We start from the raw sequence: 56,665 nt of genomic DNA on the forward strand, positions 1-56,665 counted from the left end.
TACCAAGCCATGGTCACCCTCGCCTGCCTACAACTCTGGCTCCCATGACTTTGCGGACAGGCCCTAGGCCAGCCGGGACGCGTAGTTGGCCAGCCGGGCCTGTAGCTCCGGAAACGGCGTCGCCTCCGGGACGGTGCCGGTGCCCCGTACCGCGTCCGCGGCCCGCACCGCCGCGTGGAGTGCGGCGCGGTAGGGCAGGGAGCCGGTACTCACGCGACGTACGCCCAGCTCAGCCAGGTCGGCGGGGGAAAGCCCCGGGATCGCGAGGACGTTGAGGGGGACGGGGACGGCCGCGGCCAGTTCCCGCAGCAGCGCGGGGTCCGTGGCACCGGGGACGAACAGGCCGTCCGCGCCCGCCTCGACGTAGCGCGTGGCGCGGTCCAGGGTCGCGGCGACGGTGGCGTCCTGGCCCAGCCAGTACGTGTCGACGCGGGCGTTGACGAACACCTCCGGGCAACGGCGCTTCACCGCGGCGACCTTCGCGGCGTGCGCGGCGGGGTCGACCAGGGTCCCGGCGGTGCTGTCCTCGATGTTGATGCCCGCGGCGCCGGTGCCGCCGCCCGCGTCGTCGCGTGAGGCCGCGAGTGCGGAGACGTACGCGGCGACCTCGTCCGGATCGTCCGAGTAGCCGTCCTCGATGTCCACGCTGATGTGCACGGGCAGCGGGGCCAGGGCGCGGGCCAGGGCGAGGTTCGCGTCGCGCGTCGACCGGCCCCCTTCCGGGCAGCCCAGCCCGGAGGCAACCCCGAGGCTGGTCGTGCCAACAGCGGCGAAACCGGCGTCCAGGAAGGCGAGGGCCGAGGGGACGTCCCAGGCGTTGGGGAGGACCAGGGGCAGGTCCTGCTGGTGCAGTTCGTGGAAACCGGGGCCGGTGGGTCCGGTGGCGGCGGTGGGTCCGGTGGGGGAAGTCGCGGAGGTCATGCACGCACCGTACGGCGATGCGGGACTGCTGGTTCCGCGGGGACCCGGTGGTGTACGGCGTCGAGTTGGAGGGCGGGGGCGGTGCGTTCACCGGTACCGGACCCACCGCGAGGAGGGCGTGTCGGCGCAGGACATCGGCTGCTTCTCCACGACGAACGGGCCCGGCGGCCTCTGCCCCCCTCGGCGTGCGTTCAGGCCGCGGGGAGGGTCACTTCGAAGCAGCAGCCGCCCGTCACATTGCGCACGGCCGCGCGGCCCGCGTGGGCCTCCACGATGCCGCGCACGATCGCGAGTCCGAGGCCCGCCCCGGCCGGGGGCGTACGCGCGTCGCTGCCGCGCCAGCCCGTGTCGAACACGCGCGGCAGATCCTCCTCCGGGATTCCACCGCAGCCGTCGGTCACCGAGAACACCACCCCGCCGTCGGAGTGACGCGCGGCGACGGCGACCGTGCCGTCGGCCGGGGTCCGGCGGATGGCGTTGACCAGCAGATTGCCGAGGACGCGGCTCATCTCCTTGCTGTCGACCTCGACCGGTACGGCGTCTATCCGCTCCCCCACGAGCCGTACGCCCAGCTCGCGCGCCAGCGGATCGGCACCGGCCAGGGCGTCGCCGACCAGGTCGTACACGGAGATCCGGGCCGGGGTCAGGGTGAGGGATCCCGCGTGGATGCGGGAGAGTTCGAAGAGGTCGCCGACCATGTCGTTCATGCGCTCGACCTCGGTACGTATCTGCCGGAGGTAGCGCGGGGAGTCGACGGCCATGCCGTCCTCCAGCGCCTCCGACATGGCGCGGAGGCCCGCGAGGGGCGTCCGCAGATCGTGCGAGATCCACGCGACGAGCTCACGCCGCGAGGTCTCCAACGCGCGCTCGCGCTCGCGCGAACTGTCGAGCTTGGCGCTGGTCGCGGCCAACTCCCGCGTGAGCGCGGCGAGTTCGGCGGTGGCGGGTTGGACGGGCGCGGCGAAGACGCCGCCGTCGCCGAACGACCGTGCGGCCAGGGTCAGGTCCTCGCTGCGCGCGACCATCCACCGCCCGAGGACGACGGCGGTGAGGAGGGAGACGACGGCGGCCATCGCGACGACGGTGGTGACGACGCTCAGATCGTGCGGAGACAGGAACATGCCCCACGCGACGGCGAGAGTCCCGGCCAGCATGGCGGTCACGGCAACGGCGGCGACGACGGTGACGGACACGACGAGCGACCGATGCCGGAAGAGGCGCAGCGCGAGGGCCCCGAGAAGACCGGCTGCGGCGGCCCCGAGAAACGCGACGAGGGCGATGAGAAGCATGTCACCCATGGCTGGCGGGCCCCTCGTCGGACGGCGCCGTGCCGGACCCGGCACCGGTTGGCGTGCCACGCCCCATCGACCCGGCGGCCGGGGCGCGGCCGGCGCCGGCGCGCGGCGCGGGCCGCGACGAGGTCGTGCCGCCCGCCCCGCTCGGCGCGTTCCGAAAGACGCGGGCAGTACCCCCTCCCGGACCCTCGCCGGGAACCGGCGGCGAAGTCGCCGACCCACCCGGCCCGGTGCCCGCACCCGGAAGAGTCCGGGCAGCACCCGCCCCGCCCTGCGCGCCCGGCCCGTTCGACGCGCTCGGCCCGTTCGACGCGCTCGGAGCGTTCCGAAAGACCCGGGCAGTACCCCCTCCCGGACCCTCGCCGGGAACCGGCGGCGAAGTCGCCGACCCACCCGGCCCGGTGCCCGCACCCGGAAGAGTCCGGGCAGCACCCGCCCCGCCCGCGCCGGGAGTCGTCGACGGTCCCGCGCCGTCGCCGGGCGCCGGACGCTCGTCCGGCAGGGCGCGGCCCGCGCCGCCGCCGCCGCTCGGCGCGACGGGCACGACCGGAGTGGCCTGACCCGCGCCCGGCCCACCCCCGTCGTCCCCCGCCCCCGCCGGGATCTCCGTGGCCGACATGCGGTAGCCCACCCCCCAGACCGTCTGGATCACGCTCGGACGTGCCGGGTCCGGTTCGATCTTGGTGCGGAGGCGGCGGACATGGACCGTGACCGTGGAGAGGTCGCCGAAGTCCCAGCCCCAGACCTCGCTCATCAGTTCCTCCCGCGAGAACGCCCGTCCCGGGTGCCGCAGGAAGAACGCGAGCAGGTCGAACTCGCGCAGGGTCAGGGGGAGTTCCGCGCCCTCGCGGGTGGCGCGGCGGGCCGTGGGGTCCAGGGTGAGCGTCGCCGTGCGCAGCACGCCCGCCGCCGGGGACGAGCCCGGCGCCGGCACCGCGACGCGTGCCCGGCGCAGGACCGACTCCACCCGCAGCACCAACTCCCGCGGGCTGAACGGCTTGGTGACATAGTCGTCCGCACCCGTCTCCAGACCCAGCACACGGTCCTCCTCGTCCCCGCGTGCCGTCAGCATGATCACCGGTACCGGTCCGCCCTGTTCACGCATCCGGCGGCAGACCTCGAAACCGTCCATGCCGGGCAGCATCAGGTCCAGGACGACCAGGTCCGGGCGCCGGCGTGCGAAGTGCGCGAGTGCGGACGGGCCGTCGGCCGCGCGTCCGACGTCGTGGCCGGCCCGGTGGAGGTAGCCGGCGACGACCTCCGCCACGGTCGGGTCGTCGTCGACCACGAGCACGTGGGCCGGCCCCAGGGGATTGTTCTGCATACGTCCACCTTCGCACTCCGCCCCCCGCGCCGGTCCCTGCGAGCGTCCTCAACTGTCGGACGTCCGTGTTTCGTAAGGTCCAGAAGTCCGGAATGCCGCTTTACGATCCGTAGGGTGAGCGCCGTGACCCACTTCGCTGACCCCACCGCCGACGTCGTCCTGCCCTGCCTCGACGAGGCGGCCGCTCTCCCCTGGGTGCTGGAACACATCCCCGTCGGCTGGCGCGCGATCGTCGTCGACAACGGCTCCACGGACGGATCGGCGGACATCGCGCGCTCGCTCGGCGCGACCGTCGTGCACGAGCCGCGGCGCGGGTTCGGTGCCGCCTGCCACGCGGGCCTTCTCGCGGCGGACGCCGAGTACGTGTGCTTCTGCGACTGCGACGGCTCCCTCGACCCGGGCCTCCTCACCGGCTTCGTACGCCAAGTCGCCACCGGACAGGTCGACTTGATGCTCGGCCGGCGTCGTCCGCAGGGCCGCGGCGCCTGGCCCGCGCACGCCCGCGCCGGGAATCTCGCCCTCTCGCGGATGCTGCGCCGCCGCACCGACGTACGGCTGCACGACCTCGGCCCCCTGCGCGCCGCGCGCCGCGCGGACCTGCTGGCGCTCGGCCTCACCGACCGCCGCAGCGGCTACCCGCTGGAGATGGTGGTGCGCGCCGCCGACGCCGGACTGAGAGTGGCCGAGACGGACGTGCCCTACCGGCCGCGTACGGGGAAGTCCAAGGTCACCGGCACCTGGCGGGGCACCTGGCACGCCGTACGCGACATGCGGGCGGTACTGCGGCAGCCGCCCGCCCCGGCCACGGCCACCGCAACCACCGTCCCGGCGGAGGCCGCCCAGTGAGCTCCCCCGCCACCACCCTCCTCGTCATCGCCAAAGAACCCCTCCCCGGCCGCGTGAAGACCCGTCTCACCCCGCCCTTCACCCCCACCGAGGCCGCCCTCCTCGCGGAGGCCGCGCTCACCGACACCCTGCGGACCGTCCTCGCCCTCCCCGCCCGGCGCCGTGTCCTGGTCCTCGAAGGACGCCCGGGACCCTGGCTGCCACCCGGCATCGAGGTGGTGCCGCAGAGCGCGGGCGGGCTGGACGAGCGGCTGGCCGCCGCCCTCGAGCGGTGTACGGGGCCGACGCTCCTCGTCGGCATGGACACCCCGCAGATCACCCCCGCCCTGCTCGCCCCCGCCCTCGGTCCGGGCGGCTGGACCGGCTGCGACGCCTGGTTCGGACCCGCCGACGACGGCGGCTTCTGGGCCCTCGGCCTCGCCGCCCCCGAATCCGCGCCGCCGGGCCTGATCCGGGGGGTGCCCATGTCCGTACCCGAGACCGGCGCCGTACAGCGCCGCGGACTCCTCGACGCCGGGCTCACCGTCCGCGATCTGCCGCCGCTGCGCGACGTGGATTCGGCGGCCGACGCCGAGTACGTCGCGGCGCTCGCCCCGCACGGCCGGTTCGCCGCCACCCTCCGCCGGCTGACCCCGGTGGCCGCCCGATGAGCATCGCCGGAACGACGAGAACCACCGACACCGAACCCGCCGCCTGGAGCGACGACCCGTACTCCGAGGCTCTCCGCGCCGGCCGCGGCCCGCTCTTCCTGCGCCGTACGGACGGCTGGCTGCTGCCCCTCGACGTCGAACGCTGGTGCTCACGCGCCGACGCCGCCGACCTCTCCGCCCTGCACCGTTGCGAGGGCGCCGTCCTGGACGTCGGCTGCGGCCCCGGCCGTCTCGTCGCCGCGCTCGCGGCCCGCGGTCAGCGGGCGCTCGGCGTCGACATCAGCGCGGCGGCCGTCGAACGTACGCTGCGCCACGGCGGTACCGCCCTGCGCCGCTCCGTCTTCGATCCCCTTCCCGGCGAGGGGCGTTGGGGCACCGTCCTGCTCGTCGACGGCAACATCGGCATCGGCGGCGACCCGGCCGGTCTGCTCCGCCGCGCGGCCGGACTGCTGGCGCACCGCGGGCTGATCATCGCCGAGACCGCGCCCGTGGACATCGACGAGCGCGTCCACGTACGGGTGGACGACGGACGCCGCCCACGACAGGGGTCCGGGGGCTCGCACTTCCCGTGGGCCCGGCTCGGCACCCCCGCCCTGCTCCGTCACGGCCGGGCCATCGGCTGGCTCCCCGTCGATCAGTGGGAGGCGGAGGGCCGCCCCTTCGTGGCCCTGCGCCGCAGCAGCGCCCGCGTCACCAGGCAGAGCGCCGAGCACACGAACAGCGCGGCGGTGACGAGCAGCCAGCGCTCCAGGAACCCCTCGGACGACAGGCCGGCGTACGGCTCGTAGCGCCTCACCCGTCCCGTGATCAGCGGGAACCACACCAGCAGGAGCAGCAGGGAGAGGAAGGCCGGTACACGTACGAAATTCACCAGCCGGCGCCCGGCCCATGGGTCGTGTCCGGAAAGTCCCGTCTGGCCCGCCCCGCGGGCGGACGGCGCTGCTTTCCGGACACGACCCAGCGCGGCGGTCACCGTACGGTCGGCCGCGCTGTAGAGCGGCAGCAGGACGAGATCGTGCACGAGGGCGGCGCCCACGAACCACACCACGATCAGAAACGTGTCGCCCTTCAGCAGCCGTACGCCCACATAGCCCGCGAACGCGAGGGTGGCGAGCAGCAGCACGATCTGGAAGGGGCTGCCCAGCAGGGCCCGGTACCTGCGGGCGGGACCGCCCGGCTCACTCGTGCGCATCAGACCGCTCCGAACGTCAGCTTGGCGACCCACTTCGTGTTGAGCACCCCGGGCGCGGCCGGGACGATGATCCGCGCCGGGAAACCGTGATCGAGCGACAGGTCCGCGCCGTTGACCCGCAGCGCCAGCAGCGAGCGGCCGTCCCGCACCTGGTTGTCGCGCAGTGCGCCGGAGCGGAAAGCGCCGCTGGGCTGGAGGGATTCCACGAACACCCCCGGCGGGCCCGCCGGAAACCCGGCGAGCGCGGCGAGATCCCGCAGGCGTACGCCGCGCCAGGACTGGTTCGACGTCGACCAGCCCTCCACACAGGCGATCGGCAGCTCCGAGGTGTGCTGGGCCATCGCGAGGAGTTGGGCGCGTGAGAGGCGGACGTCCCCGGCGGGGCCGCTGACGGTCAGCCGCCAGGTGTCCGTCGTGTCGACCGCCCTCACCCCGACGGACGCGGCGGTCTTGTTGATCTGGAATCCGTTCGGTCCGTCGCCCGGGTTCTCCCAGCCGTGGGGTGCGAGCAGCGCGGTACGGCGCAGTGGCCCGTCGATGCTCCGGCCCGCCGTCGTGAGCAGCATGAACAGCGAGCCCACGCCGACGAGGGCGAAGGCACCGCGCCGCGAGACGGTCGGCGCGGCGGGTGCCGGCGACGCGAGGTCGTCGTCGGCGAACGAAGCGCCGACACGGGCACCGGGACCGGGACCCGAATCCGGGCCCGCCCCCGGAACGGCGCCCGCGCCCGGCTCCGCGGCCCCCGAGCGGAGCTCCCCGCTCCGGATCACCCGCAGCACCTTCGGCATCTTCAGCGCCGCATGGGCCACGAACCCCCCGAAGAACACCCATGCCCCGTAGAAGTGCAGCCGGTAGAAGGACCCCGGAAAGAGGTAGTCCAACTGGATGTTCAGCACTCCGGTCACGAACTCGAACAGCGCACCCCCCACCAGCAGCACCAGCGAGAGCCGCTCCAGCGCGTGCGCGAGCGATGTGACCGGTGGCAGCGCGAAGAACCTCGGGATCACCGACCAGAGCTTCGCCAGCACCACGGGGATCAGCGCGACACCGACGGTGACATGGAACCCCTGCGTGAGCCGGTAGAGCCAGTACGGGTGCGTGGGCCAGTCGAAGAGATAGAAGCCCAGCCACCCCCGGTCCGGCGTCTTGTCGTTGACGGACGCGAGATCCGGGTTGTACGCCGCGTACGACAGCAGGCCCGTCACGAACAGCAGCGTGAGCCCGATCAGCAGGACGAGTCCGAGCGCGGCGGTGAACCGGACCCCACGCACGGGGCTGCGCCAGAAACCGGGGTCCGACGGCAGCCGAGGGAGCGCGCGCAGCCCACGCCGCGACGGTGGCGAAGGCGGTTTCGAGGGGTTCGGGGAGGGTGGGCGGTGATCCATGCGGCGACCGTAAGCCCGCGTACCCTCCCTGGACGGGGTACGACTTCTGACGAAACGGTGACGTGGCCCCGCCGTACCGCCGGAACCCGGCGCCCGCTGCTTAACGTGCCGGGGTGAAGACCGACGACCGCGGACACCCCACCGACGAGCATCCGCCCGCCCCCGAACATCTGGGCGAAGGACCCGGCGAGAGCACGGGCCGCCCCCACCGCCGGGATCTCCTCGCGGCCTCGGCCGGGGCCGCCCTCGTCACCGCCGCCGCGCTCGTCGGCACCGCGATCCAGCGCTCCGACGGCAGCCTCCGCGTCAACTGGCCGCCGCTGCTCGGCACCTGGGACCCCCGGGTCGGCCCCGGCACCCCCGCCGCGCTCGCCGTCGCCGTCCTGGTCGTCGCGTACGGCCCCGGCCTCGCCGCCCGGCTGCCGTGGCGCGCGCTCCTCGTCACCACCTTTGCCGCCGCGCTGGCCTGGACGTTCTCGCTCGCCCTCGTCGACGGCTGGCACTGGGGCGTCGCGCGCCGGCTCACCACCAAGAACGAGTACCTCACCGTCATCGACCGCTTCTCCGACATCGGGGCGACGCTGCGCGGCTTCTCCGACCACATCGTGATCGGTGAGCCCGGCAACTGGCCCGCCCATGTCGCCGGCCATCCGCCGGGCGCCACCCTCACCTTCGTCTGGCTCGACCGGATCGGCCTCGGCGGCGGATCGTGGGCCGGGGTCTGGTGCGTCGTGATCGGCGGCTCGGCCGTGGCCGCCGTACTCGTCACGCTCCGCGCCCTCACCGACGAGCGGACGGCGCGCCGCGCGGCGCCGTTCCTGGCGCTGGCCCCGGCCGCCGTCTGGATGGGCACATCGGCGGACGGCTACTTCGCGGGCGTCGCCGCCTGGTCGCTCGCCCTGCTGACACTCGCCGCCACCCGTAAAGTGCGCCTTCCCGTGGCGGCCGCGCTGGGCGCCGGGCTGCTGTACGGGTTCACCTGCTACCTCTCCTACGGCCTGACACTGATGGCGCTCCCCGGCCTCGGGGTCCTCGTGCTGGCCCGCACCGCGCGCCCGCTGCCTCCCGTGCTGCTCGGCACTCTCGCGGTGCCGGTGGCGTTCACGCTCGCCGGGTTCAACTGGTGGGAGGCGTATCAGGAGTTGGTCGTGCGCTACTACCAGGGTGCCGGCGGCATGCGCCCGTACACGTACTGGATCTGGGCGAATCTCGCCGCGACGACCCTGGCGGTCGGCCTCGCCACGGCCGCCGGCCTCGGCCGGGTCCTGACGCTCGCGCCCCGCGCCGTACGGGAGATGCGCCCGGCACGCCCGCCCGCGGCGTCAACTCCCGCCCCGCGACTGGCCTTTCTCGTCCTGGCGGCACTGCTGGCGATCGCGGCGGCCGATCTGTCCGGCATGAGCAAGGCGGAGACGGAACGGATCTGGCTGCCGTTCATGCTGTGGCTGATCCCCGCCACCGCCCTGCTTCCGGGGCGGCGGCGGGGCTGGCTGGCCGGGCAGGCGCTCGTCGCGCTGCTGGTCAACCATCTGGTGTTCACCGGCTGGTGAGGCCCGTCGGACGACTACAGGACCGTTGTCGTCACCACCGTCATCACGACGATCGCCGTCAGCGCGTCCTCCGCCGCCTTGACCGCCTGGCGCACCGCCGGCCCCGCCCACTGGCCGTGCGCGACCTTCTCCATATTCTTCTTGGCGGTCGCCAACTGCGGCTTGCTGTAGAGCAGTCCGTGCAGTTTCGCCCCGTGCAGCAGGGCGATCAGACTCGCCGTGCGCTCGTCCGGAGCCGCCCCGCGCATCACGATGTCGTCCAGCCGCTGCCGCAGCGCCGACTCCGCCGAGCCGTCGGCCTCCGGGTAGCGGCGTACGGGGAAGAGACCGAGCACCTTCTTCTTCTCCTCCCGGAGAAGGCCCTTGGCGACGAGACTCCTGGTCGTCCCGGCCACCGCACCTTTCCTCAGGTGCTCGATCCACTCCTTGGTCTTGCGCGGCTTGCGCCTCTCGTCACCGGAGATCTCGGCCAGCGCCGCGTCCAGGGTGGGATCCCCCAGGGGCGCCGCGTCATGGACGGTGACCTGGTCGTCGTGCACCTCGACGCGGCCCGCCAGCGCCAGTTCGACCAGTGACGCCGCCGCGATGGCGTAGGAGACGTTCATCGATTCCTTCTCCGTCCCGGACTCGTCGTCCAGCGACAGGAGAAGCAGTTGTTCTCCGAGAGTGGTCTCGACCGGCGTGTTCTGGGCGAAGTTCATGGCGCTCGTCTCTCCTCGAACCGTGGGGTGATCGCTCGTCTTCCCCCCAGGGACGCACGGGGAACGTGAACGGCTCCCGGGCCCTCGATCGGTCCGGTTTTCCGGTCGTTGATCGGACCGGTACACCGTGCCGATCGATGCCTAACGTTGAGGCACGAACACCAGCACGAGGAGTTTCGACATGCGACGACGTCGTATCGGCGGGCCGACCGGCCCCCTGGCCAGCGAACTGTGCCTGGGCGCCCTGCCCTTCGGCAGCAGTGTGGACGAGAAGACGTCCTTCGCGATCCTCGACCGGTTCGCCGAGGCCGGCGGCAATCTGATCGACACCTCCAACAACTACGTCTTCTGGGTTCCCGGCGCGACCGGCGACGAGAGCGAGACCACCGTCGGCCGCTGGCTGGCGAGCCGGGGCGTCCGGGACGAGGTGCTGATCTCGACCAAGGCCGGGGCCCGCCCCACCGTCCCCGGCACCGGTCTGGAGACGGCCGAGGGGCTGTCGGCCGGTGCGATGGGCAAGGCGGTCACCGGCAGCCTGCGGCGGCTTGGCACCGACCGGATCGACCTGTACTGGACCCACATCGAGGACCGTTCCGTCCCACTGGAGGAGACGCTCAGCACGCTCGACGGTCTGGTGACGAGCGGCCGGGTGGGCCTCATCGGCGCGTCCAACCACACCGCGTGGCGCACCGCGCAGGCGCGGAACGTCTCGCGCGCCAACGGCTGGGCGGCGTACACCTGCGTACAGCAGCGCCAGTCCTACCTCCAGCCGCGCTTCGACACCGTCCTCCCGGAGTCGGGGCACGTGCATGTGACCCCGGAGCTGCTGGACTACGTACGCAGCGAGCCCGAGCTGACGCTCATGGCCTACTCGGCGCTGATCTCGGGCGCGTACACCCGCGCGGACAAGCCGCTGCCCGCCGCGTACGACCACCCAGGCACCGCCGCGCGTCTCGCCGTGCTGGGCGAGGTCTCCGACGAACTGGGCGTGAGCCCCAACCAGGTGGTTCTCTCCTGGCTGATGGGGGCGGATCCGGCGGCGCTGCCGATCGTGGGGGTCAGCTCGGTGGAGCAACTGGACGAGGTGCTGGGCGCGTTGGAGGTACGGCTGCCGGCGGAGGTGCGGGCACGGATGGACGCGGCGGGAGTACCGGCGGACCGGGACTGATCGGTGGACCCGGTGCTCGTCGGCGGACCGGGACTGATCGCCGCACCGGGGCCGGTCGGCGCGGTAGCGCCGATCAGCCGACCGGGCCACCCGCCTCGCGGATCGCGTCCGCGAGCCGCCGTACGACCTCCGGTACGGCCGGGTCGGCGAGGTTGCCGTACCCGATCACGAGGGCGCAGCCCCGGCCCCCCGCCCCTCCCGCCGTGTACTCGGCCAGATCCACCAGCCGCACATCGCGCCGGGCGGCGGCACGGACCACGTACCCGGCCGCGCACCCCGTGAGGTGGAGCAGCAGATGGAACCCGGCCGCCGCCCCCGACACCCGGTGGTGGGGCAGGCGTTCGGCGATCTCCGTGAGGAGGGTGTCGCGGCGCCGCCGGTAGCGGAGTCTGGACGCGCGCAGATGCCTGTCGTACGACCCCGACTCCAGGAACCTGGAGAACGCGGCCTGGTCGATCACCGGCGGCGGCGACCCGACGGCCTCGGCCGCGTACAGCCCGTCCAGCATGTCCGGCGGCACGACCGCCCAGCCGATCCGCATGGCGGGCGACAGCGTCTTGCTGAGGGAGCCCATCAGGGCGACCCGTTCCGGGGCCATGCCCTGGAGGGTGCCGACGGGGTGGCGGTCGTAGCGGAACTCCGCGTCGTAGTCGTCCTCCATGATCAGCCCGTCCGACTCCCGTGCCCAGGCGATGAGTTCGGCCCGGCGGGGCGGGGTCAGGACGACACCGGTGGGGAACTGGTGCGCGGGAGCCACGATCACCGCCCGTACGCCCGGCTCGCGTCGCAGCAGGTCGACGCGGAGGCCCTCGTCGTCCACGGGGACGGCGACGGCCGTGAGCCCCGCCGCCGTGACTGCGGTCCGCACACGCGACCAGCCGGGGTCCTCCAGGGCCACATGGGTGTGCCCGGCGGCGCGCAGGACGCGGCTCAGCCGGAGCACGCCGTCCAGCGTCCCGCCGCAGACTACGAGCTGCCCGGCGTCGAGCGCGGCGCCCCGGCCGCGTACGAGATGGGCGGCGATGCGCTGCCGCAGCCCGTGATGGCCCGCGGGGTCGGGATAGCCGAACTCGGCCGGGGTGAGCGTGCCGGTCGCCTCCCGTACGGCGTCGGCCCACCGTCTACGGGGGAACTCCCGCAGGTCGGGCATCCCGGGCGCCAGGTCGAACTCCGGCTTCCAGGGCGTCTGTTGGTCCCGCCGCCCGGCCGAGGGCACGGGCGCCCGCCCACCGGCCGCCGTAGCCACCCGGGTCGCCGATCCGCTCCGCGCCTCCAGGTACCCCTCGGCGCCGAGCTGCGCGTACGCCTCGGTCACCACCCAGCGGGAGCAGCCGAGGTCGGCGGCGAGCGCCCGGCTGGGCGGCAGGGCACTGCCGGGAGCGATACGGCCGTCGACGACGGCCGCCCGCAGGGCCCGGACGAGCCGCAGGTGCAGCGGGCCCGCGGCCCGTTCGCCCAGGTCGAGGAGGGTGCCCCAGGCGGGGTCGGTGCGTCGGTGCGCCATGCGCCGATGGTACGTACGCACGCGCCCCGCGCGACCTTCACTCCTTGTGCCCGTGCCTCCTCTCCTGCGACTCTTCGCCGGCGTCGCGTCGGCAACGCGCCATCGTGGCGGATGCCCGGCGGCGGGCGGAAGACATGACATGTGCGGGCCCTGTGACTGGACCGTGATGTCCGGAACTTGTTGGCCCGGCACCACGAAGGTTAGGTTCGCCTTAGTTACGCTCGGGCCGACTCCGGGCGGCCGTCAGGAGGCTTCCCCACCGTGTCGACACACCTCACTCGCCGTATCACCGTGGCCGCGGCGGTCACCGCGTTCGCCGTCTCGCTCTCCGCGTGCGGCGGCGACGGCGACGAGCCGTCGGACAAGGCCGGGTCGGGGACGACGCACGCCGTACAGACCGCGATGGGCGAGGTGAAGGTCAAGAACGACCCCGAGCGCGTCGTCGTGCTCGACACGGACGCGCTCGACTCCGCGGTCACGCTCGGGATCACCCCGGTCGGCGCCACGACGGCCGTCGCGGACGCGCCGTTCTCCACGTACCTCCCCGAGGACAGGCTCAAGGGCGTCAAGCCCGTCGGCCTGATCGCCGAGCCGAACCTCGAAGCCATCGCCGCCCTCAAGCCCGACCTGATCCTGAGCAGCAAGGTCCGCGACGAGAAGAACTACAAGTCCCTCACCGAGATCGCCCCGACCGTCTTCTCCGAGACCACGGGCCCCAACTGGCGCGCCAACTTCGAGCTGCACGCCGACGCGCTGGGCAGGACCGCGGAGGCGAAGAACGTCGCCGCCGACTACGACACCCGCGTGAAGACCCTGACCACCGCGCTCGGCGGCCCGGCGGAGGCGAAGAAGACCGAATTCGGCTTCGTCCGCTTCGTGGAGGGCGCCGACACGCGCCTCTACCTCAACGACACGTTCGTCGGCTCGATCTTCGCCGACCTGGGCGTGGGCCGCCCGGCCAACCAGGACAAGGACGGCTTCTCCCTCGACGTCAGCCCGGAGAAGATGGACGAGGCCGAAGCGGACGTCATCTTCTACTCCACCTACGGCGACGCGACGAAGGCCAAGGAGACCGAGATCCTCGGCGGCCCGCTGTGGAAGAACCTGACCGCGGTGAAGAAGAAGACATCGTTCAAGGTCGACGACAACCTGTGGATGCTGGGCATCGGTTACACGGGCGCGGGCCAGGTGCTGGACGAGATCGAGAAGAACTACGGCGGCGCCGCGAGCTGACGAAGGACCTCACGGACACCGGGCACCGGACACGCGGCGGGCGTCACGGGCGCGCGGCCGCCGTGATGCCGCCCGGCAGGTCCGTGTCTCCCGCGCCGGTGGCCGGGGTGGAGCGGAGGTCCGGCGCGCCGAAGGTCGTCCACGCCGCGCGTTCCGGGACTCGCAGGACCGTCCGGCCCGCCACCGCGTTGAGGATTGTCGCCGCGCGCCAGGCGCCCAGTGTCAGGTCGGGCGCGCCTACGCCGTGGGTGTGCAGTTCCGCGTTCTGGACGTACAGCCGGCCCGATACGCGCGGGTCAAGCGCGACGCGGTAGTCCCCGTCTATCCGGTAGCGGCCCTTGTCGTCCCAGTCCACCAGGGCGCCCACGCCGTCCAGGAAGGCGGGCCTGGAGGCCGCGTAGCCGGTGGCGGAGACGATCGCGGACGTACGGATCTCGAAGAGCGCGTCCTGCTGCGTGTGACGGCACGTCAGTACGTATTCGTCACCGGCCGCCTCGACGGCGACGACGGCAACTCCCGGGTGCAGCGCGGCCCTTGGCGCGGCCCCGCCGATCGTCCGCTCGTACAGCTCGTCGTGCAGCTCGCCCAGCGTCTCCTCGCTGACGCCCTTGTAGAGCTGCCACTGCTCACCGACGAGCTGTTCCCGGCGGGCCTCGGGGAGGGCGCGGAAGTAGCGGATGTAGTCGGGCGTGAAGTGTTCGAGGCCGATCTTCGAGTACTCCATGGGCGCGAACGCGCTCGTGCGGGCGAGCCAGCGGACGTACGGGCCGCCCGCCCCGTCACCGTCCTGGTGACGCAGCAGATCCAGCGCGACCTCCGCGCCCGACTGGCCGGCGCCGATCACGGTCACGTCGTCGCGGGCGGCGAGCCGGGCGCGGTGGGTGCGGTAGTCGGCGCTGTGCAGGACACGGCCCGTGTGCGCGCCCTGCGCGAGCAGCGGGCGCAGCGGCTCGGGCACGACCGGGTTCGTCCCGACACCGAGCACGACCTGATGGGCGAGCACCCGCGTGGGGGCTCCGTCGGCCGCGCGGTGGGTGACGACGAACACCTCCCGCTGCTCGTCCCAGCCCAACTCCTCCACGTGCGCGTCGAATCGGCAGGACGCCAAGCCCTCGGAGACCCAGCGGCAGTAGGCGTCGTACTCGCGGCGCGGTATGTGGAAGCGCTCCGAGAAGAAGAAGGGGAACATCCGGTCGTGGTGGCGGAGATAGTTGAGGTACGACCACGGGCTCGTCGGGTCGACCATCGTCACCAGGTCGGCCAGGAACGGGACTTGGAGGGTGGTGCCCTCCATCAGCAGGCCGGGGTGCCAGGAGAACGCGGGCTTCGCGTCGAGGAACAGCGTGCGCAGCTCGGGCGCGCCGTCCGCCAGCGCGGCGAGCGAGAGGTTGAACGGGCCGATCCCGACACCGACCAGGTCGTACACATGCGTGTTGGGCTCGTACTCGGTCACCGCTTGGCCTCCGCGAAGGGATTGGTCAGGTCGACGTGGACGGGCCGGGGCCGGTAACCGGGAGCCCGGGCGGGGGCCCGGTACCGCCGCGCTCACAGCTTCTCCTCCGTCTCACCCGCCGCCACCACCGCACGCAACAGCCGCTCCACCTCCGCCACCGTCGTATGCGGGTTCAGCAGCGTCAGCTTCAGCCGGACGCGCCCCGGTCCGTCCCCCGGCAGCTCGGTGCGCCCCACCACCGCGCCCCCCTCGCGCAGCAACCGCCGCCGCAGCGAGGCGTTCACCCGGTCCGTACGGGCTCCGTCGGCCGGCCCCTCGGGGACGTACCGGAACAGGAACGCCGTCAGCACCGGGTCCCCCTCCCCGTGCAGCTCCAGCCTCGGGTGCGCGGACACCGCCCGTGCCCCCGCCACCGCCAGCTCGTGGCACGCGTCGACCAGCCGCCCCAGGCCCTCCCGGCCGAGCGTCCGCAGCGTCACCGCGATCTTGAAGGCGTCCGAGCGCCGCGTCGTGCGCAGGGAGAGACCCAGCAGGCTCGGGTAGCCCGCCTCCTCGTCGTCCGCCGGGTTCAGATATACCGCGCGCCGGGCGAGCGAGGCGTACGTCTCCGACTTCCGCACCAGGAAGACGCCGGCGGCGGTGGGCTGCCAGCCCAGTTTGTGCCAGTCCAGGGAGACGGAGTCGGCCAGTTCGACGCCGTCCAGCAGGGGTGCCAGGCGGTCGGACAGCAGCGCGCCGCCGCCGTACGCGGCGTCCACGTGCAGCCACGCCCCGTACTCCGCCGCCAGCTCCGCGCACTCCCGCAGCGGGTCGATCGCCCCGGTGTCGGTCGTGCCGGCGGTCGCGACGATCGCGACCGGCAGCTGTCCGCGCTCGACGCACGCCTCCAGCGTCGCCGCCAACGCTCCCGCCCTCATGCGGAGTTGGGAGTCCACCGGCACCGGGATCACCGCGTCCTCACCGAGTCCGAGCAGGGCCGCGGCCCGCTGCACCGAGAAGTGCGCGGCGGCCGACGCCAGAATCCTCGGCCGCGCCCCCACGCCGGCGCCCAGGCCCGCCCTCGGCACCCCGGTCAGCTCGATCTGGCGGCCGGTCGCGGCGCCCAGCACCCGGTCCCTGGCCAGCATCAGGCCCATCAGGTTGGACTCGGTGCCACCCGAGGTCAGTACGCCGGCCGCCTCGGTGGGGTCGTACCCGAGCATGCCCGCCAGCTCCTCAAGGAGCAGTGTTTCCAGGGCTGTCGCGGCAGGCGCCTGGTCCCACGAGTCCTGGGAGGGGTTCAGCGCGGAAACCGCCAGGTCGGCGGCGACGGCGACGGCCAGCGGCGGGCAGTGCAGATGCGCCGCGCACGCGGGGTCGGCCGGGTCCGCGCTGCCGTGCGCGAGGAGTTCGGTGAGCCGGCCGAGCGCGGCGGGGCCGCGTGCGGTCCGCAGCGCCTCGGCGACGCCCGCCGTGATCTCGTCGGGCGCCCCGGGCGGGACGGGCCCGCCGCGCCGGGCCGCGCCCTCGGCGAGCGCGCCCAGCACCTCTCGTACCAGGGGCTCCAGAGCCGCCGCGCCGGCAGGGCCGCCCGACAGGGCCGTACCGATCGCCGGTCGCAGGGCTTCGTCGACGGCGGCGCCCAGCGCGTCCGTCCTCACGCCGCACGCCCCGAAACGCCGGTGGGCCGCGATGACTTCGACACGTTGGACTCCTTCGACGACGTGGCTGATGCCGACGCCTCCGCGATCGCCTCCGTCAGCCGCTCCAGTACGGACTCCGCCTCCTCGTCCGTGATCACCAGTGGTGGCAGCAGCCGCACCGTCGACCCGAACCTCCCGCCCAGCTCCAGGATCAACCCCCGCGCCAGGCAGCCCTCCTGGACCCGCGCCGCCGTCCCGGGCGCCACCGGCCGGGACCCGCACGAGTCCAACGGCCCCTCGGGGTCCACGATCTCGACGCCGATCATCAGCCCTCGGCCGCGTACGTCGCCGATCAGCGGCAGTTCGGACCGCAGCCCCTCCAGCCGCGCGGTCAGCCGCGCCCCGACGGTCGCCGCCCGCTCCGCGAGCCCCTCGCGCGTGACGTACCTGAGCGTCGCCGCGCCCGTCGCCATCGCCAGCGTGTTGCCGCGGAAGGTGCCGGTGTGCGCGCCGGGCAGCCACCCGTCGTAATCCCGGTCGTACACGATCACGGCCAGCGGCAGCCCGCCGCCGATCGCCTTCGACATCACCATCGCGTCGGGCACGACGCCGCTGTGCTCGACCGCCCAGTAGGCGCCGGTGCGCCCGACACCGGTCTGTACCTCGTCCACGATCAGCGGGATGTCGCGCTCGCGCGTGATACGCCGCATCTCCCGCAGCCACCCGTCGGGGGCGGGCACGGCCCCGCCCTCGCCCTGGACCGCCTCCACGATCATCGCCGCCGGGCGTACGACACCGCCCGAGGGATCGTCCAGGAGCCGTTCGGTGTACGTCGCCGCCAGCTCCGCGCCGCGCTCGCCGCCGACGCCGAACGGGCAGCGGTACGCGTACGGATACGGCAGCCGCGTCACCTCGCCACCGGCCGCTCCGCCGCCCGGCACCGGCTCCTTGACGGCCACGCTGCCGGTCGCCGCCAGCGCGCCCGCCGTCATCCCGTGGTACGCGCCGGTGAACGCGAGCACTCCGCGCCGACCGGTCGCGGTCTGCATCAGCTTCAGCGCGGCCTCGACGGCGTCCGTCCCGGCGGGCCCGCAGAAGTGCACGCGGGCCCGGTCGGCGAACTCCTTCGGCAGCGTCTCGAAGAGCGCGTCCGTGAAGTCGTCCTTCTCCGGCGTCGCGAGATCGAGTACATGCAGCGGGGCACCGCTGTCGATCGTGCGCCGAAGAGCCTCGCGCACGACGGGGTGGTTGTGGCCGAGGGCGAGCGTTCCGGCGCCGGAGAGGCAGTCGAGGTAGCGGCGGCCGTCCGTGCCCTCGATCGTCATCCCGTGGGCGCGGGCAGGGACGATCGGGAAGGAACGGGCGTACGTACGCGCGGACGACTCCCTGGCGCGCTGCCGCTCCAGGATGGAGTCGGCGTCACCCGCGTTGTCGGACCCGGAGGCGGACAGTGTGGCGGCGGGAACGGTCATGGAACGGCTCCGGAAGTAGGAGGTGGAGAGAGGAGGAGAGAAGAGGAGACGGCTCGGAGCGGGTGGCGGAACCGCCCGGGTTCCAGCACCAACTTCACCCCCACGGGTGGCCCGTCGAGCGCGGCGAGTTCACCGAACCGGCCCGTTCCGGCGGTCGGCGGCGGACGGGCCCCGGCGGGGCGCCCACGGGGTGGGCCGCGAGCGGCGCGGCGGATGGCGGGAACTGGACGGACACGGCGGCTTCAACCTCGGTTGGAGGGCGGGGGATCGACCCGGTTGGGCATCAGCGTATGAGGAGCCGCTCGATCTTCGCGTGCGGACGCCGGTCCGTGATCCCGACGGTCAACTGCCGCGCCGGTCGGGCGGGTTCGAGAGCCGGGTGCGGCGTCGACATGGGTCCCTCCGGATCAGGACAGAGCGGCCGACAGCGCCGGCTGACGCCAACAGACCAACCAAGAAGACTTAGGCGAGCCTAACCTAATGGTCTGCTGAAGGGGCGCCAAAGCCGCCCATTCACCGGGGAGGATTTCCGGACACTGAGGCCATGATCACCTGGTGCGCGGATCACGCCGCCGTCGCCCCTCCCGACGCGTCGGCGGCGTCGCACTCCTCGGCGTACGGCGATTCGCGCCGCTCCGTGACCTCGATGTATTCCCGCAGGGTCCGACGGGTGCGGACGAGCATGTCGATGTGATCGTCCAGCCCCCGCAGGCGCGCCCGCAGCATGTCCAGCAGATCGGGGCAGGGTTCGAGTTCGGGCGCCTCCCCGGAGGCGCAGGGCAGCAGGACCGCGATCTCCTCGGTCGACAGACCGGCGTCGAGCAGCTTCCTGATCTGGGTCACGGTCATGACGGCATCGCTGCCGTACTCGCGGTAGCCGTTCGCGCCACGACCGGGTTCGAGCAGGCCCTGCGCCTCGTAGTACCGCAACTGATGCGCGTTGACCCTTGTCCGCCGGCTCAACTCCCCGATCAGCACGTCGGCTTCCCCATTTCCCCTTGACCTTCATATCGGTATGAACGTTGAGGATTCTGCCACGCGCACCAAGCCGCACCCGGCCGCACCGCGCGGCGCGAAGCCGCACCCAGTCCTACCGAGGAGCCGAGAATGAACGCCACCACCCCTGTGACAGTCCTGGGCCTGGGCCTGATGGGCAGAGCTCTGGCCGAGAAGTTCTTACGCGAAGGGCACGCCACGACCGTCTGGAACCGTACGGCGGCCAGGGCCGAACCTCTCGTCGCCGAGGGAGCCGAACTCGCCGGCTCCGTCGCCGACGCCGTCGCGGCGAGCCCGCTCGTGGTCGTCTGCGTGCTGGACTACGACGCCGTGCACGCCCTCCTCGATCCGGTGGGCGACGCTCTCGACGGCCGGGTCCTGGTGAACCTGACGTCCGGCACGTCCGAGGGGGCCCGCGAGATGGCCGAGTGGGCGGCGGGGCACGGCGCGACGTATCTCGACGGCGCGATCCTGAGCGACCCGGACGGCGTCGGCACGGCGGACGCCGTCATCCTCTACAGCGGGCCGCGCGCGGCCTTCGACGCGCACGAGCCGGTTCTCAAGCTTCTCGGCGGGGCCACCACACACCTCGGCGAGGACCACGGGCTGGCGTCCCTGCACGACGTCGCGGTGCTGGGCCTGATGTGGGGCGTCCTCAACAGCTTCCTCCAGGGCGCCGCGGTGCTCGGTGCGGCGGGGGTGACCGCCTCGGCCTTCGCGCCGCTCGCCACCACGAGCATCAAGATGGTGGCGGACTGGGTCAACGGCTACGCGGAGCAGGTGGACAAGGGCGAGTACCCGGCCCCCGATGCCACCCTGAACACTCATCTGGCCTCGATGAACCATCTCGTCCACGAGAGTGAATCCCTCGGCGTCAACGCCGAGTTCCCCAGGTTCGTCAAGGCCCTGGCGGAGCGGTCCGTGGCGGACGGTCACGGCGCCGACGGTTACGCGGCGATGATCGAAATCTTCCGCAAGCCCTCGGCGACGCGGGAATAGCCGACCGTCCGCGATGACTTGGAGCCGAACATGACCACCACGCCACCGTTCAACCCGCACACGCTGCTGGCGGAGAGCCGTCTGGGCGTCCTCGCCACGATCAAATCGAACGGCCTCCCCCAACTCTCCCCGGTGATGCCCTTCTACGACGAGGAGGCGGGGATCCTCTACGTATCGATGACGGAGGGCCGCGCCAAGACGGTGAACCTGCGCCGGGACCCGCGGGCCGCGCTGGAGGTCACCAGCCCCGACGGCTGGTCCTGGGCGACGGCCGAGGGCCCGGTCACCCTCACCGGCCCGGGCACCGACCCCCAGGGCCCGGAGGTCGAGGCGCTGGTGGACTACTACCGCCGCGCCTCCGGTGAACACCCGGACTGGGCGGAGTACCGCTCGGTGATGGTCTCCGACCGCCGGGTGCTGATGGCGATGAGGGTGGACCACGTCTACGGCGCGAAGATCGCCTGACGGCGGCCCGTCCTCGGGTGTCCGGCCCGATCAGGACAGAGGCGCCGCGCCTCCGGGGCTGAGGGGTCCCCTGGAGGCGCGGCGGTTCATCGGCCCTGGTAGGACGCCCCGTCCACCCGTACCGGACCACGGCCCGGAATCGCGCCGAGGACCTCGATCGGGATCACCGCGCCCGTGTCCGTGGCCTCCGGCCTGGTCAGATGGACCGCGAGATCCGCGATCTGCTGCGCCCGGTGCGCGCGGCCCTGGCGTGACGCGCTCTGCGCCGCCCCGTAGGTGATGACGTTGACCGTCACGTCCGAGCCGCGGCACTCGTGGACCAGGTGCCACGCCAGGCTCATCAGATCCGCGTGGGGTGCGCCGCCCGCCAGGGCGGAGCCCCGGCCGAGGCCCTTCGTGGACGCGATCAGCACGATCCGACCGTGCCCGGCCTCCCGCATACCCGGCAGCGTGCGCCCGATGATCGCGTTCGCCCTGGCCCGGGTGCCGGCCGCGGCCGAGGCGGAGGACTCCTCGGTGTGGTGCTCGTGCCGGTCCGCGTCCACGACCAGGACATCCACGATTCCGTGCCCGGTTTCGAACTCGGAGACGGCGGCGTCCAGTTGGAGCGCGTCGCTCACATCGCACCGTACGTTGTAGAGCTCGTCGGGAGGAGTCCCCCGCTCGTAGAGGAACCCGACCCAGTCGTCCTGGCGGGCATATGCGGCGGCCACGCTCTCCGCGCTCCCGCTCGCCCCGCTGACGACCAGTACCGAACGGCTCACGTCTGCCACTCCCCCACTGCGCGTGACGTCACGGTCGCGCACCGACACCGGCGGCTCCGCACTCGTCGGCCGGTACCAGGCGGTCCACCTGCGGGCCCTCGCGGACCGCGGCAGGCGGTGCCCCGCGGATGCGGTGCTCCTCAATGCGTCCACTGCAGCCTCTCCCAAGACGGGTTCGTCGGCGCCCACCGGGCCCTGCCCACCGGACGGCGATCCGGGAGCCGGTCCAAGGTTCGGTCGTACGGTCACGGTCGCCCGCCGAGGCACGGAACCTCGCCGGGAAGGGTGGCCGACGCCGCCCAACTGCCCTGTTGCGCGACTATGTTGACCTGGGCTCCGCACCGCTGCGTCAGGACCTCGGCCAGGGTCGGGCCGCCCTCGTCCGGCTGCTCCGGCCCCACGGCCGACGGCCCTCCGGCCGGCCCCTCGATCAGCTCGTCCGACCGGATCTGCGCGGGCACCGTCACCGTGGGCGCGTCCAGGATCGTGACACTGACCCTTATGGCGACGGAGTCCTCCGGCCCGGTGCGCTTCGTCACCCCGAGGTAGTAACCGCTGACGCCCACGACGCCGATGGCATGCCGGGCCAGCTGGGCCGCCACCTCTTCGCACGCGGCGATCTTCGCCGGCGGCCAGCCGAGACCGGCCAGTTCCTTGCGAACGATGCGCCGTGCGACCTGGATCTGCTCCGGAACGGCCGGTAGTGAGACGTGCATGGCATCGGTTCTCCGTGACCCCCCGCCCCTCACGCTTCGGCAGCGTGCCGGCGAGGTCGGTACCCGGCCCTCGCGCGGCTGACTGGGGGGTGCCGCGTAGGGGAACTCCGGGCTCCATCGTAGCCACGCGCAGGACACTCTGCAACGTGACAGAGTTCGATACGGCGGTATCGTGGTCCGCTGAACGGAGAGGTGAACGGAGCGGAAGAGACCCTCCCCGCCCGCGAACGCGAGGAGGGCCCGGTGAGCCAGCCAAGATCCGGCCCCACGGTCGCCCTGCGGTGTTTCGGGGCGGATCTGCGCCGTCGGCGCGAAGCCGCGGGCATGACCCTCCAGGGCGTGGCGGACGCGATCAAGAAGGACCGTGCGACGCCGGCCCGCTGGGAGAACGCCGAGACCGTACCGAATCCGCGCATGGTCGCCGTGCTGCTCGACCTCTACCGGACGCCGGTCGCCGAGCGCGGCGACGTCCTCCACGCGCTGGAGGAAGCCAAGAAGCCCGGATGGTGGCACCCCTGGCGCGAGGTCGCCGAGGTCGGCGTCATCGATCTGGAGTCCGCGGCGACCGGTATCCGCTCGTACGCGCCGGGGGTGCTGCCCGATCTGCTCCAGACCACGGAGTACGCGGAAGCGCTGATGAGTCTGCGCAACCCCTACGAGGACCCCGCCGTACGGCGTCTTCGGCTGGAACTGCTGGAGGCCCGCAAGGAGCACACCATCGAGGGCAAGCCCGGCACCCCGAACGACGGGGACCGGGCCGGGCTCTGGGTGCTGCTGGAGGAGGCGACGCTGCGTCGCCGTGTCGGCGGATCCGGGGTGATGGCCCGTCAACTGGACTACCTTGAAGGCCATATCGCCGATGTCGGGTCCTCGGTGGCCATCCAGGTCATTCCACCCGGCGTACCGCACCCGCTGGCCATCAGTCTCTGTGGCCATATCGAGATTCTCCGCTTCAAGGAGTTCGGCATGGGAGAGAGGCTGATCCAGATCGGCCTGCACCCGGCCATGACGCTCATCACCGACGACTCCGACGCGGTGGAGAACTACCGGATGGCGGTGGACGTGACCAGCGGATACGCACCGCCTCGTTTCACCCCCCTGCCCCTGACGAAAAAGGACTTCGGATGAGCGACTCCGTACGCCCCGGAACCAATGTCATGCCCACCGTGCCCAACTCCGCGCGGATCTGGAACTACGCCCAGGGCGGCCAGGACAACTACCAGCTCGACCGCGATCTCGCCGACGTGATGATGGGCGACTTCCCGGAGATCAAGACGGCGGCCATGGAGTCACGCGCCTTCCAGGAGCGGGTGGCGGACCATGTCGTCCGCGAGGGCGGGATCCGCCAGCTCCTCGACCTGGGCACGGGCATCCCCACCGGGCGCGGCACCCACGGCATGGCACAGAGGGCGGCCCCCGAGTCGCGCGTCGTGTACGTCGACAACGACCCGGTCGTCCTCAACCACGCGAGCTCGCTGCGGAGTTCACCCGAGGGCAAGATCCACTATCTCCAGCAGGACTTCCGTCTCGTGGACAAGGTCCTGGAGGACGCGTCGCGGACGCTGAACCTGGACGAGCCGGTCGCCCTCCTGGTGCTCTCCACCCTCGGGCACTTCCCGCCCGCCGAGGCGGCCGACCTGGTCGAGAGGTACACGAGCCGCCTCGCCTCCGGCTCGTACCTCGCGGTGTGCGACACGATCGAGACCCCCGGCGTGCTCAAGATGCAGGAGCACTACCTGGCGGCCGACCCCGAGGGCGCCTACCTCGCCCGTAAGCCCGACCAGATCGCTGACTGCGCCCGCGGGCTGACCCTGCTGCCCCCGGGCCTCCGCCCGCTGCCGGAGATTCTCGTGCCGGCCGGGGAGGATGTTCCGGACGGGGCCGCGGACTGCGTGCAGTGGGGGTTCCTGGCGGTCAAGCCGTGACGTGGGAGCCCACGGCGACGGGCGTGCTGCGCCTGCCCTCCGGACGGCTCGTACGCGGACGGGGGCTCCGGCACCCTCTACCGACAGGCCGGACACCTGACTTCGCCCTGTATCTGCTGGGCAAGGAGCCGCCCGCCGTCGAGTGGGAGGCCCGCTGGGTCCGCTGGCCCGACTTCCGGCTGCCGTCCGACCGGGCCGGGGCCCTGGAGGCGCTGCGGGAAGCCCTGTCGCGGGCCTCCGCCGAGCGGGTCGAGGTCGCCTGCGGCGGCGGGCGCGGACGTACGGGTACGGCCCTGGCCTGCCTCGCCGTCCTCGACGGAGTGCCGAACACCGAGGCGGTCGCCTATGTCCGCGAGCACTATTCGCGGCACGCGGTCGAGACGCCCTGGCAGAAGAGGTACGTCTCGCGCTTCGCCCGGGGCAGTTCACGGGACAGTCCTTAGGCCCTGTCCGGCGGACCCGGGGGGCGGCATTCTCAGCTGACCACCGCTCCCGATGCCAGCAGCAGATCCGGCAGCGTGCCCTCGAACTCCGGTATCAGGCGCAGTGCCAGCGCCCAGCCCTCCGGGTCGTCCGACAGATGCTCCGCCGCGAGCGCGGCGACCTCGCGCCGGGCCTCCCGTATCTCCTCGGTGCCTGTTCGCGTGTCCGCGTCCGCGGTTGTCCCGGAGGTGTCAGCCGGGACCAGCGCCCTGGAGAGGAACGCCACCGCCACCTGCGCCGGGAAGCCGGAGCGCACCACCTCGGGCAAGGTGATCTGCCCGAGGTGGTGCGCCTTCTCCAGCCAGCGGCAGCCGCCCTTGTCCAACTGGAGGGGGTACTTCGCCAGCATCTCCGAGGCCGTCGGCGGCTTTCCCGCCCGCCGGGGGCGGTAATGCGGGTGCGACAGACGCAGAGCGGCGAGGGCCGACGCCTCGGCGAGCGCGGCCGGGCAGCCGTCCAGCGCGGCCAGCCGGACGAGGATCCGGTCGTGCAGGGGCTTCGCGCCGTGCATCGCTTCCAGTTCGGCCCATGGCAGCGGTCCCGGGCCGATCTCCTCGGCGAAGAGGTCGACGGCCTTCTCCAGGTCGTCGCGTTCGGTGCCGGCCCCCTTGTCGCACAGGAAGTCCGCCCGCCCGGCAGGGCCCGCCGCCCTCTCGTACGCCGCACGCAGCGGGGCCGGCCCGTCGGCCTCCAGCGCCGTACGCCCCGCCTCCACGGTCGACGGCGACAGCGGATGCCTGGCCTGTTGCCTGCGCCCCGGGAAGTCGGTCTCGTCCAGCAACTCCCTTACGGCGCCGGGCCCGTGGCGCTCCCAGAGACGCAGCAGCATGTGCAGCTCCAGCGCGGGCGTGTGGACCTTCGCCCGGGGGCTGCCCAGCAGGATCCGGTACAGCAGCGGGTCGCCCGAGTCGCAGCAGGCGAGCAGCCATGTCCGCCGCGCGCTCTCCCGCACGCCGTCGACCAGGGACTCGGTCAGCGGGAGCCGGTCCGCGGTGGGGGTGTCCACCGACCGGCCGTCCTGCCAGCGGCGGCCGGAGAGGATGTGCCGGCGCTGGGCGGGGGTGAGTTCGGTGTGCAGGAAGAGCGCGGCGTTGACATCGGGATCGTTGTACGGGATCAGCTCCTCGATCACCTCCGCCGGGGTCCCCCAGTCCGACGCGATGCCCGCGAGGACCGAGGCGCCCCGCGACCGGACGATGTGGGCGCGCAGTTCGGGGCTCGGGCTGTGCCAGAGCAGCAACTGCTGGATGGCCCGCAGGTCCATGTGCGCGCCGAGCGCACACCGAGTCCCGTGGTCTGCCGCGTCGTACAGATGCAGCCACGCTGCCCGCCCGCCCTGCTGCCTGCGGCTCGGGAACTCCGGCGCCATCGGCTTCGGCCACGGCCGGCCCTGGTGCTTGGGCACCTCGGCGAGCGCGGCGTCGACCAGCTCGGTGACGGAACCGGAGAAGCGCGGGAGCAGTACGAACAGGGCCCGCCAGGGCGCGAAGTCCGAGCCCAGGCGGGCCACTTGGGCGCCCAGGGCCGCCCGTACGCCCTCGTGGCCGTGCGGCAGCCCGCACAAGACCCTGCGCGCCGGGCCGATCTCCCGCAGGACGCGGTCGGCCGGGAATGCACCGGACGGGATGCCGGACCTGAGGAGTTCGGCGAGCCGGTACTCGTCGACTCCGACCAGCGTCGACCAGGGGAGAGTGCCCTCGCCCCCGCTTCCGCCGCTCGCCTTCGTCAGGTCCTTCCTCGCGTAGGGGCCGGGCGTCGACAACCGGTTCGGCCGGGGAACGGTGTTCGCCGGCCGCGCAGCCGTGGCCGCCGCGCCCTCCCACACCGCCGCGCGCTCGGCCGCCGTGCGGTCCCCGTCGCGTACGCCGTAGAGATGGACGGCCGACGCGGGATCACCGAGCGCGGCCAGCCGTCGGAACACATCGCCGTGGTACCGGGCGGCCGAGAGCAGAACGCCGCGCGGCTCCGGGTCGAGCGAGGCGAGCACCTCGTCCAGGAGGGTCGGCGGCACCGGGGCGCCGCTGCCCAGCAGCGCGAGCGTCTCCTCCCGTATCCGCGGGATCAGCGCGCGGGTGAGTGTCCGGTCGGCGAGTGCGTAGGCGGCGGACACGACGGTGTGTTCGGCGAGGCGCATGATGTGGGCCCGAATTCTGGAGAACGGATTGCGGATCGGACGGTGAGAGGAGGGGGGCGGGGAAGCGGCAAGGACCGAACGGGTGGAGGCGGGTGCCGCGGACCCGGCTCAGGACGGCGACGCGGCAAGCTCCTTCATCCGGGCCAGCGCGCCGACCCAGAACCTCTGCCGGGCGGGCGTCTGCCCGACGAGATAGGTGGCGCGCAGCTTCGGCGGCAGATGCCGCAGCGCCCGCGCCACCACCTCGCCATGCCGCTTGAGCTGGGACAACTCGGCGTTGGCCAGCACCCGGTGCACCAGGTCGGTGTCGTTCGTCCCCTCCGACGAGACCTCCGACGCGACGGCGAGCCGCTTCTCCCAGATGTCGATGTCCCGCACCAACTGCTTGAAGCCGAGGGCCACTTCCTCCCCGACGCCGACCAGTCTCGCCTCCAGCGCGGTCAGCGGTACCGGCGCGAACTCGCCCTCACCCAGATAGATCAGGCCGGAGATCAGCGGCTGGCCGGCCAGATGCAGTTTGATCAGACGTTCCAGCGTCCGCTTGGTGATCCAGTCGCGGGCCTCGTCGTCGATGTCGTTCTTCCACCACTCCAGGACGGTCTCGGCCACCTCGCCGTACACGGCGATGAGCCATTCGTTCGCCGGGATGTCCTCGGGCCGCACCTCGTAGCTGATCGTGAAGCGGCTGGCCTGCGCCACGTTGTTCCGGCTGACCTGGAGTTTCCTGCCCAGATGGTAGGGCGGGTTCTGGAGCGCGATCTGGGCGCGCAGACCCTCCACCGGCCGCCCGGCCAGCGACCACTCCTGGGTGATCTCCATCAGCTTGGCGAACGCGGCCTTGTCCTTGGGCCGGTTGTACTCGTCCCAGATGATCACCTTCTCCCCGGGGCCCGAGAGCGACCGGGTGAGCAGCGTGTCCAGCCGGCCGTCCGGGGTGGGCACCGGCACGCACAGGTCCTCGACGTTGGTCACCGGGAGCGAGAAGTACACCGGCTCCGCGCCGAGTTCGTCCCGTACGACGCTTCTGGTGATCTCCGTCTTCCCGCAGCCGGGCGGTCCTTGCAGCAGCACCGCCCAGTTCTCCCGCAGGGCCGTGCGCAGGATGCGGCGTACGGGATCGGCCACCGTACGCGGATTGGCCGCGCCCACGGCGGCCGCGATCGCGTCCAGGGTCTCCGCCGTACGGTCCGTTCCCTCCGTACCGTCCTTGCGCCGGTCCCGCAGCCGCAGCCGGACCCCGCCCACCAGCGGGAGCCCCCAGCCCAGCGGCAGTCCGGCGCGGGCGCAGTCCAGCACATGCTCCAGGGTGCGAGGGGAGAACCGGGAACGCAGCCGGGGTGTCAACGCGGCCCAGATCCGGAAGACCTCGCCGAGGTCCCAGTCGGCGTAGCGGGCGGCGAGGGTGTGGCGCCAGGCCGTGTCGTTGGACGTGAGACGCAGGGTGACCATGCGGTCGAGCACGGCGAGGTCGCCGCGGACGGAGCCGGTCTCGGTCTGGGACTCGTTGTCGCAGAGGAAGACGCCGACGCAGCCGAGGGCGCGCAGATCGTGTTCGCCGAGGGTCCAGTTGCAGGCGATCTGCATGAGCTGGGACTGGATCATCTCGCCCGCCTGCAACGAATCGTCGATCAGCAGCACGAAGGGCTCGCCGGGGTCGAGTTGACTCATGATCAGCTGTGTGAGGACGAGCCGGCCCGTGCTGTCGTCCCTTACGGGGGCGTTCATCAGCAGGTCGTCGGGGGTGAGGTTGGCCGCGGGGACGAGGACGACGCGGGTGCCGGGGTGGGCCTCGGGTATGTGGCTGAGGAAGGTGGAGGTCTTGCCGATGCCGTGCTCGCCGAAGACCTGGCCGGTCTGGCCCATCGCGATCATGGCGTCGATGAACTCCGCGAGGCGCGTGCCCGGCTGGGGGCCGGACGGCCGCTCGGGGTAGGTCGCGGTGACGGTCCAGGCCGCCTTGCCGCGGGCGTCGCGGCCGGTGGTGAGCGCCGCGCGGTTCGGGTCGGTCTTGATCACGGTGATGGGGTCCAGTCCTCGTGCGTGCGTGCGCGGGGATGCGCGACGCGTTCGGGGTAGCCCGGGCGCGCGCAGGCGCGCGCCGCCGTACAGGAAAGAGAGGCGCGTGTGCTCAACTGTCGCCGGTCGTCACGCGGTGGCAGGCCATGGGCGGGTGGTGTCGGTCGGGCCAGTCGTCACCGCCGTCGGTGATCAGCCAGATCCAGTGCTCCGGCCGGGCCGGGGTCACCTGCGGCGCATGACCGTCGGTGACCATGATCACCGCGTCCGGCCGCACCTCGCAGCGTCTGCCGCCGACTTCCCGGCGCCCCTCCACGTACTCCACGACCTTGCCGAAGTCCGTACCGCCGCCGCCCGTCACCCGCTCGCCCGCGACGAACGGCATGACCTCGCCGTCGAAGCTCAGCCAGTGCGTCTCGACGCCGTCGGTGCGGCCGATCAGCGTCATCAGCCAGTCGATCACCCGCTGGGACATCGAGCCGGAGGTGTCGATGGCGACGACCACCACCTTCGTGCGCTCCTTGCCGCGCCTCGACAGCATCGGGTCGTGCCCGAGCGCGAGCAGCACCGCGCCGTGCTTCCGGGGGTAGACGAGCCGCTCGCCGTCGCGGAGTTTGGAGGCGAGCGTGTCGGACAGCCAGCGCTTCCACCATTCGACCCGGCGGGTGGGCTCGGTCCGGCCGCGCAGCGCGCCGAGGCCGAGGCGGCCCCACATCCTGGTGACCCGCTCGCTGCCGCCCTCGGAACGGTCGGCGAGATGCAGGATCTCCTCCCGGGCCGGGCCCTCACCGCGCAGGGCCGCCCGCAGTACGTTCGCCAGGACGCCCTCGACGACTTGGCCCACGGTCTCCTCGTCCAGGGGGAGTCCCCCGATGAGCAGATGCGGGCAGACGTGGCCGGCGGGCACGGGCGGGTCGCTCATCCGCTTCAGCTCGCCGAACACGCTCATGTCGGTCTCGGTGAAGTGCTCGTACGGCACCGGCTGAAGGCCCTGGGCGCGCAGATCCTCCTCGTACAGCGCGTGGATCTCGTACGGATCGATCCCGACCGGCTCCCGTTCAGCCCCCGTGTCCCCCGTCGGGCGTGTGGGCAGCTTGCCGCGCAGCCGCCGCATCACGACATGGTTGATGGAGACCTCGGCGGCCAGCTTGAACACCGGGTCCTCGCGCAGCTCCGCGGCCATGTACAGATGCCGGTGTATGAGATGGCGCGCCTCGTGGAAGAGCACGAACCGCACGCCGTCCGCGCCGATCGCCTCGAAGAACTCCGGGTTGTACAGAAGCACGCAGCTGCCGTCGCCGCTGGCGACCACCGCCGCCGTGTCCACGGCCAGGGTGGGAATCTGCTGGTGGCACTTCGTGTAGAGCCAGGAGGCGATCGCGCTCTCGCGCACCCCGAAGTCGAGCATCGCGGCTTCCTTGAGCCGGCGGCCCTTCTCGGTGACGACGGGGTCGGGCAGGTCGTCCAACAGCCGCCGCCAGTCGCGCAGTCCGGCGGCGCGCGCGGGTGTGGACACGGACGCTTCGGTCATGGGAAAAACACTAGCGGCGGGGTCTGACAGCCCGTCCGGCGTCGTACGGTGACCCACGAGGGCCGCGTCAGGCGGGCCACTCCCACGACATGCCGTGTATCCCGGCCGGGCACTTCGGCGGCAGCATGTGCGCCGAGTGCGAGACGTCCAGGGCGATCTGCCGGCTGCTCGCCTTCTCCGCGCCGATCCGCTCGCGGTAGTAGCGGTGGCAGCTCACCGGCAGCGCGTCCGGGTGGAAGTAGACGTGCAGCAGATACTCCCGCAGGCTCACCCGCGTACGGCGCTCGTGGTACGTCGAGACCTCGCGGCTCGGCGTGAGCGAGATGGTGTAGTCGGCCACCACCGTCTCGTTCTTGGCCAGTTCGCCGCCGAACAGGATCTCGGTCACGATGCTCTGCCGCTCCGGCAGGAACTCCACGCGGCCGAGCTTGCCGCACCGTACGGTGACGTCGACCGACGCCGTGGCCGGGTCGTCGATGACATGTACGGCCGTCATCCGGCTCGCGCCGTCGCGGGTCGCGCGCAGCACCTGGTTGACGGACAGCTGCCGTATGCAGCGCTCCTCGTCGAGATGGACCGTCTCGTGGATGACGAGAGAGGTGACGTCCTCGTTGAAGCGCGCGAAGTCCGCGCCGAGGGCCTGTTCCACGTCGGAGTTCTCGCCGAAGACACGGTGCGAGGCGGACAGGTCGAGCAGCTCCGACGTCGTACGGCCGCGCGGCCTGCCGGGGCGCAGCAGCGAACGGAGCGCGCCCGCCGGGAGGGCGAGGATGTCCTCCAGCGCGTCGACGGCGCGCAGGGACCGCGCGCGCTCGGGCTGGCTGCGTCCGCGCTGCCAGTAACTGAGGGTGGCGAGGCTGACGCCGATGCCCTGGGCTTCGAGCCGGTCGCGTACCCGCTCCAGGGAGAGACCGCGGCGGCGCAGCGCGTCACGGAAGACGTCGGCGAACGTCACTTCGGCGTCTCCGTCGGCCCCGCCCAGGTCCATGTCCGTATCCATGTCGGTCATGGCAGCAGCTCCGATCGAAGAGGAGTTCCGGACGGCCGAACTCCGATATTCCGTCCGATGGTAAGCGGACGACGAAAGCCGCCCACCGGTAAGGGTGGGCGGCTCCGCCGCTGTCTCTCCGGGGGCATCGAAGAGATCAGTGGCTCGGGTGACGTCCGGTGTCAGTGGGTGCGGAGGAGTCAGCCGACGTTGAGGGTGAGCTTGTAGTGCGAGAGGGCGTCCGTGAGCGGCTGGAAGTACGAGGAGCCGCGGGTGTTCACGCCGGTGCAGTTCTGGCCGATCGGGCCGCCGGAGGTCATGCCCTGCGCCTGGTTGCCGGAGATGTACGCGCCGCCGCTGTCGCCGCCCTCGGTGCAGACGGTGGAGCTGCCGAGACCGGTGACGACCGTGTTGGGGCCGCCGTTGGCGTCGGTGTACGTGACGGTGACGTTGTACGAGCCCACGGTGCCGCAGGTCCAGCCGGTGGTCTGGCCGGACTTGCACATCGCCGAGCCCTGCGAGGCGCGCGTGCTGCCCCGGACCGCGACGTTCCCGGCCTGGCCGTGCGTGGTGACCTGGGTGCCTATCGAGTCCTCGGCGTCGACCGCCGCGATGCCCATGTCCACGCTGCGCGTGCCCACGGCGAAGCGGGAGTTGGTGCCCTTGGCGAACTTGACGTTGTTGTACGCGAGGTCCGGCAGGTCCTCGATGCAGTGCCCGGCGGTCACCAGATACTGCTTGCCCGCGGCGTCACGCGCCCCGAAACCGACGGAGCAGATGAAGCCGTTGAACGTCATCCGGCTGCCCGGGGGCACCACGGCCTGGGTCTCCAGACGCTCCTGGCCACGCACGACACGGACGGCGTCGCCGTGCTTGCCCGCGGCCTCGATGAACGAACGGGCGGCGGCGCCGCTGTCGCTGTTCACCTCGACCGTGACGGTGTCCGACGCGAGGTCGACCGACCACGACGAGACACCGACGGGAACCTGCTTGACGGCCTTCGCGTCCAGCTCGCTCTTGATCCGGTCCAGCGCGGACTTGCCGTGCTCGGGGACGCGGGCGGTGAGGCCGGCGTCCTCCACCTGGGCGGCGGATCTCGCGTCCGGCGCGTTCACCGTGAGTGTGCCCGCCTTGGTGAAGAAGGCGCCGTCCGTCTTGATGCCCTGCTTGTTCACGGCGGCCAACTCGCGCTGCTGCGCGGCCTCGTGGTCGAGCCGGTCGACGGCCGCCTGCTCGCTGCCACCGAGCGTCTTGGCGAGTGCCGCCACCATCTCGGGCTGGTACCGGGGCGCCTGGCCCGTGGCACCGGACGGGTCGGCGGCCTGCGCGCCGGTCACGGCGGAGGCCGAGAGCAGGACGCCGGTCACGGCGGCGACGAGATATTTCCGGGAAACCTGCACAGTGCTTCCTCTCGTTATCGGAGGCAGCGCCGAACCGCGCCACGTCGAGCCCCTGGGGATGAGGGCTGTTTGACGCACGCTTTCCTGGGTGGGCGCTTGTCCGGCGACGTGGATGGGGGGTGTGTGGGGCGTCGCGGGATGAACTCTCGCTGAACGCTCCCTTTCCGGACAAGGCCTGGCCAGGGAGGTATTTTCAACAGAGTTGCGGATAACTGTTGAGGGGGACGGGGGCCGGGTGGGGGCCGCACGTGCCCAACTCGCCTCTTACGCCGACGAGTTCCCCGCCACGACGACCGCCGCCCGCAGATCCGCCCTTACCGTTCCGGGCCCGCGGCCGCGTCGGTCTCGTACCGCGCCGTCTCGTCGTCGGCGCTCACGCGGGTGAGCCCGGCCTTCTCCAGGACGCGGGCGGAGGCCGGATTGGACAGCTCCACGTTCGCGTGGACGGTGTGCACACCCGGCGCGGTCAGCGCGAACGCGGCGATGGCGCGGGCGGCCTCGGAGGCGTAACCCAGGCCCCGGCGGGAGGGGACGATCCCGTAGCCGAACTCGATCGTGCCGTCCGCCGGCGGGAAGAGGCCGACGGCTCCGACGACCAGGCCCGTCGCGCGCTCCACGATCTGCCGCTGACCGTACGGGCCGAGGGTGCCCGGGTGTTCGGCGATGAACCCCGCGATGACACGGTCGCCCTCGGCGGGGAAGTCCTCCGCCCAGTGCGGCAGCCGGCCTCCGCCGACGACGGCGGAGACCTCGGCCGTGGGCCAGGAGCGAAGGACGAGACGGTCGGTGGTGAGATCCGGGCACGAGGCAGGTACGGAGCCGGGCATCACAGGCCTCCGAGCAGGTCGTCGAGGGGTGCGGGGGTGCGGTCGGGGTCCAGGGCCTCCACCAGGACGCGACCGTAGTGGATCTTGCGTCCCTTCTTCGTGCCGAGGAAGCGCCTCAACTGCTGCTCCGGCGCACGCCCCTGCTGCGCGGGCTGACGAAGGAACGTCTGGAGGGCGCGTACGTCGCCCTCCGCCCGTACGAGCTCCGCGACCCGCGGCACACCCAGCGCGCGGATGAGCTCGTCCTCCAGGTCCGCCGTGCAGACGAAGAACTCCTGCCGCGCCGCACCGGCCCGCTCCAGGCCGTCCGCGTAGAAGCGGCGCTCCGCCTCGTCGCACAGTCCGGTGAGACGCAGGTCCAGGCCCGGTGGCCCGAGGAGCCCGGCGAAACGGCCGACGCTCATCGCACCGCCCATCGGCAGGACACAGATCCCCTCTGCCGCCAGGTCCCGGCCGCGGCGCGCGGCCAGCGCGTCGACCGCGGCGGCGTCGCTCGGTCCTTCGAGGAGGACGGCGGCCCGAACGGACAGTCGCGCGGCCAGCTCACGCGCGGGTCCGCCGGGGCCGCCGGCCGCCCACGCGATGACCGCTTCCCGGAAAGACCCCATGTCAGCCATGAGGCGAGTCTCCGCTCTTTCCGGCCGGCGCGGTAAGGAATTTCCACCGGCGCGCCGGTCGGCCTGGGTCGGCCTGCCGGTCGGCGCGGTGATCGCCGGAATAGCCGGGTGCCGCCGGAGGTTGTCGGCATCGCTGATACAAGCTTCAACAAACCGGAGGTATGTGATGGGCAGGATAGTGGTGGGAGTCGACGGGTCGGCTTCCTCGGTGAAGGCGCTGCACTGGGCCGTACGGCAGGCCGAGCTCACCGGCGACACGGTGGAGGCCGCGATCGGCTGGGAGTACCCGGCCGGTGCGTGGGCGACGATGGCTCCCGGCATTCCGCCGGAGTTCGACCCGGAGAAGCTGGCGGTCCAGATCCTGGACGAGACGCTGGAATCCGCCCTCGGCAAGGAGGGCGCGGCGGCCGTCGACCGGCAGGTCGTCGGCGCGCACGCCGCCCAGGCGCTGCTCGCCCGCGCCGAGGGCGCCGAACTGCTGGTGGTCGGCGACCGCGGCTACAGCGGCTTCAAGGCCGCCCTGCTGGGCTCCGTGAGCCTGCATGTCACGCAGCACGCGACGGTGCCGGTGGTCGTCGTCCGCGGCGAATGATCCGTGGGCCGGGCGGAGTTACGGCGCGATGGTCAGGTCCTCGATCAGTCCGTCGCGCAGCGTGAAGCGGAAGCGGAGGTCGACGCGCCCGCCGGGGAAATCTCCCTCCAGGCGGTTGGTGACGGTGAGATGCGCGTCGTCCTCGCTCTCGACGGCGAGGAGTTCGGTGGTGTACGTGTACTCGCTCGCCGCCGTACCGAGCCACCGCTCGATCTCGGCCGTGCCGGTGTAGGTCGAGCCGTCGTCGGTGACGGTGGCGTCGTCGCGCATGGTCGCGAGCGCGGCGGCGGTGTCGCGGACGTGGTGGGCGGCCAGATAGCGGGCGACGACCTCGGGGATGGCGGGGATGGCCGGGTTGGCGGACATGAAGCTTCAGCTCCCTCAGTGCTAAAATAGAAGTGACTAACTTCGACTTTAGCAGTAACGGAACGGACGAGCGGACGGGGCGGGACCATATGGCGGGGCGAGGGAACAGGATGCGGCTGGAGGACCGGACATGTCCGCTGTCCACCACCGTGCGGCAGGTCGGCGAGTGGTGGACGCTGCTGATCCTTCACGACGCGTTCGACGGCTATACGCGCTTCGACCAGTTCCAGGAGAGCCTCGGCATCTCCTCCAGCATGCTCACCACCCGGCTCAAGACCCTCGTCGCGGACGGGCTGTTGGAGCGCCGCCCGTACCAACAGGGCCCGACGCGCTACGAGTACGTCCTCACGGACCTCGGCCGCTCGCTGCGCCCCGTCCTCGTCGCCCTCGCCGCATGGGGCAACTCACGGCTGCCGGCCGAGGACCGGACCATGGTCCTGGTCGACGCGACGACGGGCGCGGAGGTCGAGCCGGTGGTGGTCGACGCGGCCTCCGGGCGACGGCTGGACGACAGCGAGAAGTACGTCTTCGCGGCCGGTCCGGCGGCGACCGGCGGGATGCTCGCGCGGTACGGCCCGGACCGGCCGGGCGGGCGACCGGACTCCGGTGAGGACGCGGTCAAGTCCGGTTACCCGCAGGGAAGTTGACACGTACCTCTACTACAAACGCGCGGGTTTTCTGCACCGGATCACGTAGCCGATCGGGGCTGTTGTGTGCATCGCGGCGGCCCGCTCGGAAACGTTCCGAATGTTTCCCTGAAGGTGCCTCAAGGGGCCAGTCGCGACGGGTTGAATGGACCTCGACCAAGCTCGCTGAACGATGGAGAGACCCTTGAGCACTTCCGACGCCACCATGCAGGCTCTCGCCGCCAGGTTCGACCCGGCGGCAGCCGCAGGCCTGGACCTCACCTTCGGCTTCAACGTGACCGACGAGGACAAGCAGTTCTCCTTGACGGTGAAGGACGGGACCTGCTCGCTGCAGGAGGGGGCGAACCCGGACGCCAACGCCACACTCGTGCTGGACGCCGACACCCTCAAGTCCATCCAGTCGGGTTCCTCCGACGGGACGCAGGAGTTCACCGCCGGCCGGCTCCGCATAGAGGGTGACCCGATCGTCGCCCAGAAGCTGGGCACGCTGTTCCCGGCCTGATCCGGCTGATCGGCTTACGCGGTGGGCCCGCGGTCACCTCGGTGACCGCGGGCCCGCTCGCGTGACGCTCGCGTGCGTGACGCCCGCGTGCGCCTCTTCGCGAGAGCCCACCCGCGGTTCGCCGGCGGCGCGGCGGGGATTTCGTATGCCGATTGTCAGTGGTGCCTTCTATGGTTTTGGGCATGACCCCTGCACTCATCGGGCGTGACCACCCCGCAGGCGTCCTACGCGCGGAGATCGGCCGGGCGACGGACAGCCACGGGGGTCTCGTGCTGATCGCGGGCGAGGCGGGCATCGGCAAGACCACGCTGGTCACGGCCGCCGCCCAGGAGGCCAGGCAGCGCGGGGCGCTCGTGCTCGGCGGCTCCTGCTGGGAAGGCAGCGCCCCGGGGTACTGGCCGTGGGTGCAGGTCGTGCGCGGGATGCGGCGCGGCCTGGGCGAGGCCGCGTGGGCGAAGGCCGAGCGCGCGGCGGGCGGGCGGCTCGCGGTGCTGCTCGGCGAGGCGGCCGGGGACGACGAGGCCAAGGACGCCTTCTCCGTGTACGACGCGGTGACGACCGCTCTCGTCACGATCTCGCAGGACCGGCCGGTCGTCGTGGTCGTGGACGACCTGCACTGGGCGGACACCGCGTCGGTCAAGCTCCTCGAATTCGCCGCCCAGCACGCCTGGTTCGAGCGGCTGCTGCTCATCGGGACGTACCGGGACGTGGAGGTGGAGGCGCCGGGCCACCCGCTCCAGCAGCTCATCCTTCCGCTCGTCGCCCGCGCCACCACCGCCGTCACGCTGACCGGGCTCGACCGGGACGACGTGGGCGCGCTCCTCGCGCTGACCACCGGGCGGGAGCCGGAGCCCGCGCTGGTGGACGAGGTGCACAGCCGCACGGGCGGCAATCCGTTCTTCGTGGAGCAGACCGCCCGGCTCTGGCACGGCGGCAGCCCGGTCAGCGCGATCGCCCCCGGCGTACGGGAGGCCGTGCGGCGGCGGCTGTCGATGCTGCCCAAGCCGGTGGGCGACCTGCTGGTGGCGGCGAGCGTGCTGGGCAGGGAGTTCCACCGCCAGGTGCTCGCCGCCGCCACGTCGGCGCCCGTGCCGCACGTGGACCGGCTGCTGGACCGGGCCGTGTCCGCGCGGCTGGTGGTGACACGCAAGGGCGGCCGGTTCGCCTTCGCCCACGACCTCGTGCGCGAGACGCTCTACGACTCCCTGGAGGAGGCGGAGGCGGCCCGGCTGCACGGCGCGGTCGTACGGGGCCTGGACTCCGCGCCGGCGCTGGGCGACAAGATCTTCCCCGCCGATCTGGCCCGGCACGCCCATCTCGCCGGTGACACCGTGGAGCGCGACCACCGCATCGATCTGCTGCTCGCGGCCGCGCGGGACGCGTCGAGCAGGCTCGCGGCCGAGGAGGCCGTCGGTCACTACCGGCGCGCGCTGGAGGTGGCGGAGACCGCGGGGGAAGGTGATCCGCGGCGCGCCGTCCTCATCGCGCTCGACCTGGCCGGCGAGCTGCGGCACCACGGCCTGGAGGACGAGGCCCGGCGGTATTTCGACCGCGCGGTGACACCGGCGCGGGAGCTGGGCGATCCGGAGCTGCTGACCCGCGTGGCGCTCACGGTCCACCAGATGCACGACATCCCGGGCCAGGGGCCGCACGCCGCGGAGTTGCTGGACGAGGCCTACCGCGCGCTGTTCGGCGAAGGCGAGAGGGACAGCGGCGCGGACCTTCCCCCGGCCCGTGGCGCGGAGAGGGAGCGGATGGCGCAGGATCTCGCCGTCCGTGCCACCGATCTCGCCCGGCGGGACGATGACGACGAGGCGCTCGCGTTCTCGCTCTGGGCGCGGCACGACACGATCTGGGGCCTCGGCACCTCCGAGGAGCGGCTCGCCCTCACCACCGAGATGTCGGCGGTGGCCCGCCGCACGCGGAATCTGGACATGGAGGTGCACGCCGCGGCGATGCGCTGGGTGACGCTGCTGGAGCTGGGGGATCCGCTCTTCCTGAGCCAGTTGCGTACGTACGCGGTCCTGGCCGAGCGGGCGGGCAAGCGCAGGTACGAGCTGGGCAAGGCGGTCGACCTGGGCATCATCGCCGCGCTCAGCGGCGACTTCGAGCAGGCGGAGAAGTGGTACGCCGACACGGTCGAGGTGGCGGACGGCCACGGGCCTTACGAATACCTGGCCACCCACCTGCTCTGGGCCCTGCACATGATCCGGGGGCGTTACGACAAGGCCGACGCCGTCTCGCGCGGCCTCGACGGCGCGGGCTATCCGCTGCCCGTCCTGCTCGACGGGATCGCCGCGATCGAATGCGGAGACACGGAGCGGGCGCTGCGGCGCCTGCGGGAGCTGGAGGACCGGCCCGAGGCGGTGTCGCGGATCTTCGCGCCGCTGCTCTTCCGGCTCCGGGCACACACGGCCGCCGCGACGGGCGATCCCCAGTTGATCGCCGAGGCCCGGGACGCCCTCGGCGCGCACAGCGGCCGATGGCTCGTCGCGCTGTACGGCTGCGACATCAGCGGACCGGTCGACCTGTGGCTCGGCATGCTCGACGCGGCGGAGGGGCGCTGGGACATGGCGGTGGCCGCGTTCACCTCGGCGCGCGACTCCGCCGACCGTCTCAAGGCGAGACCCTGGTCCCTGCGCGCGGGCCTGGGGCTGGCGGACGCGCTGCGGGCCCGCGGCGGGGCGGGGGACGCCGCGGCGGAGGCGAGGCTGCGGGCGGAGACGTCGCGCGCGGCGAAGGCGATGGGGCTGGAGCATCTGGAGGGGCGGCGGCCCGGTGTGACGGGCGGCGGAAACAGGGAGACGGCAGCCGGGCCGGACGCCGGCACTCCCACCCGCCCCGCCACCGGGGCCGACGGGCCTCGACCAGGCACATCCGGGACGGAGTTCAGGCGGGACGGGGCTGTGTGGTCGCTCGCCTTCGACGGGCGGGCGGTCCATGTGCCCGACGCCAAAGGGCTGCGCGATCTGCACACGCTGCTCTCGCACCCGGGCACGGACTTCCCCGCCGTCCGGCTGCTCGCGCCCGACGGCGGCGAGACGGCCGTGGCGGCACGGGCCATGGGCGGCGACCCGGTCCTGGACGAACGGGCCAAGGCCGAGTACCGACGGCGGCTCGACCAACTGGACCGGGAGATCGACCGCGCGGGCGAGCGCGGCGACGACGCGCGCGCCGCCGCGTACGACAGGGAGCGCCAGGCCCTCCTCGACGAACTCCGCACGGCCGCCGGTCTCGGCGGGCGCACCCGGCGACTGGGCGACGAGGCCGAGCGGGCCCGCAAGACGGTCACGGCCCGGATCCGCGACACCCTGCGCAAACTCGACGCGCTCCACCCCGAACTGGCCGCGCATCTGCGGAAGTCGGTGACGACGGGCTCGACCTGCGCGTACCGCCCGGAGCTCGCGGACGACACCGGGACGGGCGAAAGCGGTGCTCTGTCCGCCGACCTCGACTGGCGACTGTGAGCCCCGGCCCCGCAGCGTGGGCGGCCGCAGCGGAGGCTAGGGTCGTGAACGTGTTGAGCCCACCGGTGAGCAGGGACTTGGTCGTCGTCGGCGCCGGCATCGTCGGGGCGTCGGTGGCCTATCACGCCGCACGGGCGGGTGCCACGGTGACGTTGGTCGACGCCGGGCGGCCGGGCGCCGGCGTGACGGCGGACTCGTTCGCCTGGATCGGAGCGTCCGGCGTGCGCAAGGGTCCGGCCGCCGGGCTGCGGGCCACCGCGACGGCGGAGTACCACCGGCTCGGGGCCGAGTTGCCGGGGCTCCCGGTGACCTGGTCCGGCTCGCTGAGCTGGACCAGGGAGGGCAGTGCGCCGGACGCCGGGCCCGGACAGACGATCGTGGACGCGGCCACGGCGGCGACGCTTGAGCCCACCCTTCGGCAGCCTCCGCAGTGGGCTGTCTGGGCGCCGGATGACGGCGCTGCCGACTCGGTGGGCGTGACCGAGCGGCTGGTCGCGGGCGCTCGCGCCCATGGAGCCCGGGTACATCTGGACACTCCGGTCACCGCGCTCCGCCGGGATGCGGCGGGCCGGATCGCCGGGGTCGATACGGCGGCGGGACCCCTCTCCGGTGCGACGGTGGTGCTGGCGGCGGGAGTTGCCACGGCGGCGCTGGGCGCGCCGCTCGGCGTGCGCGTCCCGGTCGAACCGTCCCCGTGTCCGCTGTTCCGTCTCCGCGCCCCGGCCGGTCTGGTCCGCACCGTGGTCAACACCGAGGACTTCGATCTCCGGCAGGTCGCCCCGGACCGGCTGATCGCCGCCGCGGACTCGCCCGAACGGACCCTTGCCGCCGTCCGGTCCACCTTCCAGGGCACCGGGAGCGTCGAGCTGCTCAGCACCCGGCTCGGAGTGCGACCGATGCCGGCCGACGGTGAGCCGATCATCGGCCCGGTCGCCGAGGTCCCCGGCCTCTACGTGACGGTGATGCACTCGGCGGTCACGCTCGCCGCGGCCGTCGGCCGCCTGGCCGCACGGGAGTTGGTCGAGGGAACGGCCGAGCCGGCCCTGTCGGCCTGCCGCCCGGACCGCTTCTAGGGCGTGTCTTGAAAGTGGCGTCGCCCGCCCGCAGGGCGGGGCTCACGGCGTCCGCCGCGGAGCGGCCGATGTCACGTGCTGCGGTGCCACGTGTCCCGGGCCCGGGAAGATCGACAGGACCTGGCCCGGTGGCGGCCGTGGTGGGCTCGATGCGGAGATCCAGCCCCCCACGCCGTCCGTGGACGAGATTCAGACACGCGTGACCGCGTCGGCCACCGCGCAGGCGACGTTGTCCGATCCGCCCGCCGCGAGGGCCAGCGCGATCAGCTCGCGCACGGCGTCCTCCGGCTCCGCCGCCGTACGCAGGACGCGCCGGATGTCCTCGGGCCGTACGACCGTGAACAGGCCGTCCGAACAGAGCAGATACCGGTCGCCCGGCTGCACGTCGTGCAGCCGCAGATCGGGGCGGGCGTGGTCCTCGCTGCCGTCCAGGGCGCGCAGCAGCAGCGCCCGTCGGGGATGGGACACCCCCTCCTCGGCGGTGAGGCTGCCCGCGTCGATCATCGACTGCACGAGGGTGTGGTCGTGCGTGATGCGGGAGACCTCACCGCCCCGCAGCAGATACGCGCGGGTGTCACCGACATGTACGAGCGCCAGCCGGGACCCCGTCCACAGCATCGCCGTGAGCGTCGTCCCGGAGCCACCGGGACCCCCCGTCGCCCCCGCCCGGTTCACCCGGTCCACCGCGTCCGCCAGGCCGTTGAGCACATCCGCGCCCCGGACCGACTCCTCCAGCGCCACCAGTGCCTCGACCGCCGCGCCGCTCGCCCGCGCCCCGTCGTCCCCGAACCCGTCCGCCACCGCGAGCAGCCGTGTACCGGCGTACGCCGTGTCCTGATTGACCGGCCGGACCAGTCCTCGGTCCGACCCGGCCGCGTAACGCATCGCTGTTTCCTTGCCCTTGCCCATCTCAGACATCTCTTCGACGCCTTCCCCTGCCGGTAGCCCCGACAGTTGGCCGACGAGGAAGGCCACCAGGTCCCCGCGCGCGGCGGTCTCCGTCTCCACCCGCGCCCAGTACGCCCCGATGTCCCGGCCGGCGGCACGTGGGTCCCTCTCGCACAGATCGCAGACCTCACCGATCCGGGCCAGCGGCATCCCTATGCGCCGTAGCCATGCCACCAGCCGGGCCCGGTCCAACTGGTCCCCGGTGTAATACCGGTAGCCGGTCGTCCCGTCCACGCGTGCCGGTAGCAGCAGCCCCAGCTCGTCGTAGAGACGCAGCGCCTTCGGTGACAGCCGGGACGCGCGGGCGAACGCGCCGATGGTCAGTTCAGCCATGTTCTCCATGCCGCGAAACACCGCCGTCCCTCTCCTCGTACCGGGCGCCTCGCCCGGCACCGCCGATGCTGGGGCTTGCCCCTTGGGGAGAGTCAACACACCTGTGGCCCGCGGCTCTCCCCCGGGGAGTCGCAGGCCACAGCCGTCGGGATTCACGCGCTCACTTGCGGTTGTAGAGCCGCATCGTCCAGGTGCCGAAGACGAGCACCAGACCGACCGACCAGCCCAGCGTCACCGCGATGTCGTGGGTCGGCCAGTTGCCCGCCATCAACTCGCGTACCGCGCTGGCCAGTTCGGAGACGGGGCTGTTGTTGACGAAGGCCTGGAGCCAGCCCGGCATCGTCTTCGGGTCGACGAAGACGTTGCTCAGGAAGGTCAGCGGCATGATCACCATCATGCTGACGCCCATCACCGACTTCTCGGTGCGCAGCATCAGCCCGAACATCGTCCAGATCCATGAGAACGAGAAGGAGAAGACGAGCAGCAGCACCACCCCCGCCGTGATGCCCAGCACGCCCCCCTCGGGCCGGTATCCGATGGCCAGACCCACGCCGAGGATCACGATCGCGGCGATCATGTACCGGATCACGTCGCCGAGCAGATAGCCGACCATCGGGGCCGGCCGCCAGATCGGGAGCGTGCGGAACCGGTCGAACACGCCCTTGGCGATATCGGTGTTGACCGCGACGCCCGAGTACATGGTGATCATCACGACGCTCATCACCATGACGCCGGGCAGCAGGAACTGGATGTACGCGGAGACCGACCCCGCCAGCGCACCACCGAAGAGGTACGCGTACATCAGCACCATCATGACCGGGAAGACGGTCACGTCGAAGAGCTGCTCGGGCACATGCTTGATCTTCAGCATCGCCCGCCAGCCGAAAGTCATCGACGCGGAGAGCGCGCTGGGCCTCGGTGGCCGTTCCTTGTTCACCAGCAGCGCGGCGAGGTCGTCCGCGGTGGGCGTGGCGAGTTCGAGGTCGTCCAGGTCCTGGCTCTTCGTGGCTACGGTGGTCATGCCGCCGCCCCCTCCTTCACATCGGTGGTCTCGGTGCCGGTCCCGGCCGAGGGCCCGGCCGGCTTCTTCTTGTCGGTGAGGGCCAGGAAGACCTCGTCCAGGCTGGGCTGGCCGAGGGAGAAGTTGTCCACGACGATCCCCTCGTGCGCCAGCTCGGCCAGCGCCCGCCCGGCCTGCTCGGCCGCGCCCTGGTCGCCGCGCGTCCCGCTGATCGTGGCGGTGAGCGCGAGCGGGTCAGCGTCCAGCACGATGTCCGCACTGAGCGCGGCGGCCAGCACCCGCTGGGCGTCGGGCCGTTGGGCCGCGTCGCGCAGCCGCAGATGTACGGCGCCGGAACCGACCGATGCCTTGAGGTCGCCCTTCGTGCCCTCGGCGATCACCTTGCCCTGGTCGATCACCGCGATCCGGGACGCCAACTGGTCGGCCTCGTCCAGATACTGCGTCGTCAGCAGCACCGTCGTCCCCTGCGAGACCACCGCCCGCACGATGTCCCACACCTGGTTGCGGCTGCGCGGGTCGAGGCCGGTCGTCGGCTCGTCCAGGAAGAGCAGGTCCGGGGTGTTCAGGATGGAGGCGGCGATGTCGATACGGCGCCGCATACCGCCCGAGTAGTTCTTGACCTGCCGGCCCGCCGCCTCCGTAAGGCCGAACGCGTCCAGCAACTGCCCCGCGCGGTCGCGGGCGTCGGGCTTGGTGTGCCCGAGGAGCCTGCCGAGCAGGATCAGATTCTCCGAACCGGTCAGGTCCTCGTCCACCGACGCGTACTGCCCGGTGAGCGCGACCCGGCTGCGGACCGACTCGGCGTCCTTCACCACGTCCTTGCCGAAGACGCGGGCCTCGCCGCCGTCCGGACGGAGGAGCGTCGCGAGCATCCGTACGACGGTGGTCTTGCCCGCGCCGTTCGGACCCAGCACTCCGTAGACCGTGCCCGTCGGCACGGCGAGATCGACTCCGTCCACGGCGCGGTTCGAGCCGAAGACTTTCACCAGCCCCGTGGTCTCGATCGCGAGATCATTACTCATCATCAGTCCTTGTCGTTCTGCGTGGTCGTTCTGTGTTTTCGTGTCGGAACGTCCGAGCGGTTCTCTCTTACGACTCCGGGTGGGCCCAAAACTCATCCGCCGGTGCACGCCCGGTGCTCAGCAGATGTACGGGCGGGCCGCCCGCGCCTCGCGGAGGCCCAGGCCCCACCATCCGAGCTGGTCGAGCAGCACGCTCGCGTCGCGGTCCCTGCGCTCCTCCGTCACCGCGTCGATGTCGAGCGCGTCGACTCCGCAGTCGAAGAGGTTGATCGACACCCCGTTCCGGAGAGTGACGGTGTGCAGCTCGGTGAAGACCGTGCGCAGCGCCTCCACCGCGTACAGCCCGCCCGAACCGTGGCCGTAGCTGACGAACGCGACCGGCTTGGTCTGCCACTCGTCGTACGCGTAGTCGACGGCCTGCTTGAGGGAGGCGGGGAACGAGCGGTTGTACTCCGGTGTCACCACCACGAAGGCCTCCGCGCGCCCGACCTCCGCCGTGAAGTCCGCCATCGGCTCCGTGGCCCGGTCGGGATAGCGCGCGGGGAAGTCGAAGTCGGCCAGATCGACGACCGACACCTCCAGCTCGTCCCGCTTGCCCGCCAGCTCGGCGAACCACCGGCCGATCGCGTCACCGAGGCGCCCCTCGCGGGTGCTGCCGATGATGACCGCGACGCGCAGCGGCGTCGCCGCGCCGTCGTCCCGCTCTCCCTCGCCGCAGTACCGCTGCCGCATGGGGGGCGCCTCCCTCCACCGATCTCCGTCACCCCTCTGGCTTCCCGCCCTCACCACCCAGGCGCTAGACGTGCCCGCGCGCCCGCCAGATCCAATCTGGCGGGCGCGCGGGCATGGCTGTGATACTAATACCGGTATAAGTATTGGATCGAATTGAGGCGAGGGGTCACCGCGGATGGTGGAGATCAAGACGGACGCGGCGCTGGACGCGATGCGGGAAGCCGGGCGCGTGGTGGCCCGCGCCCTGGCCGAGGCCCGGAAAGCGGCCGGCATCGGGGTGTCCCTGCGGGAGCTCGACGAGGCGGCCCGCGCGGTGCTGGCCGAGGCGGGGGCCGGTTCCCCGTTCCTCGGGTACCGGCCGTCCTTCGCCCCGGTCCCCTTCCCCGCCGTGATCTGCACCTCCGTCAACGACGCCGTGGCGCACGGCATCCCCACCGGCTACCGGCTGCGCGACGGCGACCTGGTGAGCATCGACTGCGGCGCCCTGCTCGACGGCTGGGCCGGCGACGCGGCGATCAGCTTCGTCGTGGGAACACCGCGCCCCGCGGACCTCGAACTGATCGACGCCACCCAGCGGGCCCTGGACGCCGGCATCGCCGCCTGCCTGCCCGGCAACCGCCTCGGCGACATCTCCCACGCCATCGACACGGTCGCCCGCGAAGCCGCCTGTGGCATGCCCGCCGACTTCGGCGGTCACGGCATCGGCCGCCGCATGCACGAGGACCCCCATCTCCCCAACCGCGGCCGCCCCGGCCGTGGTTTCCCCCTCCGCCACGGCCTGGTTCTCGCCATCGAGCCCATGCTCATGGCCGGCGGGAAGAACGCCTACCGCACCGACACCGACGGCTGGACCCTGCGCTCCGTCGACGGCAGCCAGGCCGCCCACATCGAGCACACGGTCGCCGTCACGGACCAGGGCCCCCGCATCCTGACCCTGCCCTGACTCTGCCGTGACCGGCCCTGACCCGCCAGGACCGGCGTAAGGCCGACCGAGGGCCGGCGGAGGGCCGGCGCGGGGCAGACGGCTCACGAGCGCGCGCGGCTTGCCCCTCCCGTAACAGGAGGTCCTAGCGTCCGGCCTCATGGAGATTGTGGTTCATGACACGGCGTCCGCCATGCGCGATCTGCTGGGGCTTCCCCAGGGCGAACGGGCCGACGCCCTGCGCGAGATGCTCGGGCCGCTTGAGCGCGTGATGGCCCCCGTGATCGGCGAGATGGACACCGTACACACGCATCAGACGGGCAGTGGCTTCCGTATCGACCGCGACGACCCCCGCCTCCTCGCCGCCGTGGAGCAGATGCTCCGCGCGGGTGTGTGGGAGAGGATCGAGAGTTCTCTCCGGTCCGCGTGGGGCCGGCTGAGCGCGGCGGCGCCGGGGATCAGGCATGCCGAGACCGTTCATGTCGTCCTCACGCTCGGCAACCCCGACGACGAACACCTCACCGTCCGCAGCGCCGGCCACTTCGGCATGGGCGGGATCCCGGGCGCGATCCTGCTGACCATGTGGCCCACCCCCACCAGCCTGGCGAAGATCGGTCACACCGCCGCGCACGAGCTTCACCACAATGTGCGGTACGCCAACGTCGACTGGAACCCCGTGACCGTCACCGTCGGGGAGCACGTCGTGGCCGAAGGGCTGGCCGAGGCCTTCGTCCGTGAACTGGTGGGCGAGGAGAACATGGGCCACTGGGCGACGGCCCTGTCCGGCACCGAACTTGACGGCGCGTACGCGAAGGTCACCGCCGCGATCGACCTGGCGGGGATGGGGAGACTGCCCGCGTACGTCTTCGGGGACGCCGCCGCGCGGGAGATGGGGCACGAGCCCGTCGGTCTGCCGGACTTCGCCGGTTACGCGGTCGGTCTGCGGATCGTGGACGCCCACCTGGCGGCCACCGGCCTCACCGCCGCCGCCAGCACGGCACTGCCGGTGCACGAGATCCTCACGAACGCCGGAGTGCCGACCACCACGCGAGCCGCTCAAGGTACGCGAGACTGAGGTCATGACGACGCGTGCCGGGGAGGCGGGGGACGGCCTCTCCGTCGGCCGTACGGCCGCGCTCGTCGGTGTCAGCGTGAAGACCCTGCACCACTGGGACGCGATCGGTCTCGTACGGCCGAGCGCCCGCACCTGGGCAGGGCACCGGCTGTACTCCGGCGACGACATCGCCCGGATCCACCGGGTCCTCGTCTACCGCGAACTCGGCTTCCCGCTCGCCGAGATCGGCCGGATACTCGACGACCCGGACGCCGACGCCCGCGATCACCTGCGGCGTCAGCGGTCGCAGCTCGCGGACCGTATCGCCCGCCTCCAGAAGACGCTCGGCGCGGTCGACAGCATGCTGGACGCGTCGAAACCCGGCATACGGCTCACCCCGGAGGAACAGGTCGCCATCTTCGGCGACGACTGGCAGCCCTCCTCGGTCGATCAGGCCGAGGAGCGCTGGGGGGACAGCGCCCAGTGGGCCCAGTACGAGGAGCGGGCCGCCGCGACGACGACCGAGGAGTGGCGGGACATCGCCGCGGCGTACGAGGCGTTGAACACCGATCTGGCCGCCGCCGGGCGTGCCGGTGTCGTCCCCGGCTCCGCCGAGGCGAACGCCCTCGCGGAGCGCCACCGCGCGTCGATCGCGGCGTACTTCGACTGCACGCACGCGATGCACGCCTGCATCGCCCGTTCGTACCTCGGCGACACCGACCACACCGCCGCGTACGAGGCGCTCGCGCCGGGCCTGACCCGCTGGCTGCGCGACGTGATCTTCGCGAACGCCGCGGCCCACGGCGTCGACCCCCAGACAGCCGAGTGGGAGTGATCTCCTTCGGTCCCACGGCCTCGGCCTCCGGACTCACTCCCCCGGGCGGAGCTGCTCGGCCACCAGTTCCCGCGCCTTCTCGCTCCACGCCGAGGGGCGCTTCGTCTCCGGATCCAGGCGGATCAGCGTGCGGGTGCCGTACGCGTACGTCGGCGGGCCGCCGTCCCGCGAACCGATGCGGAAGCCGTAGGTGAGGGAGGTGCGGCCGAGATGTTCGACCCAGATACGGACGCCGTACTCACCGGGGCGGTCGATCGGCGCCTCGAAGATGATCCGGAAGTCCTTCACGACGTTGAAGGCGTCGCCGAGAGCGGTCCAGTCCCTGCTGAAGGCGATCTCCCGCTCCTGCCAGTAGGACACCCAGGCACGCTCGACCAGCACGCCGTAGCGGCTGTTGTAGAGCATGCCGAAGGAGTCCAGCTCGTCGAAGTGGACGACCACCGGCACCACGAATCCGTACGTCGGCTCGGTCGCGCGACCCTCAGTCACATGCTCACTCACACGCTCCTCCGTCCATCCCGTCACTCAGGGCTCCCGCGTGTGGAAGTAGTAGAAGGCCGCGATCGCGGTCGCCAGCCCCACCGCGAGCCCGATCCCGGACGACCGCAGCACGCTCGCGTACGAGAGGCTGTAGAGGAAGCCCAGGGACATACCGGCCACCACTCCGTAGGCACCGGCCCGCACCTCGGTCGCCAGCGTCCTGGGGAGCCGCAGCAGGATGAAGACCAGCAGGGCCAACGAGATGCCGGAAATCAGGCCGAGGGCCACCTGGAGGGCGTTGAGCGGGTCGCCGTGACGCTGGATGAACGGCGCCCAGACGCCGTAGGTGATACCCAGCGTGACCGGGACCGCCACGAGGTGGAGGGGGACACGGGGCCGCCCTCCGCCGGAGAGGCCCGGGAAACGCGAGGGGCGGGTGGGCCGCGCGTGCCGGGGTCCGGACCTGGTGGACGTCGGTGCGTGTGTGGCCATGGCAGCAAGCTCCTCCCGGTCGTCCCTCTTCCAGAGCACACCCGCCGACGCCCACCGGCAACTCGTACCGCCACGCACGGAGCCAACCCCCACCCCTTGCTGACAGCCCGCCCCCTCGTACGTCACTGTGGCGACCGTGATCTCTCCCCGCCCCGGACGACCGAACAGGCCGACCAGGCCGACCCTCCGGCCGTCCGCCCGGCTCACGCCCCCCGAGTGGCTGCTCAGCGGCCTGCGCCCGAACCCCGCCCCCATCCCCTGGTCGGCCGTCGTCCGCGCCGGGGTCGCGCTCGCCGCGCCCCTCGCCGTCGGGCTCGCCTTCGGCAGGCCCACCTACGGCGCGCTCGCCTCCATGGGCGCCCTGTACGGCGTGATCAGCGACACCGCCGACGCCTACCGGCTGCGCATACTGCACATCGCCTTCCCCCAGGTCCTGGGCGCCCTGGGCCTCACGCTCGGCATCCTCGTCTTCGGCCACGGCTGGCTGGCCGTCGCCGCGCTGACCTTCGCCGCGCTCGTCTCCGGGATGATCTCCTCGATCGGCGCGGTGGCCTCGGTCTCCGGGCTGCTCCTGCTCCTCAACGCGGTCGTCGGCGCCGGTCTCCGGATGCCGGATCCCTGGTGGCTGGCCCCCCTGCTGCTCGCCTGCGGCGGGGCCTTCGTGCTCGCGCTGTCCCTGCTCGGCTGGCCCTTCCGCGGCCGTGCGGCCGAACGGACCGCCGTCGCAGACGCCTACCGCGCCTGCGCCGACCTGCTCGAATCCGCGGCCCGCGAGGACGGCGACTACGACGCGAAACGGCAGGCCGTCACCGCGGCGCTGAACAACGCGTACGACCTCGTCCTCGCCCGCCGCGCGCGCGACACCGGCAGGCGCAGCCCCCTCGTACGGCTGCTCTCACAGCTCAACGTGCTCATCCCGCTCGTCGAGGCGGCGCCCGCCGCGCATCTGCGGCGCCGTCCACTGGCTGACGAGATCCCTTACGTCGTCCGGCAGTTGGCGCGCGCGGTCGAGGAGGGCCGGGTCGACGGCACCGAGGTGGACCTGCCCGTCCCGGGCACCCCCTCCGAGCGGGCCGTCGACGCCGCGCTGCGGCACGCCGCTTCGGTCGTGCACAAGGCCGACCCCGATCCGTACAACGTGGACGACCGCCTCGGCCGCCCCTCGGCGCTCGGGGTCCGGATCCGGCGCGCCGGGCGCGACGTGCTGCTGAGCGAGTCGTCCTGGCGGTACGGGCTGCGCCTCGCGCTCTGCATCGGCCTCGCGCAGTCCCTGGTCTCGGTGATCGACGTACCGCGCTCGTACTGGGTCGCCCTCACCGTCACCTTCGTCCTCAAACCGGATTTCGGCTCGGTGTTCTCGCGCGGCGTCCTGCGCGCGCTCGGTACGGCGGCCGGTCTCGTCGTCGCCGCGGCCGTGCTGTCGCACGTGCCGCGCGGCTGGTGGGACGTCCCGGTGATTCTGGTGCTCGCGGCGTGCATCCCCGCGGTGTCCGCGAAGAGTTACGGCTTCCAGACGGCGGCCATCACACCCGTGATCCTGCTGATCTCCGACGTGCTCAACCACGAGGGCGTCGCGCTGGTCGTACCCCGTCTCCTGGACAGCCTCATGGGCTGCGCCATCGCGCTGATCGCGGGCTATCTGCTCTGGCCGGAGAGCTGGCACACCCGGATCGGGGACCGGCTGGCGGACGCGGTCGAGGACACGGCGGATTATCTGACGTACGCGTTCGGCCCGGCCGGCCACCTCACGGACGCGGAGACAGGGGCGAACCAGGCCGAGCGGGTGCGCCGGCGTCGGAGGCTCTACCGCGATCTGTCCGTCGTACGCACCGAGTTCCAGCGCGCGCTCACCGAACCGCCCCCGACCGGCACACGCGCCGCCGCCTGGTGGCCGCTGGTCGTCGCGCTGGAGCGGATCATCGACGCGACGACGGCGGCGCGGGTACGCGTCAACCACGGCGCGCCGCCGCCGGGCGTGGCCGAGATCGCGGACGCGGAGAGGCAGTTGAGGGAGCTGGCGACGCGGGTGCGCTCCAGTGTCGTCCTGGTGGACGTGAGAAAGGGGTGGTCGGCGAAGGAGGACACGGGCGTGCTGGCGCCGCTGCGACGGGAGCTCCGTTCGGCGCAGGCGATCACCTCGCAGCGCCGCTGACGCACGACCGGCCGCCGGGCCGAGCCGATCGGCCGGTGGTCGGGCGCGGGCGCCTTCAGTAGTCCGGCGCCTTGAGCGTCACCCAGACCCGCTTCCCCGGTCCCTGCCGCCCCGCCACCCCCCAGTCGTCCGCGAGCGCGGCGACCAGCGCGAGGCCGCGCCCGCACTCGTCGATCGGGTCCGGCGTACGCGGCCTGGGCAGCGTCTCCCCCGCGTCCTCGACCTCCAGCCGCAGCAGCCCGTCGCCCCTGCTCACGGTCACGACGATCTCCCGCCCCGGCGGCGAGCCGTGCCGCAACGCGTTGGTGACCAGCTCCGACAGCAGCAGCGCCGCCGTCTCCCCCAGCTCACCCGGCAGGCCCATCCACCCCAGCAGTGCCTCCCTGGCACGGCCGACGCTGCGGGGGTGGCGGGGGAGCCGGAGCTTCATGTGCTGGTCACAGTCGCGGTTCATGGAGATGACCTTCCCCACGTGAACGGCTTTTACTTTCCGTGCACGCAAGGTGACTGTCCGGGGTTATGCGCTCAATGTCCCTGAAGTTCGTCCAGCACACGCCGCTCCCGCTTCGTCGGCCGGCCCGCGCCACGCACGCGGACCGCGACCGGGCCCGCGAATTCGCGGGGCGGGGGCGGCGGGCTGTTGTCCACGTAGCACTGGACGGCCACCGGCGCGCCCACCCGTTTCCGTACGACACGGGTGAGGACGACGACCCGCTGGCGTTCCGCGTGGCGGACGCGGATCTCGTCGCCCGGCTTGATCAGATACGCGGGCTTCACCCGTTCACCGTTGACCCGGACATGGCCCGCGCGGCACGCCGACGCCGCCTGCGAACGCGTCTTGGTCAGCCGCACCGACCAGATCCAGACGTCGGCGCGCACGCTTCCCTGGTCCCCGGTCCCGGCATGAGCTTCAGCAGCAGCCATGCTCCCGAGCTTAGAGCGTTTCCCCCGTATCCCCGAGGGAAATCACGTCCCGCACCTCGTCCGCCGACGTCTCCGTGAGCTCCTCCCCGGCCACCAGCCACCGGGTGATCCCCACCGATTCGAGGAACGGCAGGTCGTGGCTCGCGATCAGCAGCGCGCCCTCGTACGACTCCAGCGCGCCCGTCAGCTGCCGCACGCTCGCGATGTCCAGGCTGTTCGTCGGCTCGTCCAGCATCAGCAGCTGCGGGGCGGGCGCGGCGAGCAGCATCGCGGCCAGTGCCGCGCGGAAGCGTTCGCCGCCGGAGAGCGTGCCCGCGAGCTGTTCGGCCCGCGCCCCCTTGAAGAGGAAGCGCGCGAGCTGCGAGCGGATGTGGTTGTCCGTGGTGCCGGGCGCCAGGCACGCGACGTTCGCCGCGATGCTCAGCGCCGGGTCGAGGACATCCAGGCGCTGCGGGAGGAATCGCGCGGGTACGAACGTCTTCGCCTCCCCCGACAGCGGCGCGAGTTCCCCGGTGAGCGTGCGCAGCAGCGTCGTCTTGCCGGATCCGTTGCGTCCGACGAGCGCGATCCGCTCGGGGCCTCGTACGTCGAGCGTGGCTTCCCGCAGCCGCCCGAAGCGGGGCCGTACCGCGTCGAGGGCCAGCACCGTACGGCCCGCCGGCACCGCGGTACGGGGCAGGCTCACCCGGATCTCGGCGTCGTCGCGGATCGCCTCCGCCGCCTCCTCGCGCCGCTCGCGCGCGTCGCTGAGACGCTCCTCCTGGAGGACCCTCGACTTGTCCGCCGACTCCTGCGCGGACCGTTTGCGCTCACCCGCGACGATCCGGGGAGCCTTGCGCTGCGCGTTGAGCTTCTTGTCGTGCCGCTGCCGCCGGGCGTTCTTGATCTGCGTCTCCTCCAGCTCGCGCTTCTGACGGCGTACATCGGCCTCGGCGGAACGCAGCATGCGGCCCGCCGCCTCCTGCTCGGTGGCGAGCGCCTCCTCGTACGCGGACCAGCCGCCGCCGTACCAACTCACCGAGCCGGCGCGCAGCTCCGCGATCCGGTCGACGCGTTCCAGCAGCTCACGGTCGTGGCTCACCACGACGAGCACGCCGGAGCGCCAGGAGTCGACGGCTTCGTAGAGCCTGTGGCGGGCGGGCAGGTCGAGGTTGTTCGTCGGCTCGTCCAGCAGGAGCACGTCGGGACGCTCCAGGAGCAGTGCCGCCAGGCGCAGCAGGACCGTCTCGCCGCCGGAGATCTCGCCGACGGTGCGGTCCAGGTCGATCGAGCCGAGGCCGAGGGAGCCGAGCATGGCGACGGCGCGCTCCTCGACGTCCCAGTCCTCGCCGACCGTCTCGAAGTGTTCCTCGCGTACGTCTCCGGCCTCAATGGCGCGCACCGCGGCGCGGCGCCCGGCGATGCCGAGCGCCTGGTCGACGCGGAGGGCGGTGTCGAGGGTGATGTTCTGCGGCAGATACGCGAGGCTGCCGCCGACGGTGACCGACCCGCCGGAGGGCCGCAGCTCGCCCGCCAGCAGGTGCAGGAGGGTGGTCTTGCCGGTGCCGTTGGCGCCGACGAGACCGGTACGGCCCCGTCCGATGCTCAGGGAGAGCCCGTCGAAGACGGGTGTGCCGTCCGCCCACTGGAAGGAGAGCGCGGAGCAGGTCAGGGAGGCGCTGGGGGTGCTGGGGGTGGACATCGTCGTGATCCTCGTCGGCGCGGTGGGATGGGGGCGTCGTATGCGAGCACCACGCGGCGACCCGGCCCGTGCGGACCGGAGGGCTTGAGCCCTGAAGAGGGGATGCGGCTGTCCGGGAGTTCACGGACGGCAGATGCATCGAGGTCGCAGCCACGCGGGCGTACGGGCGGAGGCTTGAGCCCGGAGCCGTACGGCGTGATGATCGCGAACCTCAGATGCGCAACGTCCACCTCTATCGGAGACAACAAGGACTCTGTGAACGATAGGCGACCCCGGCGGCGGAGGCAAAGGGCTTCCAGGATCACTCCCCGTGGCGCGGGAGGGACGCCGGCACAGAAAAGTCGCCGGGCGGCACCGGGAATCCGGCACCGCCCGGCGACTGTTCACAGCTCGCTCAGGACAGACTCCGACGTGTCAGAGGCGTCGGACGTGTCAGACGCCGATGTCGTCGCCGTCCTTGCGCCACACCGCCACGACCGCCGGGCGGACCATCTTGCCGCGCCCGTCGGGCCACGCGCTGAGCGGGTTGTCGACCGTCGCACCGTCGAGCTCGCCCGGATGCTGCACCGCTACCAGGACGCGCCGGTCCTGGATGATCGGGCCGCAGGTCTCCGCGCCGTTCGGAACGGTGAGGAACTGCTTCAGCTCACCGCGCCGCTCGCCCTGCGTCGCGACGCCGAACAGACCGTCGTGCGAACCGAGTTGGGCGCCGTCCGTGGAAATCCACAGATTGCCGTGCGGGTCGAACGCCACATTGTCCGGGCAGGAGATCTGGCTGACCTTCTCCTTCGGGTACCCCGCGAAGTAGGTCGCCGGGTCCTTCGGGTCGCCCGCGACCAGGAACAGCCGCCAGGCGAAGCCGTCACCGGCCGGGTCGTCCCAGTTCTCGGCGAGCTCCAGGATGTGACCGTGCTTGTTGGCGTTGCGCGGGTTGGCCTCGTCCGCCGCGGCCTTGCCCGCGGCGCCGCGGTCGGTGTTGTTCGTCAGCGCGACGTACACCCGGCCGGTACGCGGCGAGGGCTCGACGTCCTCGGGGCGGTCCATCTTCGTGGCGCCGACCTTGTCACCGGCCAGGCGCGTGAAGACGTACACCTCGTCGGCGGTCATGCCGGGCACGTGCGAGACGTCGCCGGTGGCGAGCGGGATCCACACGCCGGAGCCGTCGAACTCGCCGTCCTTGGGAAGCTTGCCGGTGCCGTCGACATCCTGCGGGCTGTCACCGGTCAGCTTCGCGACGTACAGCGTGCCCTCGTCCAGCAGCGTGAGGTTGTGGTCGCGGTCGGCGCGGCTGTTGCCCTTCTTCATCGACTTGGACGACACGAACTTGTAGAAGTAGTCGAACTTCTCGTCGTCGCCCATGTAGACGACCGCGCGGCCGTCGGAGGTGAGGCGCGGCTGCGCGGCCTCGTGCTTGAAGCGGCCGAGCGCGGTGCGCTTGCGCGGCGTGAAGTCGGGGTCGTACGGGTCGAGCTCGACGACCCAGCCGAAGCGGTGCGCCTCGTTGGGCTCCTGCTTCAGGTCGAAGCGCTTGTCGAACTGCTCCCACTTGCGCTCGGTGGCGGCGGTGCCGATGCCGTAGCGCTTGTCGGTGTCGCTCGAACCGTTGGCGAAGTACTGGTTGAAGTTCTCCTCGCCCGACAGGATCGTGCCCCACGGGGTGGTGCCGCCCGCGCAGTTGTTGAGCGTGCCGTAGACCTTCTTGCCCGACCGGTCCACCGAGGTGCGCAGCAGCTCGGAGCCCGCGGCGGGGCCGGTGAGGCGGAACTCGGTCTTGACGGTGATACGACGGTTCAGCTCGTGACGCGGAACGATGGTCAGCTTTCCGCTGCGGGGCTGCTCGTCCACCACGACGACGGAAAGGCCGTGCGCGGCCCAGGCGATCTCGACCTGCTCACGGGTGGGGTTGTCGGCGTCGTAATCCTTGAACATCAGGATCTCGTCCGTGTACTCGTGGTTGGCCACGAGGAGCTGCTTGCCGCGCTCGCTCTTGAGCGGCAGCAGGCTCAGGAAGTCGTTGTTGTACCCGAACTGGCCGGCCTGCGCCTTGGCGGTCTGCTTGTTCGGGTTGAACTCGGGGGCGCCGCGCAGGATCGGGTCACCCCAGCGCACGACGATGTTCTGGGTATAGCCGTCGGGGACGGTCACCTTGTCGGCGGTGTTGGGCGCGACGGGCGCGAAGCGCAGTCCACGCGCTCCGTCGGGCTTCTTGCCGCCCTTGCCATGGCCCTTGTCGCCTCCGACCAGGGGGGTCGCCGAGGCGGGGGTGTTGCCGGAGCCCGCGACGAAGGCGGTACCCGCCGCGGCGGCGACGGTCACCACGGCGGCGCCGCGCATGATGGAACGGCGGGAAAGCGCGGTGGCTATGACATCGCCGACGTACTCGTTGTCACTGGTGTTGGGCGTCTCGTGAAAACACGCGTCTCCACAGCGGAAACGGCATGTCATGGCGGAACGTCCGCCCGGGTGCGAGTTGAGCAGCGGCAGCAGTTTGCGCACTTGTCCCCTCCGGTGGGCTTTCCTCGGCGCGGCCCGCGCCGACAATGTGTCGGGATATGTACGGCGGCGACGCTATGCGCGTAGGCACCCGGTTCATCGACCGCAAGGTGAACGCGGAATGAATGCGAGTCGACCGGGCATCCGTGGGGGGCACATTCCAGGTCCCGGGGCGCCCCTGCCGGAGCGAACGGCGGGTGGCCGCTAACCTTACGTATCCATCGTGGCCAGGGATGCTGAGTTTAGGTCGGGGCAGGTCCCCGAATCCCCTGTTCCAAGTACGGATATATGCCGCACCCAACTCATCTGAAAGGCCTCGCCCATGGGCATTCGGAGCTTGCTGCGCAAGGTGTTTGGACGCGAGCGTGCGGAGCGTGACGAGTCGGCGGCCACATCGGTACCGGCCCAGACCGAACGCACGCATCAGCCGGAGCCGACGACGCCAACCACGACTACGACGGCCACGACCGCCGCCTCGGCCACCGTGCCGGCACCGGCCAAGGAGCCGTCACCCGCCGCGGAGAAGGTGACGGCGGAGAAGTCAACGACGAAGACGACGAAGACCGAGCCCGAGAAGCGGGCGAAGCCGGAGAAGGCGGAGAAGGCGGAGAGGTCGGAGAGGTCGGAGGCGGAGAAGGCCGAGGACCTGGTCGCCGCCGCCTTCGACAACCCGCGCACGTCGACGCCGGAACGGAGCGTCCCGGCCCAGACGAAGCGCGAGGAACCCAAGACACCGACCGTCCCGGCCCAGG

At 72.1% G+C, this 56,665-nt stretch carries 49 protein-coding genes and 3 pseudogenes (1 of these 52 cut by a window edge); 21 read left to right on the forward strand and 31 right to left on the reverse strand.

The window, feature by feature from the left end; translation table 11 throughout:
• Positions 1–63: 63 nt before the first annotated feature.
• From IEY79_RS04925 to IEY79_RS04935, 3 genes and pseudogenes are all read right to left on the reverse strand, one after another.
• Positions 64–921, reverse strand: a complete 858-nt coding sequence (locus tag IEY79_RS04925; RefSeq protein WP_189106061.1) for an isocitrate lyase/PEP mutase family protein — start codon at positions 919–921, stop codon at positions 64–66.
• A gap of 191 nt (positions 922–1,112) precedes the next feature.
• Complete coding sequence (locus IEY79_RS04930) at positions 1,113–2,219, reverse strand: sensor histidine kinase (RefSeq protein ID WP_189106062.1); 1,107 nt, start codon at positions 2,217–2,219, stop codon at positions 1,113–1,115.
• 547 nt (positions 2,220–2,766) lie between these two features.
• Positions 2,767–3,540, reverse strand: a pseudogene (locus IEY79_RS04935) (response regulator transcription factor); the annotation flags it as partial.
• Between the two features lie 123 nt (positions 3,541–3,663).
• Between IEY79_RS04935 and IEY79_RS04940 the strand changes: the two are divergent.
• The 3 genes from IEY79_RS04940 to IEY79_RS04950 are packed head-to-tail and all read left to right on the forward strand — an operon-like array spanning position 3,664 to position 5,824.
• Positions 3,664–4,386, forward strand: a complete 723-nt coding sequence (locus IEY79_RS04940) for a glycosyltransferase family 2 protein (protein ID WP_229700655.1) — start codon at positions 3,664–3,666, stop codon at positions 4,384–4,386.
• Positions 4,383–5,036: a TIGR04282 family arsenosugar biosynthesis glycosyltransferase gene (locus IEY79_RS04945; protein WP_189106064.1), complete on the forward strand. Its 654-nt coding sequence runs from the start codon at positions 4,383–4,385 to the stop codon at positions 5,034–5,036. Before IEY79_RS04940 ends, IEY79_RS04945 begins: the two co-directional genes overlap by 4 nt.
• Positions 5,033–5,824 carry a class I SAM-dependent methyltransferase gene (locus IEY79_RS04950; protein ID WP_189106065.1) on the forward strand — a complete coding sequence of 264 codons (792 nt, stop codon included), beginning with the start codon at positions 5,033–5,035 and terminating at the stop codon, positions 5,822–5,824. Before IEY79_RS04945 ends, IEY79_RS04950 begins: the two co-directional genes overlap by 4 nt.
• A 403-nt stretch (positions 5,825–6,227) precedes the next feature.
• Here the strand turns inward: IEY79_RS04950 and IEY79_RS04955 are convergent, their stop codons facing one another.
• The gene (locus IEY79_RS04955) at positions 6,228–7,613 is read right to left on the reverse strand and encodes a molybdopterin-dependent oxidoreductase (protein WP_189106066.1); all 1,386 of its coding nucleotides are present in this window, start codon (positions 7,611–7,613) and stop codon (positions 6,228–6,230) included.
• A 113-nt stretch (positions 7,614–7,726) separates the two neighbouring features.
• Here IEY79_RS04955 and IEY79_RS04960 point away from each other — a divergent pair, with 113 nt between their 5' ends.
• A complete protein-coding gene (locus tag IEY79_RS04960; RefSeq protein ID WP_373292468.1) occupies positions 7,727–9,163 on the forward strand; it encodes a hypothetical protein in 1,437 nt (478 codons plus the stop codon).
• A 14-nt stretch (positions 9,164–9,177) separates the two neighbouring features.
• On the opposite strand, the gene IEY79_RS04965 is transcribed toward IEY79_RS04960, so the two are convergent.
• Complete coding sequence (locus IEY79_RS04965) at positions 9,178–9,864, reverse strand: GOLPH3/VPS74 family protein (protein ID WP_189106067.1); 687 nt, start codon at positions 9,862–9,864, stop codon at positions 9,178–9,180.
• Positions 9,865–10,045: 181 nt separating this feature from the next.
• On the opposite strand from IEY79_RS04965, the gene IEY79_RS04970 reads away from it, so the two are divergent.
• Positions 10,046–11,032, forward strand: coding sequence for an aldo/keto reductase (locus IEY79_RS04970; RefSeq protein WP_189106068.1), 987 nt, complete (start codon positions 10,046–10,048; stop codon positions 11,030–11,032).
• Positions 11,033–11,105: 73 nt separating this feature from the next.
• Here IEY79_RS04970 and pdxR read toward each other — a convergent pair whose 3' ends face one another.
• Positions 11,106–12,536, reverse strand: a complete 1,431-nt coding sequence (gene pdxR, locus IEY79_RS04975) for a MocR-like pyridoxine biosynthesis transcription factor PdxR (protein ID WP_189106069.1) — start codon at positions 12,534–12,536, stop codon at positions 11,106–11,108.
• 261 nt (positions 12,537–12,797) lie between these two features.
• Here pdxR and IEY79_RS04980 point away from each other — a divergent pair, with 261 nt between their 5' ends.
• On the forward strand, positions 12,798–13,769 hold the full coding sequence (locus IEY79_RS04980; protein WP_189106070.1) for an ABC transporter substrate-binding protein: 972 nt from the start codon (positions 12,798–12,800) through the stop codon (positions 13,767–13,769).
• 43 nt (positions 13,770–13,812) lie between these two features.
• Here the strand turns inward: IEY79_RS04980 and IEY79_RS04985 are convergent, their stop codons facing one another.
• From IEY79_RS04985 to IEY79_RS05000, 4 genes are all read right to left on the reverse strand, one after another.
• Positions 13,813–15,222, reverse strand: coding sequence for a lysine N(6)-hydroxylase/L-ornithine N(5)-oxygenase family protein (locus IEY79_RS04985; protein WP_189106071.1), 1,410 nt, complete (start codon positions 15,220–15,222; stop codon positions 13,813–13,815).
• 92 nt (positions 15,223–15,314) lie between these two features.
• A complete protein-coding gene (locus IEY79_RS04990; RefSeq protein WP_373292469.1) occupies positions 15,315–16,862 on the reverse strand; it encodes a pyridoxal phosphate-dependent decarboxylase family protein in 1,548 nt (515 codons plus the stop codon).
• Positions 16,859–18,316, reverse strand: coding sequence for a diaminobutyrate--2-oxoglutarate transaminase family protein (locus IEY79_RS04995; RefSeq protein ID WP_189106072.1), 1,458 nt, complete (start codon positions 18,314–18,316; stop codon positions 16,859–16,861). Before IEY79_RS04995 ends, IEY79_RS04990 begins: the two co-directional genes overlap by 4 nt.
• A gap of 564 nt (positions 18,317–18,880) precedes the next feature.
• A complete protein-coding gene (locus tag IEY79_RS05000; RefSeq protein WP_189106073.1) occupies positions 18,881–19,294 on the reverse strand; it encodes a MerR family transcriptional regulator in 414 nt (137 codons plus the stop codon).
• 129 nt (positions 19,295–19,423) lie between these two features.
• Between IEY79_RS05000 and IEY79_RS05005 the strand changes: the two genes are divergently transcribed.
• Together IEY79_RS05005 and IEY79_RS05010 are read left to right on the forward strand one after the other, a co-directional pair.
• Positions 19,424–20,311, forward strand: a complete 888-nt coding sequence (locus IEY79_RS05005; protein WP_189106074.1) for an NAD(P)-dependent oxidoreductase — start codon at positions 19,424–19,426, stop codon at positions 20,309–20,311.
• 30 nt (positions 20,312–20,341) lie between these two features.
• Positions 20,342–20,776, forward strand: coding sequence for a PPOX class F420-dependent oxidoreductase (locus IEY79_RS05010; RefSeq protein ID WP_189106075.1), 435 nt, complete (start codon positions 20,342–20,344; stop codon positions 20,774–20,776).
• 86 nt (positions 20,777–20,862) lie between these two features.
• On the opposite strand, the gene IEY79_RS05015 is transcribed toward IEY79_RS05010, so the two are convergent.
• Entirely contained in the window at positions 20,863–21,540 is a 678-nt protein-coding gene (locus IEY79_RS05015; RefSeq protein ID WP_189106076.1) for an SDR family NAD(P)-dependent oxidoreductase, read from the reverse strand.
• Between the two features lie 245 nt (positions 21,541–21,785).
• Positions 21,786–22,256, reverse strand: coding sequence for a hypothetical protein (locus IEY79_RS05020; RefSeq protein ID WP_189106077.1), 471 nt, complete (start codon positions 22,254–22,256; stop codon positions 21,786–21,788).
• Between the two features lie 243 nt (positions 22,257–22,499).
• Between IEY79_RS05020 and IEY79_RS05025 the strand changes: the two genes are divergently transcribed.
• From IEY79_RS05025 to IEY79_RS05035, 3 genes are read left to right on the forward strand one after another with little or no spacing between them, the layout of a single operon-like run.
• On the forward strand, positions 22,500–23,384 hold the full coding sequence (locus IEY79_RS05025) for a helix-turn-helix domain-containing protein (protein ID WP_189106078.1): 885 nt from the start codon (positions 22,500–22,502) through the stop codon (positions 23,382–23,384).
• Complete coding sequence (locus tag IEY79_RS05030) at positions 23,381–24,181, forward strand: SAM-dependent methyltransferase (protein WP_189106079.1); 801 nt, start codon at positions 23,381–23,383, stop codon at positions 24,179–24,181. Before IEY79_RS05025 ends, IEY79_RS05030 begins: the two co-directional genes overlap by 4 nt.
• The gene (locus IEY79_RS05035) at positions 24,178–24,624 is read left to right on the forward strand and encodes a protein-tyrosine phosphatase family protein (protein WP_229700657.1); all 447 of its coding nucleotides are present in this window, start codon (positions 24,178–24,180) and stop codon (positions 24,622–24,624) included. The genes IEY79_RS05030 and IEY79_RS05035 overlap by 4 nt, the downstream gene beginning before the upstream one ends.
• Positions 24,625–24,656: 32 nt before the next feature.
• Here the strand turns inward: IEY79_RS05035 and IEY79_RS05040 are convergent, their stop codons facing one another.
• From IEY79_RS05040 to IEY79_RS05070, 7 genes are all read right to left on the reverse strand, one after another.
• Positions 24,657–26,798 (reverse strand): hypothetical protein, encoded by a 2,142-nt coding sequence (locus IEY79_RS05040; protein WP_189106080.1) that lies wholly within the window; start codon positions 26,796–26,798, stop codon positions 24,657–24,659.
• 108 nt (positions 26,799–26,906) lie between these two features.
• The gene (locus IEY79_RS05045) at positions 26,907–28,670 is read right to left on the reverse strand and encodes an ATP-binding protein (RefSeq protein ID WP_229700707.1); all 1,764 of its coding nucleotides are present in this window, start codon (positions 28,668–28,670) and stop codon (positions 26,907–26,909) included.
• A 256-nt stretch (positions 28,671–28,926) separates the two neighbouring features.
• The gene (locus IEY79_RS05050) at positions 28,927–30,345 is read right to left on the reverse strand and encodes a DUF2201 family putative metallopeptidase (protein ID WP_189106081.1); all 1,419 of its coding nucleotides are present in this window, start codon (positions 30,343–30,345) and stop codon (positions 28,927–28,929) included.
• A gap of 67 nt (positions 30,346–30,412) precedes the next feature.
• Positions 30,413–31,354 carry a helix-turn-helix domain-containing protein gene (locus IEY79_RS05055; RefSeq protein WP_229700659.1) on the reverse strand — a complete coding sequence of 314 codons (942 nt, stop codon included), beginning with the start codon at positions 31,352–31,354 and terminating at the stop codon, positions 30,413–30,415.
• Between the two features lie 179 nt (positions 31,355–31,533).
• Positions 31,534–32,733 carry a S1 family peptidase gene (locus IEY79_RS05060; protein ID WP_189106082.1) on the reverse strand — a complete coding sequence of 400 codons (1,200 nt, stop codon included), beginning with the start codon at positions 32,731–32,733 and terminating at the stop codon, positions 31,534–31,536.
• Positions 32,734–33,047: 314 nt separating this feature from the next.
• Entirely contained in the window at positions 33,048–33,560 is a 513-nt protein-coding gene (locus IEY79_RS05065; RefSeq protein WP_189106083.1) for a GNAT family N-acetyltransferase, read from the reverse strand.
• Positions 33,560–34,177 carry a TOPRIM nucleotidyl transferase/hydrolase domain-containing protein gene (locus tag IEY79_RS05070; RefSeq protein WP_189106084.1) on the reverse strand — a complete coding sequence of 206 codons (618 nt, stop codon included), beginning with the start codon at positions 34,175–34,177 and terminating at the stop codon, positions 33,560–33,562. The genes IEY79_RS05065 and IEY79_RS05070 overlap by 1 nt, the downstream gene beginning before the upstream one ends.
• Before the next feature lie 166 nt (positions 34,178–34,343).
• Here IEY79_RS05070 and IEY79_RS05075 point away from each other — a divergent pair, with 166 nt between their 5' ends.
• Complete coding sequence (locus IEY79_RS05075) at positions 34,344–34,769, forward strand: universal stress protein (RefSeq protein WP_189106085.1); 426 nt, start codon at positions 34,344–34,346, stop codon at positions 34,767–34,769.
• Positions 34,770–34,787: 18 nt separating this feature from the next.
• On the opposite strand, the gene IEY79_RS05080 is transcribed toward IEY79_RS05075, so the two are convergent.
• Positions 34,788–35,135: a nuclear transport factor 2 family protein gene (locus IEY79_RS05080; protein ID WP_189106086.1), complete on the reverse strand. Its 348-nt coding sequence runs from the start codon at positions 35,133–35,135 to the stop codon at positions 34,788–34,790.
• A gap of 110 nt (positions 35,136–35,245) precedes the next feature.
• Between IEY79_RS05080 and IEY79_RS05085 the strand changes: the two genes are divergently transcribed.
• From IEY79_RS05085 to IEY79_RS05100, 4 genes are all read left to right on the forward strand, one after another.
• Positions 35,246–35,782, forward strand: coding sequence for a winged helix-turn-helix transcriptional regulator (locus tag IEY79_RS05085; RefSeq protein ID WP_229700660.1), 537 nt, complete (start codon positions 35,246–35,248; stop codon positions 35,780–35,782).
• 184 nt (positions 35,783–35,966) lie between these two features.
• Complete coding sequence (locus IEY79_RS05090) at positions 35,967–36,284, forward strand: SCP2 sterol-binding domain-containing protein (protein WP_229700662.1); 318 nt, start codon at positions 35,967–35,969, stop codon at positions 36,282–36,284.
• Between the two features lie 182 nt (positions 36,285–36,466).
• On the forward strand, positions 36,467–39,751 hold the full coding sequence (locus IEY79_RS05095) for an ATP-binding protein (protein ID WP_189106089.1): 3,285 nt from the start codon (positions 36,467–36,469) through the stop codon (positions 39,749–39,751).
• 65 nt (positions 39,752–39,816) lie between these two features.
• Positions 39,817–40,824 carry an NAD(P)/FAD-dependent oxidoreductase gene (locus IEY79_RS05100; protein WP_229700663.1) on the forward strand — a complete coding sequence of 336 codons (1,008 nt, stop codon included), beginning with the start codon at positions 39,817–39,819 and terminating at the stop codon, positions 40,822–40,824.
• A gap of 189 nt (positions 40,825–41,013) precedes the next feature.
• Here IEY79_RS05100 and IEY79_RS05105 read toward each other — a convergent pair whose 3' ends face one another.
• From IEY79_RS05105 to IEY79_RS05120, 4 genes are all read right to left on the reverse strand, one after another.
• The gene (locus IEY79_RS05105; protein WP_189106091.1) at positions 41,014–42,105 is read right to left on the reverse strand and encodes a MerR family transcriptional regulator; all 1,092 of its coding nucleotides are present in this window, start codon (positions 42,103–42,105) and stop codon (positions 41,014–41,016) included.
• A 160-nt stretch (positions 42,106–42,265) separates the two neighbouring features.
• Positions 42,266–43,126, reverse strand: coding sequence for an ABC transporter permease (locus tag IEY79_RS05110; protein WP_189106092.1), 861 nt, complete (start codon positions 43,124–43,126; stop codon positions 42,266–42,268).
• Positions 43,123–44,148 carry an ATP-binding cassette domain-containing protein gene (locus IEY79_RS05115; RefSeq protein ID WP_189106093.1) on the reverse strand — a complete coding sequence of 342 codons (1,026 nt, stop codon included), beginning with the start codon at positions 44,146–44,148 and terminating at the stop codon, positions 43,123–43,125. The genes IEY79_RS05110 and IEY79_RS05115 overlap by 4 nt, the downstream gene beginning before the upstream one ends.
• A gap of 117 nt (positions 44,149–44,265) precedes the next feature.
• Positions 44,266–44,880 (reverse strand): NADPH-dependent FMN reductase, encoded by a 615-nt coding sequence (locus IEY79_RS05120; RefSeq protein ID WP_189106094.1) that lies wholly within the window; start codon positions 44,878–44,880, stop codon positions 44,266–44,268.
• A gap of 175 nt (positions 44,881–45,055) precedes the next feature.
• Here IEY79_RS05120 and map point away from each other — a divergent pair, with 175 nt between their 5' ends.
• The 3 genes from map to IEY79_RS05135 all read left to right on the forward strand — a co-directional run bounded on the left by map (position 45,056) and on the right by IEY79_RS05135 (position 47,691).
• The gene (gene map, locus IEY79_RS05125; RefSeq protein ID WP_189106095.1) at positions 45,056–45,823 is read left to right on the forward strand and encodes a type I methionyl aminopeptidase; all 768 of its coding nucleotides are present in this window, start codon (positions 45,056–45,058) and stop codon (positions 45,821–45,823) included.
• Positions 45,824–45,962: 139 nt separating this feature from the next.
• Complete coding sequence (locus IEY79_RS05130) at positions 45,963–46,877, forward strand: DUF2268 domain-containing putative Zn-dependent protease (protein ID WP_189106096.1); 915 nt, start codon at positions 45,963–45,965, stop codon at positions 46,875–46,877.
• A gap of 4 nt (positions 46,878–46,881) precedes the next feature.
• On the forward strand, positions 46,882–47,691 hold the full coding sequence (locus tag IEY79_RS05135; protein WP_189106097.1) for a MerR family transcriptional regulator: 810 nt from the start codon (positions 46,882–46,884) through the stop codon (positions 47,689–47,691).
• A 33-nt stretch (positions 47,692–47,724) separates the two neighbouring features.
• On the opposite strand, the gene IEY79_RS05140 is transcribed toward IEY79_RS05135, so the two are convergent.
• Both IEY79_RS05140 and IEY79_RS05145 read right to left on the reverse strand, forming a co-directional pair.
• Positions 47,725–48,192, reverse strand: coding sequence for an acyl-CoA thioesterase (locus IEY79_RS05140; RefSeq protein ID WP_229700664.1), 468 nt, complete (start codon positions 48,190–48,192; stop codon positions 47,725–47,727).
• Between the two features lie 24 nt (positions 48,193–48,216).
• Positions 48,217–48,663 (reverse strand): hypothetical protein, encoded by a 447-nt coding sequence (locus IEY79_RS05145; RefSeq protein ID WP_189106098.1) that lies wholly within the window; start codon positions 48,661–48,663, stop codon positions 48,217–48,219.
• 220 nt (positions 48,664–48,883) lie between these two features.
• On the opposite strand from IEY79_RS05145, the gene IEY79_RS05150 reads away from it, so the two are divergent.
• Complete coding sequence (locus IEY79_RS05150) at positions 48,884–50,815, forward strand: FUSC family protein (RefSeq protein ID WP_229700708.1); 1,932 nt, start codon at positions 48,884–48,886, stop codon at positions 50,813–50,815.
• A 55-nt stretch (positions 50,816–50,870) separates the two neighbouring features.
• Here the strand turns inward: IEY79_RS05150 and IEY79_RS05155 are convergent, their stop codons facing one another.
• From IEY79_RS05155 to IEY79_RS05170, 5 genes and pseudogenes are all read right to left on the reverse strand, one after another.
• Positions 50,871–51,269 carry an ATP-binding protein gene (locus tag IEY79_RS05155; RefSeq protein ID WP_189106099.1) on the reverse strand — a complete coding sequence of 133 codons (399 nt, stop codon included), beginning with the start codon at positions 51,267–51,269 and terminating at the stop codon, positions 50,871–50,873.
• Positions 51,270–51,340: 71 nt separating this feature from the next.
• Complete coding sequence (locus IEY79_RS05160; RefSeq protein WP_189106100.1) at positions 51,341–51,739, reverse strand: RNA-binding S4 domain-containing protein; 399 nt, start codon at positions 51,737–51,739, stop codon at positions 51,341–51,343.
• Between the two features lie 204 nt (positions 51,740–51,943).
• Positions 51,944–52,685 (reverse strand): annotated as a pseudogene (locus tag IEY79_RS38330) (ATP-binding cassette domain-containing protein); the annotation flags it as partial.
• Positions 52,686–52,808: 123 nt separating this feature from the next.
• Positions 52,809–53,420: pseudogene (locus IEY79_RS38335) on the reverse strand (ATP-binding cassette domain-containing protein); the annotation flags it as partial.
• 432 nt (positions 53,421–53,852) lie between these two features.
• Complete coding sequence (locus IEY79_RS05170; RefSeq protein ID WP_189106102.1) at positions 53,853–55,916, reverse strand: PhoX family protein; 2,064 nt, start codon at positions 55,914–55,916, stop codon at positions 53,853–53,855.
• A gap of 319 nt (positions 55,917–56,235) precedes the next feature.
• On the opposite strand from IEY79_RS05170, the gene IEY79_RS05175 reads away from it, so the two are divergent.
• On the forward strand, positions 56,236–56,665 hold the 5' portion of the coding sequence (locus tag IEY79_RS05175) for a VWA domain-containing protein (protein WP_189106103.1). It continues 884 nt past the right edge of the window; only the first 430 of its 1,314 coding nucleotides appear in the window; the start codon lies at positions 56,236–56,238; its stop codon lies beyond the right edge, outside the window.

This window comes from Streptomyces camponoticapitis (genome assembly GCF_014646115.1).
GTDB lineage: Bacteria > Actinomycetota > Actinomycetes > Streptomycetales > Streptomycetaceae > Streptomyces > Streptomyces camponoticapitis.

What these genes read in the sequence shown, in the direction of transcription:
- pdxR (WP_189106069.1), bottom strand. Translation starts at nt 12,536, where the DNA reads ATGGCGCACCGACGCACCGACCCCGCCTGGGGCACCCTCCTCGACCTG.
- IEY79_RS04970 (WP_189106068.1), top strand. Translation starts at nt 10,046, where the DNA reads ATGCGACGACGTCGTATCGGCGGGCCGACCGGCCCCCTGGCCAGCGAA.
- IEY79_RS04925 (WP_189106061.1), bottom strand. Translation starts at nt 921, where the DNA reads ATGACCTCCGCGACTTCCCCCACCGGACCCACCGCCGCCACCGGACCC.
- IEY79_RS05070 (WP_189106084.1), bottom strand. Translation starts at nt 34,177, where the DNA reads ATGGCTGACATGGGGTCTTTCCGGGAAGCGGTCATCGCGTGGGCGGCC.
- IEY79_RS05105 (WP_189106091.1), bottom strand. Translation starts at nt 42,105, where the DNA reads ATGGCTGAACTGACCATCGGCGCGTTCGCCCGCGCGTCCCGGCTGTCA.
- IEY79_RS05080 (WP_189106086.1), bottom strand. Translation starts at nt 35,135, where the DNA reads ATGTCCGCCAACCCGGCCATCCCCGCCATCCCCGAGGTCGTCGCCCGC.
- IEY79_RS05030 (WP_189106079.1), top strand. Translation starts at nt 23,381, where the DNA reads ATGAGCGACTCCGTACGCCCCGGAACCAATGTCATGCCCACCGTGCCC.
- IEY79_RS04955 (WP_189106066.1), bottom strand. Translation starts at nt 7,613, where the DNA reads ATGGATCACCGCCCACCCTCCCCGAACCCCTCGAAACCGCCTTCGCCA.
- IEY79_RS05155 (WP_189106099.1), bottom strand. Translation starts at nt 51,269, where the DNA reads ATGAACCGCGACTGTGACCAGCACATGAAGCTCCGGCTCCCCCGCCAC.
- IEY79_RS05115 (WP_189106093.1), bottom strand. Translation starts at nt 44,148, where the DNA reads ATGAGTAATGATCTCGCGATCGAGACCACGGGGCTGGTGAAAGTCTTC.
- IEY79_RS05050 (WP_189106081.1), bottom strand. Translation starts at nt 30,345, where the DNA reads ATGACCGAAGCGTCCGTGTCCACACCCGCGCGCGCCGCCGGACTGCGC.
- IEY79_RS05005 (WP_189106074.1), top strand. Translation starts at nt 19,424, where the DNA reads ATGAACGCCACCACCCCTGTGACAGTCCTGGGCCTGGGCCTGATGGGC.
- IEY79_RS05120 (WP_189106094.1), bottom strand. Translation starts at nt 44,880, where the DNA reads ATGCGGCAGCGGTACTGCGGCGAGGGAGAGCGGGACGACGGCGCGGCG.
- IEY79_RS04950 (WP_189106065.1), top strand. Translation starts at nt 5,033, where the DNA reads ATGAGCATCGCCGGAACGACGAGAACCACCGACACCGAACCCGCCGCC.
- IEY79_RS05075 (WP_189106085.1), top strand. Translation starts at nt 34,344, where the DNA reads ATGGGCAGGATAGTGGTGGGAGTCGACGGGTCGGCTTCCTCGGTGAAG.
- IEY79_RS05085 (WP_229700660.1), top strand. Translation starts at nt 35,246, where the DNA reads ATGCGGCTGGAGGACCGGACATGTCCGCTGTCCACCACCGTGCGGCAG.
- IEY79_RS05045 (WP_229700707.1), bottom strand. Translation starts at nt 28,670, where the DNA reads ATGATCGCGATGGGCCAGACCGGCCAGGTCTTCGGCGAGCACGGCATC.
- IEY79_RS05020 (WP_189106077.1), bottom strand. Translation starts at nt 22,256, where the DNA reads ATGCACGTCTCACTACCGGCCGTTCCGGAGCAGATCCAGGTCGCACGG.
- IEY79_RS05055 (WP_229700659.1), bottom strand. Translation starts at nt 31,354, where the DNA reads ATGACCGACATGGATACGGACATGGACCTGGGCGGGGCCGACGGAGAC.
- IEY79_RS04995 (WP_189106072.1), bottom strand. Translation starts at nt 18,316, where the DNA reads ATGACCGTTCCCGCCGCCACACTGTCCGCCTCCGGGTCCGACAACGCG.
- IEY79_RS04930 (WP_189106062.1), bottom strand. Translation starts at nt 2,219, where the DNA reads ATGGGTGACATGCTTCTCATCGCCCTCGTCGCGTTTCTCGGGGCCGCC.
- IEY79_RS05065 (WP_189106083.1), bottom strand. Translation starts at nt 33,560, where the DNA reads ATGCCCGGCTCCGTACCTGCCTCGTGCCCGGATCTCACCACCGACCGT.
- IEY79_RS05095 (WP_189106089.1), top strand. Translation starts at nt 36,467, where the DNA reads ATGACCCCTGCACTCATCGGGCGTGACCACCCCGCAGGCGTCCTACGC.
- IEY79_RS05110 (WP_189106092.1), bottom strand. Translation starts at nt 43,126, where the DNA reads ATGACCACCGTAGCCACGAAGAGCCAGGACCTGGACGACCTCGAACTC.
- IEY79_RS05160 (WP_189106100.1), bottom strand. Translation starts at nt 51,739, where the DNA reads ATGGCTGCTGCTGAAGCTCATGCCGGGACCGGGGACCAGGGAAGCGTG.
- IEY79_RS04965 (WP_189106067.1), bottom strand. Translation starts at nt 9,864, where the DNA reads ATGAACTTCGCCCAGAACACGCCGGTCGAGACCACTCTCGGAGAACAA.
- map (WP_189106095.1), top strand. Translation starts at nt 45,056, where the DNA reads ATGGTGGAGATCAAGACGGACGCGGCGCTGGACGCGATGCGGGAAGCC.
- IEY79_RS05145 (WP_189106098.1), bottom strand. Translation starts at nt 48,663, where the DNA reads ATGGCCACACACGCACCGACGTCCACCAGGTCCGGACCCCGGCACGCG.
- IEY79_RS05130 (WP_189106096.1), top strand. Translation starts at nt 45,963, where the DNA reads ATGGAGATTGTGGTTCATGACACGGCGTCCGCCATGCGCGATCTGCTG.
- IEY79_RS05010 (WP_189106075.1), top strand. Translation starts at nt 20,342, where the DNA reads ATGACCACCACGCCACCGTTCAACCCGCACACGCTGCTGGCGGAGAGC.
- IEY79_RS05040 (WP_189106080.1), bottom strand. Translation starts at nt 26,798, where the DNA reads ATGCGCCTCGCCGAACACACCGTCGTGTCCGCCGCCTACGCACTCGCC.
- IEY79_RS05135 (WP_189106097.1), top strand. Translation starts at nt 46,882, where the DNA reads ATGACGACGCGTGCCGGGGAGGCGGGGGACGGCCTCTCCGTCGGCCGT.